This is a genomic window from Lentzea sp. NBRC 102530 (assembly GCF_030269365.1).
GTDB lineage: Bacteria > Actinomycetota > Actinomycetes > Mycobacteriales > Pseudonocardiaceae > Lentzea.
The window spans coordinates 509,411-567,081 of record NZ_BSTF01000001.1; the positions used below are offsets into that span (position 1 = coordinate 509,411).

The following is a 57,671-nucleotide window of genomic DNA, read 5'->3' on the forward strand; positions in this document are numbered from 1 at the left end:
CGCGGCCGGGGATCGACGGCACGGTCGCGGCGAACCGGCTGTTGACCTCCGACTCGACGGCGTCACCGAGCTTCAGCTCGAACCGCGTGCCCATCACGTCCCGCAGCCACGGCCGCATCTCCGACCACCGGTTGGACGCGATGACCAGGTGGATGCCGAAGCTCAGGCCGCGCGCGGCCAGTTCGGTGAACCGCTCCTCGACCTCCTCGAAGTCCTGCCGGATCGTGTACCAGCCGTCGACGACCAGGAACACGTCGCCGTACGGGTCGGCGTCGAGGTGACGGCCCTGCTTGCGGGCACGGCGGTAGCTCGCCATCGAGTCGATGTTGTGCTCAGCGAAGATCGCCTCGCGCTTCGCCATCAGGCTCGTCACCTCCAGCACGGTCCGGGTGACGCGGTCACGGTCTAGGCGGTTCGCGACGCTGCCGACGTGCGGAAGGCCCGCCAGCGCCGTGAGTGAACCACCGAAGTCCAGGCAGTAGAACTGGACCTCGGCCGCGGTGTGCGTCAGGGCGAGCCCGGCGATGAACGTGCGCAGCAGCGTGCTCTTGCCGCTCTGCGGGCCGCCGACCACCGCGACGTTGCCCCGGCTGCCGGAGACGTCCGCGAGCAGCAGCTCACGCCGTTGCTGCGCGGGCAGGTCGACGAGTCCCACCGGGACGGTCAGGTCCGCGGTGTGCAGGTCGCCGACGGGGCGCGGCCCGAGCTCGGGGTGGTCGACCAGCGGCGGGAGCAGCTGGTCCAGCGTGGCCGGTGTCTTGAGCGGCGGGAGCCACACCTGGTGCGCCCGCGGGCCGACGCCGCGCAGCCGTTCGATGAGCACGTCGAGCATGGTCAGCGTGTTCTCCTCGGCGCTGGTGCTCTCCGGTTCGGGCTCGGGTTCCGGGGCCTTCTGCGGTTCGAGGTAGTCCGTGCCGAACGGCACGACCTGGGCGACGACCGAGGCGGTGCTGACCCCCTTGCGCCGCTTGGGCCGGTAGGGGGCGGAGGAGTAGGCGCCCTTGAACCGCAACAACGTCTGCGTGTCCGGCCGCAGGTACCCGTTGCCGGGGCTGTTCGGCAGCTCGTAGGCGTCGGGCACGCCGATCACGCTGCGGCTCTCCATGGCCGAGAACGTGCGCAGGCCGATCCGGTACGACAGGTGCGTCTCCACCTTGTGGATGCGCCCCTCGTCGAGTCGTTGCGAGGCCAGCAGCAGGTGCACGCCGAGGCTGCGGCCCAGCCGGCCGATCATCGCGAACACGTCGATGAACTCGGGCTTGCTCGACAACATCTCGCTGAACTCGTCGACCACGATGAACAGCGCGGGCATCGGCTCCAGCTGCACGCCCTGGGCGCGCGCCGCCTCGTAGTCGCGCCTCGACGCGTAGTTCCCTGCGGCACGCAGGTGTTCCTGCCGCCGGTTCATCTCACCGGTCAGCGCGTCCTGCATGCGGTCGACGAGCTCCAGCTCGTCCGCGAGGTTCGTGATCACCGCGGAGGTGTGGGGGAGCTGGTCGAAGCCGAGGAAGGCCGCGCCGCCCTTGAAGTCGACGAGGACGAAGTTCAGGTCTTCCGACGAGTGCGTGGTCGCGAGTGCGAGCACGAGCGTGCGCAGCAGCTCGCTCTTGCCGGAACCGGTCGCGCCGACGCAGAGGCCGTGCGGGCCCATGCCGTCCTCGGCGGACTCCTTGATGTCGAGCTCCAGCGGGGCACCGGCACCGGCGATGCCGATCGGCACGCGCAGCCGCCGTTTCGACGTCATCCGCTCCCGCCGGTACTTCACCGGCTCGAACGTCGCGACGTCACCGATGCCGAGCATCGTGGACAGGTCGTAGTCGACGGCCAGCGGCTCGCCGTCCTCCGCCGCCTCGCCGACGCGGAACCGCGCCATCGTCCTCGCCAGTGCCGCCGCCGAGATCTCGCTCAGGTCGTCCGGGGTGCACAGGTCGGCGGTCTGCTCCTTGCCGATGCGGTCGAACGAGACGGTGCGCACCTTCTCGGCGGTGACGTCGAGGATCAGCGCCCCCGGCCGTTGCTGGCGTGGGAGCGCTCCCGAGACGTCGAGCACGACGGCGTTGCGGTAGCCCTCGTCGGCGACGCGGTGGTCGGACGGGACGTTCACACCGTCGATCAGCAGCACCACGAACGGTTCCGAGGCGGTGATGGGCGTGTCGGCCTCGAACTTCGGCCTGCCGGTGAAGGCGGGGCCGCCGAGCAGGAGTTCCGCCTGCGTCAGGTCGTGCGCGGTGAGCCGGCGGGCGCCCGCCGCGTCGCGGCTCTCCGGGTCCTGGTGGTGCGGCAACCACTTCAGCCACTCCCAGCGCTCCGCCCGTTCCTCGGACACGCAGGTGGCGATCACCACGTCACCGGGAGCGTGCGCGGTCGCCAGTTGCGCGAGCAGGGCACGCACGAGCCCGAGCACGGCGTCGTCCTCGCCCGCGAACTGGATCTGGCCGAACCCGCGCAGGTACACGGCGATCGGTGCGTCCGGCAACGTGCTGTAGGCGCGCAGGAACCGGCGCAACGCGTGCGCGGTCAGCGGTTCCAGGTCGTCCACGGGCTTGCTGTCGGGCGGGACGAGCTTCGTGGACGAGCGCTGGGTGCCCAGGCCGAGGCGGACCTCGCCGAAGTCCTCGTGCGCCGGACGGCGTTCCCAGAGCCGGTAGCCGAGGGCGGTCGACCACAGGGCGTGCGGGTCCGGGTGTGTCCACCGCGCGGCTTGTTGTTGCGCGGAAAGGGCTTTGCGCACGCGGCCGCGCAACTGCGCCAGGTACCGGACGTAGTCGCGTCGGTGCCCGTTCAGCTTCTGCTTGTGCGTCACGGAACTGCGCACCATCTGCGTCACGAGCATGCCGACGGCGGACAGCACCATCAGGCCGCCGCCGATGTAGGCGAAGACGCCGGAACCGGGCCGCACGAACATCATCACCATGGCGAGCGAACCGATGCCCATCGGCGCGTACATCAGCACCGAGCTGATGGTGCCGCCGGTGTCCTCCGGCACGCTCGGCGGCGGTTGCAACTCGATGTCCGAACTCGGGGCAGGCGGTTTCGGACGCCGTGCGCGGCGAGCGAACAGCGTTGTGCTCAACGGGCTCTCCCTCGGTGGGTGAAGTTCCTCTTTTTCAGCCTCTGACGGCTCGCGGCGGTGTTCGCGCGCGAAGACTCGCCTAGCTTCTGGCCTGGTCACGGGTCTAGACCTGGAGGAAGGACCTGGCACCGGATGGAAGAGCAAACACAGCTTCGCACAACGAGTTCCGCACGGCTACGGTTCGTTTTGGACGGTGGATCACGGGACGTGGCACTGCCTGCCGAAGTCCCGCTCGCTGATCTGCTGCCCGCGATCCTGCCGTTGTTCGGCGCGGACGTGGTGGAGGAGGGCGCGGAACACGAGGGCTGGGTGGTGCAGCGGATCGGTGAGAAGCCGCTGGACGAGGACCGGACGCTCACCGAGTTGAACGTGTTCGACGGCGAGAGCCTGCACCTGCGCCCGCGCGCCGGACAGCTGGCCGCCGTCGACTACGACGACCTGGTCGACGGTGTCGGCGAGGTCGTGCGCGAGCACGCGGGGCGCATCACGCCTGAGCGTGCCCGCTGGATGTTCCGGGCCGGTGCCGCCGTGAGCCTCGGCATCGGCCTGCTGGCGTTGCTCCAGGGCCCCATGAGCGGGATGCAGGCGGTGGTCGCGTCCGTGGTGGCGCTGGTGCTCCTGCTGTCCGCCACGCTGGTGGCCAGGGGAGCAGGCAGGAGCGAGCCCGCGACGGTGCTGGCCGTGGCCGGAGTGTGCTGTGCCGCCGCGGCGGGGTTCTCCGTCGCCCAGGTCCTGGATCCCGGCGCCAACGCCATGGTCCTGCTGTCCGGTGCGGCGGCGGGAGCGTTGCTCGCGCTCGTCACCGGCGTGGTGGCGATCGCGGACGCAGTGCTGCTGTTCACCGGCGGGATCGTGTTCTCCGCCGTCCTCGGCGTCGCCGGACTGGTGGGAGCGCTGAGCCCCCTCACCACGTCGGAGTCGGCCGCGATCGCGGTCTCCGCCTCGGTGGTGGTGGCGATCTTCGTGCCGCACCTGGCGTTCCGGCTCTCGGGCCTGACGCTGCCGATGCTGCCGACCGGCGCGAACGAGCTGGGCGAGGACATCGAACCGGTGTCGCACGACCTGGTGAACGAGCGGGGCGCGGTCACGTTCTCCTACGTCACCTCGTTGTACGTCGGCCTCGGCGCCGCGCAGTGCGTGCTGCTGCCGTTGCTCGTGGTCGGCGGGGACACGTGGTCGATCGTGCTGGCGCTGGTGATCGCCCTGCTGCTGCTCCTGCGTTCCCGGCACCCGGCCGGGCTGGTCGCGCGGTGCTCGATCCTGGCGCCGGTCGCGGTCGTGATCGCGGCGGTGGTGCTGTACGTGAGTGCCGTGAACCCCGCGGCGGGACGGCTGCTGGTCGTGGTGCCCCTGGTGACGGTGGCCGCGCTGCTGTTCCTCTTCGGCGCGGAACGGCTGCCGGGGACCCGGCTGCGGCCCTACTGGGGACGCGCGGTGGAGATCCTGGAGTCGCTGACCGCCATGGCCGTGTTGCCCGTTTTGTTGCAGGTGTTGCACGTCTACGCCCTGATGCGCGCGTTGGCGGGCTGATGAAATCTCGCAAAGACCAGGTACAGGCCTACTTCTTCGTCGTGGGCCGGCTCGCGGCCGCCGTGACGCACGGTGAGCCGGACGCGTTGCAGGCCCCGAGCAGGCGGCTGAGCACGGGCACCGTCTTCGGCATCCTGATCGCGCTGCTGCTCATGGGCATCTTCGGCGTCTACGGGCTCTTCTCGCCGGGCAAGGACAACTCCTGGCGCACGGCGGGCGCGATCGTGATGGACGAGACGACCGGCGCCCGGTACGTCTACCTCGACGGCCAGTTGCGCCCGGTGCTGAACTACTCCTCGGCGCGGCTGGCCTCGGGACACGGGGACGGCAAGGTCGTCGGCGTCTCACCGGGATCGCTCGCCGGAACGCCCGTGGGCCAGCCCATCGGCATCCCCGGCGCACCCGACGCGTTGCCCTCGGGCGGCCAGTTGTCCAAAGGCCCGTGGACTGTCTGCGTCGACACCGAGACACCGGACCACACCGCGCCCCAGGTGACCTTGTTGCTCGACGGCCCGGCAGGTCGTGGTGTGGCGGAGCGGCAGGCGGTGCTCGCCGCGGCCCCGGACGGCGCCCATCACCTGCTGTGGAGCGGGAAACGGCTGCGCATCGCCGACGCGGCCGCCCTGGAGGCCCTGGGGTACGGCGGGAAACCGGCCGTGAAGGTGTCGGCCGCCTGGCTGAACGCGGTCGCGCCGGGGCCGGACCTCCGCGTGCCGGACACCGCTGGAGCCGGTGACCAGGGACCCGTGATCGACGGGAAGCCCAGCCGGGTGGGGCAGGTGTACGAGGTGCGCAACCGCGCGATCGGGACCGATCAGCTCTACCTGGTCCGGTCCGGCGGCGTCGTGCCGATCAACCGGACGGTCGCGGCACTCGTGCTGTCCGCGCCCGGTACCCGTGCCGCCTACCCGGACGCGGTGGTCGCACCGGTCGAGGCGGGTGCGGGAGCGCTCGCCGGGGTGCCGGTGCAGTCCGGCGCCGACCTCGGCGCGGGACTTCCGCCCCAGCCTCCCGAGGTCGTCTCGCCGTCGGCGGACTCGGTGCCCTGCATGACCTTCTCGCCGTCCGCGGACGGGAACCCGACCTCTGCGGTGGAGTTCCTGCCGGCGAACGCGGTGCGTTCCTCGTCGGTGCCCACTGCTCCGCACAAGGCGGGCAGCGCCGCCGACCGGGTGTCGATCCCCGCCGGCGCGGGCGCCCTCGTCAGGACCGCGCCGTCGGCGGGTGCGACGGCCGGGACGCTCTACCTCGTGACCGAGGTCGGCACGAGGTTCCCGCTGCCTTCGAAGGAAGCCGTCTCCGCGCTCGGGTACAGCGAGAACGCGACCGTCGCGGTGCCCGCGGCACTGGTCGGGCTGCTGCCGTCCGGACCGGTGCTGAGCCCCGAGGCGGCCCGTGCGGCACAAACCGGCACTCCGTGAGCGGATTGCTCGTAAGGGTTGTCCCCCCACTGCTCGCGAAAATGCTCGCCAGGCCGTTCCCGCAGCCCGCTCCGCCCTAATCTTTTTCTTGTGAGCGAGCCGCAGATGAATGTGGCCCTTCAATCCGGATGAATTCCAGGAGGAATCACCATGACGACCAAGGTCAGCCCGGAGCAGGTCAAGGCGCAGGCGAACCGCCACGACGCGACCGCGGACAACGTGAGCCAGCAGCTGGACCAGCTGAAGGCCCAGGTCGAGGCCACCCTCGCGGCGAGCCCCAGTGCGGCCACCCGCGCCCTGAGCTCGACGGCCGACCAGTGGATCGAGTCCGTGCGCACCGCCGTTCTGGCCAAGCTGCGCGAGATGGGTCAGACCATGCGCACCGAGGTCGGCGCCCAGCAGGAGCAGGACGACACCGCTCGTTCCGCGATCACCAACGTCCCGGTCGCCGTCGGCAATTTCCTCGGCGCCTGACCCAGCCGTCTCGACAACTACCTCGAAAAGGGAACAAAGTGGAATCGATCACTTACGACTACGGCGTCATCGACGAATGCATCGCGCTGATGAAGAACAAGGCGTCGGAGATCCAGAACCAGTCCGACGAGCTGTACAGCGACGTCAAGCGGATCATGCAGGACTGGGAGGGCTCCACGGCGAACGCGTACGACGCCAAGGCCCAGCAGCTCAACGGCTACCTGGTGGACAGCCGCACCAACCTGGACAACCTCAAGACCGCCCTGCACACGTCCGCGACGGACATGCAGGCGCGCGACAGCCGCGGCGCCGCCGCGATCGGGTGACCCGCGACGGTGTGCGCGTCCTTCCAGTTCCTCTCTCCCCGGTGGAAGGCCGCGCACACCGTCACCCCACTTGCCGACACGACCCCCTTCCCCTGGCAGGAGCCTGAACGATGGCCACCAATTTCGACCCCGACGCGATCAGGGAGTCGGCCAAGAAGCTCGGTTCGATCATGGACGACATGGCCGCGTTCGAGGCCCTGAAGGCGAACTGGCCCAACGCCGGCGGTTTCGAGCTGGCGCAGCGGGTCGAGCGCGTCGTCGACGACCGCCGCAACGGCGTCGTCGCGAACGCCGAGCACCTCAAGATCGCCCTCGACGACATGCGCTCCACGCTCACGAAGATCGCCAACGACTTCGAGAAGGCCGACGACGACAACGCCGCCAAGATCAAGGCGAGCATCGGCGACATGGCGTCCGAGATCCGGAGCGACACCGCGCGCTTCGACCAGAACACCGAGCAGGACCAGCACAACTTCACGCCCGGCCCGAGGACGGGTTCCTCCGGCACCGAGACGGGCACCGAGCCGGTCGAGTCCGATGAGGACGCTGACGAGAACAACTCGGACGGCGACGGTTACGACGACGTCCTGCCCAGCGACGACGCGGACGCGGACGCCGTGCCGGAGGCTTCGGAGTCGAGCGCCGAGGCCGAGGACGAGAACAACTCCGACGGTGACGGTTACGACGACGTCCTGCCCGGTGGCGACGGCACGCAGTCGTACGACTCGACCACCGAGGACCTCGACTCGCTCAAGGACTCGGCCGACGCCGAGATCGAGTCGGCCTCCTCGGACTCGGACTCCGAGTCCGAGGAGGAGCCCAAGGGCAACTCCGACGGCTACATCGCCCAGTAGTCACCTCTTGTCGAGTCTTTGACATCGCCCGAGGCCCCCGCGGGGGTCACCCACCTCGTCTGAAGGAAGTCCAGGGTCATGGCCGATTTCTCCGCTGCGCAGATGGTGGGCGCCTACTCGTCCTCCATGCCGCCCATGGTCGCGGACCAGTACGCGACTCTGGAGCAGCTCCAGGAAGTCGCCTCACAACTGGTCTTCAACTCCGACGGGTCCAAGGCCGGACTCTCGCGGAACACGGTTGCCGAGGCCTGGTACGACCTCGGCAACTACTTCGAGGCCGCCGCGAAGAGGCTCGGCGAGGTGAACGAGGACATCGCCAAGCAGATCAAGGCCATCAAGGACGCGCTGGAGGGTGAGTCGGGGGAGGCGTTCTCGAAGACCGCCACGAAGCTGCTGGACCAGAGCGAAGAGGTCTACCAGACGCTCACCGGCAAGCAGTACGCGCAGACGATCCACAACATCGGGCACGCCATCCAGGCGTTCTCCGGTGGCTGGTGGGAGATCATCGAGACGTCCGACGAGAAGCGGGCAGCCGGAGCCATCGCCATGCAGGCGAAGGCGAGCGCGGCTGTCAACGCGGCGGACGACGAGGTGGAGGTGGCCAACGCGGCCATCCAGCTGAAGCAGGACATGAAGGACATGAACCGCGTCGTCGACGAGCGGCTCGTGAAGGACCTTCAGGACGCCCTGACGTCGTTGGGCAACCAGTACAGCGCCCGCGGCGGCGACCTGGTCCCGCTCGACATCGTCGGCAGCACGCCGTCCTCGGGCGGTTCGCCGAGCGGCAAGGCGGGCGCGGACTCCTTGCCGGACTCCTCCGACGGGGGCGAGACCGCCACTGAGCAGGAGCAGCAGGCGAAGGACGAGGCGAACGACGCGATCGACGACCTCACGGACAGCGGAACGTCGGCCGAGGACGCCCTGGGCGCCGACGACACGACCGAGTCCACAGAGGACACCGAGTCCGCGTCGGACGCGTCGGACGCGTCGGACGCATCGGACGCGGCTGACGCTGAGGGCCTCGCCGACGCCAAGGACGCGGCGGCAGACCTGATCGGCGGCGCCGACGGCACGGACACGGCCGAGGGCGACGCGGCGGGCGACGCTGCGGCCGGCGAGTCCGGTGCGGGCGAGTCCGGTGCGGGCGAGACGGACACGAACTCGGCGGTCCCGGTCCTGGACGACACCGGCACGGGCGCTGCCGGCACCGACTCCGCGACCGGTGATCTCACCGACGCGACGGCAGGCGAGACAGCCGCCGAGACAGACGCCGAGACAGCCGGCGAAACCGCGGAGCAGCAGGCGAACGACGCGGGCGACCAACAGGCGCTGGACGCGGCCAAGAAGGCCGCAGGAGACGCCATGGACTCGCTCACGAGCCCGAGCTCCCTGGCCGACGGCACGGGCAGCACGGGCGGCGAGTCCGGTGCAGGAACGGGAACCGGCGCCGATGCGGGGGCAGGCACTGGCACGGGGTCCGGTGCCGGCGCAGGTTCCGGGCCGTCGGACACGGGGTCGGGGACCCCGTCGACCGGCGGCGGAGCGGTCCCATCGATGCCGACGCTGCCATCGATGGGTTCCGCGAACAAGAAGAAGGACGACGAGGACAAGGCCAAGCGCGACGCCGCCCTGGGCCAGGCGAAGGACGCGGCCGGCAAGGCGATCGACGACCTGACGAGCCCGTCCGCGATGCCCGAGACGTCGTCGGGCGGCCCTTCCGCGGGCACGGGCGCCGGCGAGACTCCGGCCGGTGGCGCGTCAGGCATGCCGCAGACTTCGTCCGACGGTCCCGGTGACGCTGCTCGCGATGCCGCACTGGAGGACGCCAAGAAGGCTGCGGGCAAGGCGATCGACGATTTGTCGAGTCCTTCGGGCGTGCCGGCGACGTCGTCGGGCGGTCCGTCCGGTGGGTCGTCGGGCGGTGGCGCCGGGGATGCGGCTCGCGATGCCGCGTTGGAGGACGCGAAGAAGGCTGCGGGCAAGGCGATCGACGATCTGTCGAGTCCTTCGGGCGTGCCGGCGACGTCGTCGGGCGGTCCCTCCGGTGGTGGCACGCCGCAGACCTCCTCGGACAGCGCGGGTGACGCGGCCCGCGATGCCGCTCTGGAAGACGCGAAGAAGGCGGCCGGCAAGGCGATCGACGACCTGACCAGTCCGTCCACGGGCGGCAGCGGTGGTGGCTCGCCCACGGGCGGTGCCTCACCGAGTGGCGGCTCGCCTTCGGGTGGAGCGTCACCGGCCACGGGTGGTACGCCGTCGGCGGACGACTCCGCGCACGGCACCGGCGACGCCGCTCGGGACAAGGCTCTGGACCAGGCGAAGCAGGCCGCCGACAAGGCGATCTCCGACCTGACGAACCCGTCGTCCACCGGCGACGGATCATCGAGCGACGGCGGAGCGCACCCAGGCGGTGCGACACCAGGTGACTCCTCGCACGGCGGCGGCGAAACGGGGGACAAGGCCGGCGACGCCGCTCGGGACCAGGCTCTGCAGCAGGCGAAGCAGGCCGCGGACAAGGCGATCGAGGACCTGGGCAAGCCGTCCTCCGGCCTCGGTGACCTCGCGGACGGGGCGCACGCCGGTGGCGGTGCGGGCTCGCCCGGCGAGCCCGATCCCGAGCACCAGCGCGTGCTCCAGGAGGCGAAGCACCAGGCCGACAAGGCGATCGAGGACCTCCGCTCCAGCACGCAGGACCCGGCTCGACAGCACGCCTTCGACGAGGCCAGGAAGGCGGCCGACGACGCGATCGACGAGCTCGTCGACCCGGAGCACCACGCGGCCCTCGAGAACGCGAAGGCGACCGCCGACCGCGTCATCGACCAGCTCGGTTCCGACCAGCCCGGCCTGGACGACGCGAAGGCCGCCGCGCACAAGGCGATCGACTCGCTCGACGACGCGGTCGACCCGTCCGCGCCGGGTCACGACCAGAACCTCGCGCAAGCGCAGCGCGAGGCGGCCGACGCGATCAACCGTCTGTCCACACCGGACGACACGGCCGCGCGTCAGGAACAACTCGCCGCCGCCAAGGCGTCGGTGCAGGACGCGATCGCCAAGTCCGACGGCGGTGCGTCCGACGCGATGCACAAGTTCCTCTCGCCGGGCAGCGGTTCCGGTGGCGGGTCACCCGCGTCCGGTGGCGGCACACCGCACCTCGGCGGCGGTGTGGGATCGCTGGGCGCCGCGGACGCCGGCGCCGCACACGTGCAGTCCGTCGCCGGCCAGTTCGACACGGGCGCGACGTCCCGGGGGCCGGCACCGCTGGGTGCCGTGCCCACCACCCTGCCGGCCGGGATGGACGGTTCCGCGATGCCTCCCGGCGGCATGCCGATGGGCGGCATGGGCGCGGGTGCGGGCATGGGTGCGGGCGGAGCACAGCCCGGTGAAAAGGAACGCGAACCGCAGATCTGGTTGCAGGCCGACGAAGGCGCCTGGGGCGACAACGGCGCCGAGGTGCCGCCACCTCCGGTCGTGGGCAGGAGCTGACGATGACCTACGTTCCCGACGCCGCCTTGGCGACCCTGAACTTCGACCAGCTCGCCCAGTTGATCAACGAGGTGAGCCCGGACGTCTTCTACACCCGCGCGACGGCGTTCGACTCCGCCGTCGCCCGGCTGGAAGCGGTGCGGGACGGCATCCGGCGCGAGGCGCGGGCCATCTCCGACGCGTGGCAGGGACGGGTCGCGAACTCGTTCGACGACGCCGCCCGCGAGGTGGACGGCACCGTCGACAGGGTGTTGCAGTCGATGACCGAGCCCGGCTACGGCACGGTGCTGCGCCACGCAGGCGACGCCCTCGCCGAGGCACAGCGCCGGATCCGCGACCTCAGGGCGCAGGGCGTCACCGACTCGCAGGCCGCGTTGCGGGTGCTGCACGACCTCGGCACGGCCTACCAGCACTGCGGCGACTCCATGCCGGGCCCGCCGAACCCGACCGAGTTGTCGCCGTCCGGCACCACCGCGCGCGGCGGTGCCGGAACCGGCCAGGTGGGGTCGTCCTCGCAGCACGCGGATTCCTTCGCGGGCAACGGATCTGCCGCCGGCGCGAGCCCGATGCCCTTCGCCGGGGCGGGCCCTTTAGCTGCGGGCCCGATGTCCTCGGCCGGGACGGGTCCGATGCCTTTCGCCGCTGTCGGGCAGGCGGCACACACGCCTGTAGGCCACGCCGCGCACCCCGCCTCGGAAGTTCTTGGCGGGCAAGGGGTTCCAGGAAATGCCGGGAGCGTCGGCGAGGGCGCGTGCGCGGTGCCGGTGGCTCCGGTGTCCGGGAGCATCTTCGCCGCTGCGATGTCGAAGGAGGCGGGAGTCTCGGCGGTGCTCGGCAAGCGCGTGGCCGTGCCCCCGCCGGCGGTCGCGGCGCCGCGGACCGGGGGAGTGCTCGGTCGCGGAGCTCCGGTGCTCGGTCGCCAGGTCGCGGACCGGGACAAGCAGGGGGTCGTGGCGAAGAAGCCCGTCGAGGTCGAAGCGCGGCCCGTCACCGTGTCGCGTGACGCACCGGCGCCGGTCGCCCAGGTACCCGTCACGGCATCGGCATCGGCATCGGTATCGCCGTCGGCGGTGGCGTCCGTGGTCGCATCTGCCGCCGCGCCGCGTTCGGCCGGCGCCGGGGCGTCGTTCGCTACCGAGAGCCCGGTGGTGTCGATCCCGGTCGAACGGACCTTGCCCACCACCGCACCCGTGCAGGCACCCACCGTCGAAAGCGCACCACCTCCTTTCCTGCCAGGACATGCGGGGCAGGGTGCGGGCGCGTTCGGCCGTGGCGTGACAGGTCAGGTCGGCGAGGCGACCGATCGCGATCCGGAGCTGCCGATCAGCGCGGACCGCGACCTCTGGTCACCCGCCGACACCGGCGCCGCCGTGCTCGGCAGGCGCCAAGAACACCGAGAAGGAAGCTGACATGACGTTCGGATACAACGAGGCCTTCGACCACGACTCGGGCATCGAAGAGGCGCTGGCTTCACTGGACGCCGAGCGCCGCAAGCTGAGCAGGCTCAGCGAGATGTGGAAGGACGGCGAGACGAAGGTCAGGGCGAAGGACAACTCGCTGGAGATGACCTTCGACGGCCGGGGCGAGCTGACCGGGATCTCCTTCAACGAAGCCAAGTACCGGCTGTTGGCCCCGACGCAGCTGGCCGAGGTCATCAAGGAGACGTTGCAGCGCGGCCGGGCCCAGAGCATCGAGAAGATGACGGAGGTCATGGGGTCCACCAGCCCCGGCGGCGTCGACCTGGCCGGTCTCGCGGGCGGCAAGGCGGATCCGCAGGACGTTCTCGAAGCGCTCATCGGCCCGCTGCTCGGCGGCCTCGGTGGCACGCGCAAGTCGGAGGACTGACCGTGGCGGAGAACTTCTACCTCGACCCGGAAGGCCTCACCTCGGCCACGTCGAAGCTCCGCAGCGCCGGCGACGCGCTGTCGCGCGCCCTCGACGAGCTCACCCGCAAGGTGGCCGAGAACGACGGCTGCTGGGGCAGCGACCACATCGGTGAGGCCTTCGCGAAGAACTACGTCCAGAAGGCCAAGGACCTCCAGGACGGCGCCGCGGGAGCCCGCGACGGCGCGGTGCAGATGGCTGACCTGCTCAGGCAGGCGAACACCGCTTTCCAGGACACGGACGCGGAATCGGCCCGCAAGCTCGACCAGACGATGAGCGAGTCCTTCGCCCAGTCCGAGTGACACCAGCAATTCTCGAAAGGGTTTTGAATCAAGTGAGCGGCGCGGACGGTACCACCCATCTGCCTCCTGCGTTGCAGAAGTTCTTCCAGGTCGTCCTGGGAATGGAATGGCCAGAGGCTTCCGAGGGCGGTCTGCGCGAGCTGGGTGAGACGTGGTCGTCGATCGCGTCGGCGGCGGAGGAGTTCGCCGAGGCGGTCGGCGTGGACGCCACGGCCGTCGCCTCCGCGTTGCACGGTGAGCTCGGCGATCGGGTCGTCGGGTACCTGCGTGGTGATCTCGCCGCCGGGCTGGGTGATTTGGTCGCGGGGATGCGGGAGCTGTCGCGTGCGGCGGAGACCGCGGCGGCTGACGTGCAGAAGGCCAAGATCATGTTGATCGCGATGGCCGCGCTCGCCTTGTTCACCGTGCTTTCCCTGCTCTACTCGCTGATCTTCTCGTTCCTGATCCCTGCGGTGGAGGCGGCGGCGCAGGTCGGTCTGCGGCTGGTGTTGCGGCAGTTGGCTGCGAGTCTGGCGTCGTTGTCGGTGCGCGAGGTGGGCGTGGCGGCGGTGGCGCTGGGCAAGGACGCGGTGAAGTGGGGTGCGTTCGGCGCGGGGTTCATGGGTGGGCTGGACGGCGGGATCCAGCTCGGGCAGATCGCGGCGGGCGGGCGGCACGGTTTCGACTGGGAGTCGTTGAAGGGCTCGGTGATCGGCGGTGTCATCGGTGGCGCCGTGGGTGGTGTGGCGCACGGCTTGTCGCGCGGTGCGGTGTCCGGGTTGTCGGCGGAGGTGCGGGGCCGGGTGACCGGTTCGGTGCGGGCGTTGGGGCATTTCGGTTATGCGTCGGCGCAGGTGGCTTCGGCCGGGCTGAGCAACCCGCTGATCAATGTGGCGACCGGTATGCGCGGCAACGTGTGGGACGGCATCATCGGGGCCGCGTCGCGTGCGGACGGCGTGCACGGTGGCAAGGCCGGTGGCGCTGGTGTGCCTGATCTGAAGATTCCGGACTTCGAGGTTCCCGACATCGCGGTTTCGGACGGACTGCCCTCTTACGGCGATCTCTTCCCGGACAAGTTCGATCTGAAGTCCACAAAGGATCCTCTTCGTCCTGGTGCGGCGCTCGAGCCCGCGCCTGATCTCGACGTGGACGCAAGTCCCATGTGGACCAAGGGGTCGCTGCTTCCTGGTGACGTGAGCGGGACCGGAGGACACCTCAGTCTCGCCGGGTCGGTCGGTGCAACTTCGTCTCCCGGCGTCATCGCCGAACTCGCCGCGCCGCACGAGGCGGCGGCTGCTTCCCCCATAGCAGGCGGGAACACCGTTGAGTCGCAAGGGGTCCGCGCCAGCGGTCGGCCGGACGCGGCCGAGTCGAAGCCGGCCACACCCCATCAGTCTCGACCCGCCGATCAAGTGGCCGTGCCCGCGGCAGCAGCACAGCGCGTCCCGGCCCACTCGCCAACAGAAGCGCTGCCGGACATCGCGAAGCCTCCAGCCGATGTCGCCGCCGCCGTGCGCAGGACGGCGGACGGCGGTGGCGACGTCGGCACGGACGCGCAGTCCGCCCGCCCCTCCGCCGACGCGCGGACCACGCCCACAGGGCCCGCGGACGCTCGGCCCGCTACCGAGTACACAGCTGGTTCTGCCCGTGCCAGCACGGAATCGCAGCCCGCCGCAGGCCAGGAGACCGAGGCCCAGCCCGGTTCCTCGAACCAGGAGACGGACCCCGGTGCCGCGCGGCAGGTAGATGCCGCACAGCCCGCCACCCGACCTGCCGCCGACGACCAGACCACCGCCCACCGAGCAGCAGACACGCGCCTGGCGGCGACTCCGGTGGCGGCAACCCAGAGCAGGCCGGCGCATCCGGCGCCGTATGTGCCGTCTGCCGCAGACCCAGCGACCGTTGCCCAGCCCGGCGCCGCCCAGTCCGGTTCTGCCCAGTCCGGTTCTGCCCAGTCCGGTTCTGCCCAGTCCGGTTCTGCCCAGTCCGGTTCTGCCCAGTCCGGTTCTGCCCAGTCCGGTTCTGCCCAGTCCGGTTCTGCCCAGTCCGGTTCTGCCCAGTCCGGTGCCGTCCTGTCGGCGACGGACGCACTGTCCGCCATCAAGCCCGCGGCGGACCCGCTCGCCAGTTTTGCCAGGCCTGAGGTGAACGCGCAGTCCGGTTCGGGCAGGTCTGACGTGAACGCGCAGCCGGTCTCCGCCCGATCCACGTCGGACGCGCAGCCGGTCACCCGACCGGTGACGGAAACGCAGTCCAGCGCGACCCGATCCACGCCAGAACCCCGACCCGCCCACCAAGCGGCGGCAGATTCCCAGAACAGCCCGGTCCGGGTCGCGGCGGATGCGCAGCCGGCTCGATCGGCGGTAGACGCGCACAACGTCACTCCCGCAGCAGAGGTGCAGTCCGCTCACTCCACAGCGGACGCGCAGACCGCTCTCTCGACACAGGACGCACAGCCTGTCCGTCCCGCTGTGGACGGGCAGGACCGTCAGGTGGAGGCCCAGCAATCTCTTCCCACGGCGGAGGCGCAGTCGGCTCGTCCGGAACTGGACGCGCAGACCGTTCGTCCGTCGGTGAACGAGCAGACCGCCCATCCGGCGGTGGGCGAGCAATCTGATCGCTCAGCAGCGGATGCGCAGCCTGTCAGTCCTGCGGTAGATGCGCAACCCGCCCGCTCGGCGGTGGATGCCCAGGCTGTCCGTCCTGCGGTGGATGTGCAGCAAGCGCGTCCCGCAGTGGATGCGCAGGCCGTCCGTCCGGCGGTGGACTCGCAGCCCGCCCGGCCTGCCGTCGATGCCCAGCCCGCCCCGGTGCGGGCTGCGTCGGACCCGCAGTTCGGCTCGGCCCGAACCGCTGCAGACCCTCAGCCCGCCCGCCCGGCAGACGCGCAGGCGACCCATGCCGCAGACACGCAGCCCGCCCGCCAGGCAGACGCGCAGGCGACCCGTGCCGCAGACCTCCAGCCCGCCCGGTCCGTCGACCCTCAGCCCACCCCCGCCCGCACGGTCGTGGAAGCGCAGCCGACCACATCCCGGCACGACCGGAAGGCCTTCGAACCCGACACCGCAGCCCCGCCACCACAGCGACCGAGTGTCAACCAGGTCGTCCGCGGGAGCGAAGAGCCGGCGCGCGGGACCCACGAACGGGTCGCCGAAGGCGAGAAGGCCAAGCGCGACAACGGCCATGAGCCACAGGTGGTCCCGGTCCTGACCCCGGCGATGCCGGCCGAGGCCGGCTCATCGACGGCGGCGTCCGGTGCCGGGTTCGCGTCGGGGCGGGAGTGGGCGAGCGTCAGGGACTCCGTCACGCCCACGCGACACGCCGCTGAGCGCTTCGAGGCCGTGCGCGACCCGAAAATCGAGCACGGGCAGATCGAAGGCCGCATCACGCAGATCCGGTTCGACCTGCGCCGCGCCACCTTCACGGGCGAGGACGGCACGAGCCACACCGTGCGCGAGGTGACGGCTCCCGTCTCGCTGCGCGCCGACGACCCGAGCACGGCGGCCGCGTACGCGGTCAGGCTCCAAGGCCTGCTCGACGCCCACTTCAACCACCGGTACCGCTACCCCAACGGCGACCAGGCGCACTTCACCGTCTCCCACACGGCGAAAGCGGACGGGCACTGGAGCACCAACCCGCACCAGGCGGTGCCGATCACCCTGAGCAGCAAGGAGAACGCGCGCACCGACCAGCTCACCTGGCACCTGGACCGGCCCGAGCACGCCGTCCACGAGGTCTTCCACTTCTTCGGGCTCGCCGACACCCACGCCGACGCACGGAGGCCCGCTCTGCTGGGCAGGCCCGACGAACCCGGGATCATGGGCGCCGCAACGGGTCTCGAACTCGGCGCGCACAACCTCAAGGCACTCGACGCCGCCACCTCGGCGACTCACACCAGCCATCCGGCTCCGGACCCCGTCGCCCATCCGAGCCCGCCGGCCTCGACGCTGCACGGGCCCGTCAACGCACCGTCCGCTCCTGCGAAGCACGAACCGCCGGACCCGGCCGCCGCGCAGCTGGCCTCCAGGGCGAAGATCGATCAACCGCTGGTGAAGGGCAAGCCCGCGTTCGGTCCGGTCCGCGCGGCGCTGCGGACGATGTTCGAGCAGCCGGAGAGCGCGGTCGCCGGGTGGGTGGCCGAGCAGTACGCCGACACCGTGCTGGCGTCGCTCGCCAGCACGCTCAACGGTGTCCGCAAGATCTACAAGGACAGCCTGGACGTGCGCGTCCAGGTGATCGCGATCGGTCCGGCCAGGGACGTCGGTGCCGGACGTGCGGACTTCGACTCGACGCACGTGGCGGAGCCGAGGGAGCGGTCTGCCGCGAAGGAGGTCGAGCGGACGCCGGTCGACCCGACGAAGATGCTCGACGTCCCGGCCGGTCCGGTCACGGTGTCGGGGCGGGTCGCCGGGATCGGCGCGAAGTCGAGCGGTGCCGCGGCGGCGAAGAAGGCGGAAGGGCTGCGGATCGACGCCCACCGGGAGATCGAGACCGTCGAGTCCGTGCACGACGTCGTCCACCGGATCACGGTGGAGCCTCGCGGTCGCCGGCTGTCGCGCCGCGGCCGCCACGGCTCACCGGAGATCCGCGACGTGCCGGTGACCATGACACTCGCGTGGCCCAAGCGGATCGATCCGGCGCTGCAGAGCCCGCGGTCGGTGCCGAGCAGCTACGCGGAGATCGAACCGGGCTCGTCCGCGGCCGACCGGCGGCAGGCGTACGCGAGGTTCGAACGCGAGCGCAAGGCGATCAAGCAGGTCGTCCTGGCCGGACTCACCGACGTCTTCGACCGGATCAAGGACGGGTTGCGCCTCGACCTCGCCGACGCGGAGACCACGCGGCTGCGGTCGTGGCTCGACTCACTCGGGCCCGAGCACGGCCGCGACATCGTCACCGGTGGCCTCGTCCACGAGACGTTCAAGTTCGGTCATCGCCGGCACCCCGTGGAGATCGTGCTCGGGCGCGCGTACCTGCCCCAGCACCCGCGACGGCCCTCCGAGCACGTGGAGAGCGGCCGGCGCAGCATCAGCCACCGCCACTCGACGAGCGTCGAGCACCGCCTGTCCGAGGGCGGCACACGGGAGTGGGGCGGCGAGATCAGCGTCGGTGTGGGCGAGAGCCTCGCCGAGGTGATCGGCGTGACGCTCTCCGGCGGCGTGAACTACCGGAGGTCGGCCGAGGACACCGTGGTCCAGGCCGTGGAACTGCAGCGGGACCTCGACGAGCAGACGACCGGCGACCTCGACAGCCACGACATCGAGCTGCACTACCTCGTGTCGATGACCGATGCCCGCAGGCCCAGCACACCCCGCCGGCCGAGCACGCCCCACCGGCCGGGTACGCCCAAGAGCCCCGGCTCGCCCTTCCTCGGGCACCAGGCGTTGCCGGCACCGATGACCGTGCCCGGCGCCGCCCGGCTCTCGGTCGCCCGCAAGGGCGAGATGAGCTCCGACACCGACGACGCGGGCACTGGCGGCAGCGTCGCCTCGCTGCGCGGACCGTCGGGTCTGCGGATCGCCGAGGTCCCGGCCCACGTGAGCGCGCGCTGGACGCTGACGCGGGAGACCCTGGAGGACGTCACGGGCCGCGTGGTGCACCGGCTGGCCGCCACGGGAGCGGTCCCGGGCTCGCAGGCCGCCAAGGTCACCGAGGACCTGCGCCGGCTGCTCCGCGACGACGCCCAGTCCCTCCTCGACGGCGGGGACGGACTGCGCCTGCCCCTGCCCGGCGACAAGGACCTGTTCCTGCGCGGCACCGTCGACACCGACCACGGCCGGTACGTCAAAGCCGCGCCCTGGAAGGAACTCGGCGGCCGGATCTCCGCCAGGGACTTCCGCAGCTTCGAGAGCCTCCGCCGGCGCAGCAAGGGTTTCCACGTCTCGGTGGAGGGCAGTGCCGGCGCCGCCTCGCTGTCCGGTGAGGTCGGTCCGTCGCGCACGAAGGAACGACGCGGGTCCGTGTCACAGTCCGTGGAGACCGAACAGACGTGGAGCGGCCGCGGCGGACCGAGCTACCTCTACCAGTTCCCGGTGGAGATCGAGGTCCGCACGGGCGCCGGCTGGCACTCCCTCGACGCCCCGCTGAAGTGGGACGGCGGGGCCATCTCCGGGCGCCTCGAGATCGCCGTTCCCGCGAGGCCCGGCAAGGGCGTGGACGTCGTGCCGGAGAACGTCCTCCCGGAGACGGGCTGGACGTCGCCGGGGCACGGCGTGCCGCTGCCCGCGATGCGGCCCGGCACGCTGCCAGCCGAACACGTCGTGGACTCGGTCTCGCCGATCCGCCACCTGGTCTCCACCGCGACCGGGATGCTGGAGCTCACCGCGGCGAAGGGGCTCGGCAAGGAGACCAAGGCCCTGGTCGGTCGCCTCGTGTTCGGTGACGAACCGACGAACCTCGGTGGCCGCGCGGAGGACGCGGCCGAGGACGTCTCCCGCGCCGCGCTGGAGACCTGGGGCAGCTGGAGCAGCAGGCAGGGCAGGCTCGCCGTCGCGGCCGGTCCCGCCGACGTGCTGCCGCTGCGCAGCTACAACGACGGCGGCCCTCTCGGCACGGGCAGCCGCGACCTCGCCGGCGACGTCCGGCTCACCACCACCTACGGCAACCCGAGGATCATCGACCGCAACGACGCGCAGACCTTCGGCCGCACCCAGCACCGCAAGACCGTGCTGATGTCGGGCGAGAGCGCGCAGAACGCCCTGGCCGCGTCGTTCGGCGCGTCGGTGAAGGCGGGGGAGCAGTTCACCGGCAGCGGCACGCTGTCGGCCGACTACACCAGGGGACCGGTGTCGAGCACCACCGACACCGTCGACTTCGAGACGAGCCACAGCCGGGTCGAACGCGGCTACCTCGTCGAGTTCGACGCGCACCACCACCTCGCCACGTCGGTCGGCCGGAGCCGCACCGGGCCGTTCGGTGGCCGCCACGAGGGACACGTCACCAGGCAGGAGCGCGACAAGTTCGTGCCGCGCGCGGTGAAGGTGTGGGTGACGGCGAGCGACCTGCCGCGCATCGGCGAGCTCACGAGCCACGACCTCGACCGCAACGTCCACCCCGACGACCGCGACGCCTACCACGCCGCGCACACCCCGGCCCCGCCCGCGACAACCGTGCCGAGCGTCGTCACGAAGGCGCACGGCCCCGTCGAACCCGCACGGCCGGAAGTCGTCACCGAGCTGAAGAACCGGCTCCGCGAGGAACTCCGCGAGTGGGAGAACGGGATCACCGACAGGGAGGTCGCCGCCCAGTACGCCCAGCTGCACGACACGCTGGCGCAGAGCTTCGGCACCCGTCTCGTCCTCGGCGGTTTCGGCACGATGCTCACCGACATGCTCAACGGTGGCACCGAACTGCTGGGGGAGCGGCTCGGTGAGTCGGGCAAGCTCGAACAGCTCGTCGTCGTCAGCGCGAAGCGCGTCGGCGGACGGGTGCTCGGCGCGGACGACCACCTCCGCCACCAGTCGAAGATCACCACGACCCGGCACCACGTCACGGGCAAGAGGTCGAGCTTCAGCTGGGGCGCGAGTGGGTCCGCGGTGCCCGGCGTCGGCGCACCGGAGGGCTGGGTCGGTGATCAGCTCTCCGGGTTGCTCGACCCGAACGCGGCCGCGGAGGGCCGGCGGACGGGTGAAGCGAGCACGCGGCAGGCGCACGAACAGGTCGTGACCTACACGTGGGCGGGCCAGGGTGTGCGCCACGAGTTCGGCATCGAGGTCCAGGTGTACCTGCGCCCGTGGGCCCACTCCGGCGAGTACCGCCGGCACCTGCCCGGTCTGCGCCAGACGCCGGTGCGGGAGACGTACACGCCGAGCCCGTTCACGATCGACTCGGCGATCCGGACCACGGTCGCCACCTCGGCCCTGGACGCGATGGCGCCCCTGGCCACTGTGGACGGTTCGCTGCGGGAATCACGGCCCGCGCAGGGATTCCCGGCCGAAGCGACGCTGCGGGCGTGGCCGTTCCCGGCGCCGAAGCTGCACGCGGAACTGGTGCGGCTGACCGAGGACCTGAGTGCCCGGCGCGGCGCGTCGCTGCTCGTCGGCACGCGCGCGGGCCAGCTGAGCCACTACATCACCGAAGCGTTGTCCGGCAACGGACACGTCGTCATCGTCGGCAGTCGGCGGATCGACTCGGTGACGATCCGGATGGACCTCGGTCACCGCGAGGTCGTCACCGAGCTGCCCGGCGCGACGCTCACCAACTCGGCGACGCGCACCGAGCACGCGGTCACCGAGGTGACCGGCGAGGCGAGTGCGGAGGCCGCGATCGCGGGTGGCCTCGCGGAGTCGATCGTGCCGGGGCTCTCCGGGAACCTGTTCAACCTCAACGTCTTCGACGACAGCGAGACCCGCTCGTCGACGTCCGTGGCGAAACCGTCCAAGGTCTACCTCGTGCGGGCCGAGCTGAGCTCGACCATCACCGTGGCCCGGCCCAAGGGCCCGGCGCGTCCGGTCGTGTCCACGGGTCCGGACGGCGAGGTCTGGTTGCGCGCCGACGAAGCCGGTTTGGAAGCGTTGGGACTCAAGGCGGCGGTGCCGAGCGCGCCCGCGTCCTCCCCGCAGATCCCGATGTCGCCGCGGATGCGATCGGGGTCCCTCAGGCCCGCGCCGAGCACGAATCTCACCTCCGCGTACCGGGACGCCTCGAGGGGAACGGACGAGCTCGTCCTGTCCCCGCAGGCACAACGGGCGTGGGTGGACGAACTCAGCGCTCTCGGCTCCGGCGCTCTGGAGCAACGAGACCTCCCGTCCGGCACGGCGGCCCGGCTGGCCGACATCGACGGCGCACTACCGGCGTTGAAGGACGCGTCCCTGCGTGCACGCGTGCGCAGCCTGGTCAACGACGCCGTGCTCGTCACTTCGCTCGCACCGCTGTCGTACGAACTGCACAGCGGCGCGGCACCCCGCGTGTTCCGCCCCGTGTCGCCGCAGCGACTGACCCAGTTGCTCGACGACGTCCGCGATCTGTTGCACCAGGGCGAGAACCCGTTCGACGGATCGCTGCTGCGCGGCCTCGACCACGACCCCGGGGCTCCGCTCGTCGTCAGGCTGGCGATGCTCGCGACGCTGAACCTCAGCGCACCGGCCAGGACGGCCCTGGCCAGGGACCCGCTCTTCACGGCGTTGCTCACGAAGCCGTCGGCGCTGGGGGAGGCGCTGTTCGCCGCGGCGGGCCACGAGACGCGACACGGCGGCGGATCGGCGGGCACCGCGGTGGTCAACACCGCCGTGCGCTCGCGGGTGCCGACGATCGCCGCACTGCTGCAGATCGGTCATGCCGCGGCGGATGCGGTGCAGCAGCAGCCGATCCGGCTGCGCGAGGACCTCGCGGCCCTGAACGAGCGCGCGTTCGCCCTCACCGCCGCCGACCGGCCCGACGCGGCCGCGTGGCGGGAGCTCACCGACAGCTGGTCGCGGACGGTCCAGGCCCTGCCGGCGGACCGCTACCAGGCAGTGGTGCGACCGCAGTTGGCCCCGGAACCGGACGGCTTCCCCTCGCCGGCACGGAACGGCCGGGCGGCGGGATCGCGCTGAACGGCAGGCTGGGCACGGAGGCGGAGCGCGGCGCGTTCTGGAGGGCGCTCGCCGAGGGGCCGGGCCAGGTGGTGCACACCGCGGACGGGCGTCCGGTGCACGTCCGGGCCCTGCTCGACGGTCCGAGCAGGAAGATCGTCGTGAGCGACCCCGCTGAACCCGCGTCGCGTGCGATGAGCCTCGACAGCTTCGCCGTCGAGGTTTCGCTGCGGAAGTACCGCGCACCGGCCCTGCTCCTGGCGGGCGACATCCGCCGACGGGCCGGCACCGCCGTCGACGCCGGTGTCTTCCTGGGCAGCGACCCCGGTGAACGGGCGCGGGCCGAGCGGTTCCCCAGGGCCGAGGACGGGGCGTTCACCGTCCTGCTGGGCTCGGACTCGGGATCGGCGACCGCGGCGATGATCAGCGACTCCGCGCTGGCCGGCGGGTGGAACGGCCGCGACGGCGTCCGCGTGGCCGGCCCGCGCCTGAAACCGCTGGGGGAAGCGGCACGGGGGGCGGCGAGGTCGCTCGGGGTGTGGGTCGACCTTCCGGCGAACGTGGCGGACACGGGCGCGACGGAGGGCTGGGTGCGGCACCACCCGGACGGCCGAGTCGACTCGTCGCCGTTCGAACGCGCGCACACGCCCATCCGCGCGGGTGCCTACTTCGGGGCGGACGAAGGACTCGCGGTCGCCGGGATGCTGCCGGTCGAGAAGGGCATCTTCGCGGTCGTTCCAGGGCCGGACGCCACACTGTCGGCGCAGGACGTGGTGGACGCGGTGCGGGCGACGACCGGCGAGTGGCGCGGCGTCCGGCTGTTCGTCTCGGACGGGCCCGGGCTCGCCGAGCTGGCCGCCGAGGTGAGCGCGGAACTCGGCGTGCCGGTGGCGAGGCCCGCCGCCGACCTGCGCCTGGGCTTCGCCGACGCGGGACCGGCCGTCCGGGAGACGGTGTCCGGGCAGACCGACTGGCTGATGACCCGGCCGGACGGCGAGGAGGCCGACGGGCCGCCCTACGCGCTCGGACGCCCTGCCGACGCCGAGACGGCCTTCGGGCTGCCGGCGCCGGTCCGGCTGACCGCCCGAATCCTCGCCGCGGAAGAGGACTCGGTTCCCCTGCCGCCGCGTCCGTCCGAAGTGGACGCGGCGGCCGTTGGGATCTCGTGGTTCGACCCGGCCGACACGCCGTTGCGCCCGGCGGAGTGGGAACACCTGCGCGCGACTGCCGACGTGCGCACCGTCGACACCGAGCGGTTCGACCCGTTCGTCAGCGGCGATCCGACGGCGGACAGGCTGGCCGGACAGCGGCACCTCGTGCGCTACGACGTCCGTCGCCTGCAGATCGGATCACGCTTCGTCCGCGAGCTCACGGTGCGGCTGCGGCTCGTCGGAGCGGTCGACAGCACGGCACTGGAAGCATCCGTCCACAGTGGAGTGGACTCGGTGGCGAACGCCGGCCACCGCCTGCCGGGCGGCGACCAGCTGCACGTCCGCGTGGAGTTCGTGCGGCCGGACGAGCCCGCGCACGCCGACGTCCGGATCCGGCCGCGCACCAGCAGGCTCCCGAGCGACCAGCTGCACTGGCGTCCCGACGACGGCCCCGCACTGGCCCACGAGGTGCTGCACTTCGCCGGTCTCGTCGACGAGCACACCGACGCGAGGCGGGTGTTCCTCCGTGATGGCAACCGAAGCCGGGTCGTGGCCGACGGCGGTCCGATGGGGCCGTCCGTCCACACCGGAGCGACGCTCAAGCCCCGCCACGCGTGGATGATCGAGCGGACGATGAACGACCAGCTGGGGCCGGTGGAGTCGTGGAACCCGTCCGGCAGCGCATCCCTGAAGAGCCCGGCGGGCACTGAGGCGTCGGCGGAGCACGTGCCGATGCCGCCGAGGACGGTGGACGGTGAGCTGCTGACCGACTCGACCGGCCGGACGACCCTGCTGAGCTTCCTCGGCGCCGAGTCCCGCGAGGCCTCGCAGCTCGGCAACTGGCGTCTGACCGACGAACACGCCCTGCGCCTGCTCGAACTGACGGACCCCGAGGGCGGTGCGAGGCAGACGCGGGCCGGGTGGGCCCACGCCGCCGACGACGCCCGTGAGTCCCCGCGGTTCCTGCTCCTGGAAGCCGGTGGAGGAAGGTTCACCGGTCCCGCACCGCACGCGGAGGCGATGGCCAGGCGGATCCTGGACGAGCCCGGGTTCGCCGAGCTGAACTCAGGAGCGGCCCAGGCACCCCTCGTCGTCCTCGTGGCGGACCGCACCGCGGAACCGGGCGTGAACGCGCTGAGCGGGCGGGTGGCCGAGGAGCTGCGGCACCTGCTGGGCTGGGTCGAGGTCCACCACTACCAGGGGCCGGTGCGGATCGGGCTCGGGGGTTCGGTGAACATCCCCGGGAACGGGCACGTCGGCGTTCTCCCACCGGCATCCTCCACTGATCTCCGCTGGCACGCGCAGGACGGCGTCCTCGACTTCACCGACGGCACCCGGACCGTTCCGGAACTCCCCGCGGGCCTGGGCACCGCGCTGGTGGTGTCGCTGGACGGCGCGGCGTCACACGGCCGGTTCGCGCGCCGCACCGGTGGGCACGTGGAGCTGGACGGGGACCAGTTCGGCCGGCTGCTGCTGGGGATTCGTGAGTTCCGGGCCGCTCTCGCGGCGGATCCGGCACGGCCCGTCGTGCTCACCGGCGGCCCGACCGGGCGGCGGAACGACCACGGCGGCTTCGGGTTCGACGTCGCCGGAGCACTGCACGCCGCCGGTCACTTCCCCGACGTGCACGCCCAGGTCCGCGATGAGGGCGGTGTGCCGGTGCTGGCGCGGGTGTCGGGACTGCGGGACGGCGACCTCAGGACCGAGGTCGTCCGCGACGGGGAGGACCGGCCTGTCGCGGTGCTCGTGCGGTCACCCGGCGACGACGGCCTGGTGCTGCAGGTCCGGCAATGGGCCGGCTTGCGGGGTGGGCCGCTGCTGGGCGCCTACGCCGACGCGGGCGGGGAGCACCTCCCCACACCGTGGGCGAGCCGCGATCCCGGTGTCGTCTTCGCCCGCCAGGGCTCCGGCGGCTACCTGGTGCTGCGCTCCGACGGGAAGCCGGTCGAGGTGACCGCGACCGAGCTGGCGAAGGTGGTCGGCGACGGTGCGCAGCTGCGCGAGGTGCTCGGGTTCGCCACCGCCCGCGAGTGGGTTGCCGGAACGGCGAAACCCGTGCTCTTCGCCCCGCTCGGCGGTCGGTCCGAGAGCAGCGCGGCGGAGTTCGCCGCGGGCGTCTTCGCCGGCGGTTTCGCGCGCACCGTGTTCGTGCCCCGCGGTGAGCTCACCCTCGACGCCTCCGCACTGGCGCTGGACGGACCCGGCTTCGACCGCGTCGAGCCTCCCCGGCCCGCGGAGGCGGACCTCCTGCAGTACCCGCTCGTGAACCGCGTGCTGGGCGTGCACGGGCAGTTCTTCCCGACTCGCGCCTTCGACACGGGGCTCATGGGCAACGACGCCCTGCAGCAAGCCGCGCGGCGGCACTACTACCGGGTCACGCCCGACGGCCGGCAGGAGTTCCACCTCCTGCCCGCTCCGGTGACGACCTGGATCGTGTCGGCACACGGCGACCGCCACGGCGTCAGGGCGGCGTTGACGACGAACCGGCCGCACCAGGGCGGCGACGTGATCAGGCTGAAGGGTGCCGAGCTGGCGGCAGTTCTGCACAAGGGTGGACTGTTCCTCGCGCACCACCGCGGCGAGGTGGCGCACCTGCGCATGCTGATCTGCGGGTTCGGCGCGCCGGCCGCTCACCACGGGCCGAGCCAGGCGGAAGGCCTCCGCCGGGCGTGGGGCACCGGAGTGCCGGCCCTCGGCAGTCTCCTCGCGCCGGACGACAAGGTGGCCGTGGTCTCCGACGCGGACGCGTGGGTCGACAAGGGGCACTTCGTGGACGCCGTGGCGCCCGGTGATCCGCCGATCCCGTTGCGCGACCTGGCCGCCACCGGCTCGTGGCAGGCCGAGGTGACCGAGGCAGGGCGGTTCGACGAGGTGCAGGCGATGGCACGCACCGTCGCCCGTGCCGCGGCCTGGCGCGTCCGCAAGCACGCCGTGCGGCCGTTCGTCGAGTTCGCCGCTCACGGTGACGACCTGCGGCGGACGACCGAGGCGTTCGTGAAGGCGTTCGCGGAGGAGTCCGCGAGGTTGTGGCGCCTCGGACTCCCGGTGTCCTCGTCCGACGTCGCGCTCTCGTTCTCCCGTGCCGCGACACCGCCCACCGGCGGCCCGCTCGCCGTCGTCCGGTCGTACTGCCCCACAGCGGACGTCGGCCACCAGTCTGTTCGCGAAGGGTGGCCGGAGAACATCGCCATCAAGTTCCGCGACCTGCGCGACGACCTTCCCGTTCCGCCGGACGCGCCGCCGGTGGCGGTCGCGCTGCGTGACAGGTCCGGTCGCTCCGTCGGTGTCGGTTTCCTCAACCGCGACGAAGCGGACGTCGCCCGTGACGCTTACCGGCGCAACGACGTCCAGGACGCCTTCACCGTGGCGGTGCACCACGGCCCCGAGGGCTTCCGCCTGCCGCTGCGGGAGGGTGGCGCGAGGACGGTGGACGCCGAGGGCATGATCCGCGAACTGTCCACTCTGGACACCGCGAGGTTCGGGGACTGGCGCGGGAGCCGGAGGCTGGCGTTCGTCAGCTGTCGCCTTGGCGCGCCGGAACACGCCGGACGGCTCTCCGTGCTGGAGGGGCTGGCGCGCGCGGAGGGGTTCACCGGGGAGATCTCGGCCTACCAGGGCCGGGTGGAGGTGCGTCCGGACGGGACCGTGCGGACGCTCCCCGACGACGAGCATCCCGAGCAGGGCGCGATCGTGCTCGCGGACGCGGTGGACGGCGAGCTGCTGACGGACTCGACCGGGCGCCCGACGCTGCTGAGCTACCTCGGCCCGGACGCCCGCGCCGCCGCGATGCTCCCGGACGGGGGCGAGTTCGGCCACCGGGTGCTGGCGGTGAGGGATGCCGATGGCGTCGAACGAGAGGTGCCGGCGAGCTGGGCGCACGCGGTGGACGAGGCCCGCGAGTCCCCGCGGGTGCTGGTGCTGGAGGCCCGTGCCGGCCGGTTCACCGGACCGGCGCCGGACGCGGAGGGCATGGCCGCGCGGGTCCTCGCCGATCCCGGCTTCGCCGAGCTGACCTCGGGAGGGACGCGGGCGCCCCTCGTCGTCCTCGTGGCGGACGACGGCGCCGTGCCGGGCGCCAACTCGTTGAGTGCGCGGTTCGCCGACCACCTGGTCGCCCGGACCGGCTGGGTGGAGGTCCACCACTACCAGGGGCCCGTCGAGTTCCAGGACGTGGGCACCATCGTCGTGCCGCAGGACGGGCGGCCCGTCCTGCTCCGGCCGGCGAGCCCGGCCGACGTCACCTGGGCCGTGCGCGAGGGCGTCTTCGACTTCGCGCACGGCACGTCACCGGTTCCGGCGCTGCCCGCGGGGCTCGGCGATCCGGTGGTCGTGTCCGTGGACGGCGCGCTGTCGCACGCCCGGTTCGAGCGGACCGGGGGAGGCCGGGTCGAGCTGGACGGTGCCCAGTTCGGCCGGTTGTTGCTGGAGATCCCCGAGTTCCGCGCCGTGCTCGCGGCTGATCCGGCACGGCCGGTCGTGCTGGCCGGGGGACCGGCCGGGCAGCGCAACGACCACGGTGGCTTCGGCTTCGACCTCGCGGGCGCCCTGCACGCGGCTGGCCACTTCAACGACGTGCACGCCCAGGTCCGCCACGACACCAGCGACCTGGTGAACGTCTCGGGGCTGCGGGACGGTGACCTCGACGTCGAGGTCCTGCGCGACGAGGACGGCGCATCGCTCGCGATCTTCGTGAGGTCACCGGACGACGAGGTCGTGCTGCCGCGGCTGCGGCAGTGGGCGCAGCAGCCGGGCGGACCGGAACTGGAGAGCTACGGCCGTCCCGGCGGACCGGCACAGCCGGCACCGTGGGCGGGACGGCCCGGTGTCGTCCTCGCCCGGCCGGGCCCCGCCGGACATCTCGTGCGGCGCTCGGACGGACGTCCGATCTCGGTGACCACGACCGAGCTGGCCAGGGTGCTCGGGGACGGGGCACCCCTTCGTGAGCTGCTCGGGCCGGGCACGTCCGCCGAGTGGTTCACCGGCACCGCCAAGCCCGTGCTCTTCGCCGCGCTGGGAGGCCGTGCCACCGCCGACGCGGAGGCGTTCGCGGAGGGCATCTTCGACGGCGGCTTCGCCCGCACCGTCTTCACCCCGCGCGGGGCGCTCGCCCTGGGACCGGACGGGCTGGTGGTGAGCGGGCCCGGTTTCGCACGGGCCGAGGCGCCGTACCCCGAGGACTCCGACCTGCTCCAGTACGCGGTGGTGGACTCTCTGCTGGGCGTGCGCGGGCAGTACTTCCCGGTCAAGGACTTCGACGAGACCTTCTTCAGCGTGGTGGGCAGGACGTCCGCTCAACGGCAGCACTACTACACCCGCGACATGGACGAGCACGGGACGACGACCGGCATCGGCGTCCAGCTGCTCCCCGCACCGGCGTCCACCTGGCTGGTCATGGGACACGGGAACGCCGCCGGCATGTCGGCCGCCCTGGTGACCGGCCGGCCGCACGAACGCGGCGACCAGGTCTCGCTGGACGGCGGGGAAGTCGCGAAGGTCGTGCGGCAGAGCGAGTTGTTCCTGGCTCACCACCGGGGTGCGGTCGCGCACCTGCGTGTGCTCAGCTGCGAGTTCGGCGGCAGGCTCGCCGCGGGCAGGCCGAGTCCGGCGGAGGAGCTGCGCCGAGCCTGGGACTCGGGTGCACCCGCACTCGGCAGCGTCGTGGCGGCCGACGGGCTCGTGAATCCGGCCACCGCCGGCTACGTCGTGGTCGACAACGGTGAGTTCACCGGTTTCGGGGCGAACGGCGGCCCGCCGATCCCGTTGCGCCAGCTGGCCACCACGGGACAGGTCGAGGTCGAGGCGAAGTCGGCGGACGAGTACCGCCGGGTGCAGTCCCTGGCGGTGCTGACCGCGGTGGCGGCGAGCTGGCGGGCTCGCAAACGCGTCGTGCCGCCAGCGGTGCACATCACCGGTCACGGCGCCGACCACCAGCAGGCGACCATGATGGCCGGGCTGGCGGCCATGTTGTTCGAGCGGACGTTCGTGGTCGAGGCCGAACGCCTGGAACGACTCGGCTTCCCGGTCTCCCTGGCGGACGTCGACCTCTCGCACTCGCCGGTCGTGCGCCCTGACGACGCCGGCGGCGTGCTGATCCGCGCCCGAGCCGACTTCCCGGTGGCGGACGTGGGTTTCCAGTCACTGGGCCGGGGTCCTGCCGAGATCGACGCCGAGTTCGCCGAGCTGCGCGGAGATCTGCCCGTGCCGCCGGGCATGCCCGCGACAGTGGCACGCCCGTTGCGCGATGCTTCCGGACGCCCGGCCGGCGTGGGTTTCCTCCGGCTCGACGAAGGGGAGGTGGCTCAGCAGGCGTACGCGGGCCGCGCCGCCGCTCCCGGTGAGTTCGCGGTGGCCGTGCACCACGACGCCGCGGGTTTCCGCGTGCCGTTGAAGGCCGGTGGCACGAAGACGGTGCAGGCGAACGGCCTGATGCAGGCGCTGTCCGGTTTGGACAGCGCCGAGTTCGGTGACTGGCGCCGGGGTTCGTCCTTGGTGTTCCTCAGCTGCGACCTCGGTGCGCCCGAACACCGCGGCCGGGTGTCGGCACTGGAAGCGCTGGCCCGTGAGGAGGGCTTCGGCGGACAGATCACGACGTACCGGGGCCGGGTGGAGGTCCGGCCGGACGGCACGGTCCACGCGATCGCGGACGACGCCCGCGTCGCCGACGACGCGATCGTGCTCGACTCCCCGCCGGACGTGCGCGTCCTGCAGGAGCTGCCCGCGGACCGGCCGCCCGGTGCCGGGGAGAAGGTGGCCGTGCTCGCCGGGGCGACGGCGGAGGCGGCGGCCCAGGCGGCTGAGGCGTGGGGCATCGAGGTGCTCGTGCCGCTCGACAACACCATGATCACGCCGTCGGGGCAGGTGCTCGCGACCGGCTGGCGGCGCGCGCCGGACGGGACGATGAGGCCGGACGGAGGCGCTGGTTGGGTGCTCCACGGCCCTGACGGCACCCGGCGGCACATCGCTGTCGCGGAGCTGGCCGACGCGGCGTCGCGGCCGGAGGAGACGGCGTGACCGCGACGAGTCGGCGGTGTTCGTTCCCGTCGGCCGGAGGGCACGGCGTGACCGGGACGAGTCGGCGGTGTTCGTTCCCGTCGGCCGGAGAGCACGGCGTGACCGTGACCGGCCGGCGTACTCGCACCCGCCGCCCGGAGGGCTCGGCGTGACCGCGACGGACCGCCGGTACTCCTACCCACCGCCAGGAGGGCCGGACGAACTCGTGGCGGCGACGCTGGTGGCCACCCTCGCCGAGGAACCCGGTGCCGTCGCGCTGTGGGAGACCTGGTGCGAACCCGGCTCCGTGCCGCTCCACCTCGCTCTCGTCTCGCACCCCGGCCCGGCCGCGGAACGCCTCGTCCGCGCGTTGCTCGGCCTCGGCGCCGAAGCACCGCTGGTCGAGGTGCTCGTGGACGGCGAGCCCGTGCCCGGGGACACCCGACGCGCGCTGGAGAACGGAACCCTGCTGTGGTCGGCGACGCCCGTGCCCGCGTTCCGGTTCGCGCGGGTCGGCGACGGCATCGGCGACGACGGCTTCCCGTACTTCGCGCCCGGTTACCCGGTGCTGCCGGAGGACCAGCGGCCCGACGTGCTGGCGCACCTGCTGAGCGCGCCGGTCGTGCTGGCCACCCCGGCGACGGACCTCGACGTCGTCGAACGGGAGCGCGGGCACGTCGTGCCGCTGACCCTGCGCACGAACGGCACGTGGATCTTCTCCGACGCGCTGGCCTACTACCTGGACCGCTACGGACTGGCGCCGGAACCCGGTCTGCTCGACCGCGCGCGACCACCGGACCGCGTCGCCGTGCACCAAGCCCTGCAAGTGCTGAGAGGAAGAGCGTGAGCGAAGAGAACTGGTTGTTGCTGATGGATCCCGGCTGGGAGCCGGAGGACGAGAGGGAGCCGCCGCCGTTGCAGGCGGTCGTGGGGGTGTGGGCCGTCGGGGAGGGTGGCTCGGTGGGGAAGTTCCAGGCGAACCCCGACTACGTGCCGTCCGACGAGAGTTCGCCGTCCGACCCGGTCGACGCGGCGTTGCGGCTGGTGCTGCGCGGGGAGCTGCCGATCGAGCAGGCGCGGGGTGTGCTGGCGGAGGTGCTCGTCGACGTCGCGATGAACGGCGACGGCAGGCCGTTGGTGGTGAAGTCGCCCGACGACGTGCCGTGCGTCGTCGTCTGCACCGGGCAACCCCATCGCGACCGGGTGGCTGCCCCGGACTGGCGGCGCACCGACCTCGCCGGGCTGGACGGGCTGATGGGCGAGTTCGACTGCCTGATCAACCCCGGTGGCCCGGCGGCGATCCGGCTCGCCGGTGACTTCCTGCGCGGGACGGGGCGAGAAACTCCAGAAGCCGGGGGATCTTCGGGCACGGTCGCGGCCGAACGGGTGCGCGGCTGACGCGACACCGTCAGACTGGCACCACGCTGATCTTCGTGCGGGTGCCGTAGAGGCCTCTGACCTGCCGCGACTCCACTTGCAGAACCATTCGTGAAGCCAATAGAGGCTTTGTGAAGTGAGTGTTCGCAAGCTTGTCCCGTGAACAGTGGGAGCGCTCCCCGGGGAGGCGTGATGGATGTCGTCGACGTGCTGGTGCACGGAGCCAACGAGGTCAGTCGCGCGGGTGCGGCCGCGATGCTCTCCTCGTCGAGCCGGCTGAGGCTGCTGACCGAGGACGAGATGGGGACGGGACGCTCCGGCGTCGTGGTCCTGGTGGTCGACGGCATCGCGGAGGCCAAGTCGTTCGCATACCTGCAGAACCTGCGGGCGCGGTGCGGCAGGTCCGGCGGGCCGAAGTGCGTGCTCGTCACCCACCAGTTCCGCGCGGAGGCCGTGCTCCCCGCGGTGGAGAGCGGCATCGAGGCGGTCCTCTACCGCGCGGAGATCACCGAGGGCGCGCTGGTGTCGGCGGTGCTCGCGGTGAGCCGCGGGGCGGCCGTGCTGCCGCCGCACCTGCAGGGCGTCCTGCTCGCCCAGCTCTCCCAGTTGCGCTCCCAGGTGCTGGAGCCCGCCGGGCTCACGCTGTCCGGGCTGGAGACGCGGGAGTGCGAGGTGCTGCGGCTGATCGCGGAGGGCCTGCAGACCGACGAGATCGCCGAACGCCTGACGTACTCGGAGGGCACCGTGAAGAACGTGTTGTACGGCCTGATGTCCCGGCTCGGCCTGCAGTCGCGGGCCCACGCGGTCGCCTACGCGATGCGTGCCGGCGTCATCTGACCGAAGTGCTGACACCGCCGCCACGAGCGGCGGGTGCGAGAGGAGTGAAAGCCATGGAACCGGTCCGCGTTGCGGTGCTCGCAGTCGACTCGATCATGGAGGCCGGTCTCACCAGCTTTCTGCGCGGGCGGGAGGAGGTCACCGTCGTCGACCGCACCGGCCTGTCCGGACGGGACGTGCTGGTCGTCCAGGCGAGCCACCTCACGCCGCGCCTGATCGCGCAGCTGAGGTCGGACCCCGTGCTCGAGGCCGCGCCGAAGGTGTTGCTGGCGGACCAGTTCCAGGAGACCGACGTGCTGACCGCCGTCGAGTGCCGGGTCGCGTCGGTGCTCCTGCGGGCGCACACGACGAGCGACCAGCTCGTCGCCTCCGTCGTCGCGGTGACGGGTGGCCGCGCGATGCTGCCCGCCGAGATGCTCGGCCAGCTGCTCGACAAGGTCCGCTGGCTGCAGCGCGAGGTCATGGAACCCCGCGGTCTCGGCGCGGCCGGCCTCACCGCGCGCGAGGTCGACGTCCTGCGCCTCATGGCGGAAGGCCGGGACACCGCGGAGATCGCCGACGAACTCTGCTACTCCGTGCGCACCGTGAAGAACGTGATCTACGCGCTCACGACGCGGCTCAACCTGCGCAACCGGCCGCACGCGGTGGCGTACGCGATGCGCGCCGGCGTGATCTAGGGCGTATCCCGGCAGTTCGTGCGGTGGCAGGCGCGGGCGAGAGCCCCGGAGACGGCTCAGGAGACCTGGTCGCGCGTCAGTGCGTGCACGACCGGCGGGCGGCCGTCGCGCACAGCACGAACTGACGGCTTGAGGCCGAACCGGCTCATGTGCAGCTCGAACCGCTCGCGGTCGAACAACGAGCCCAATCGGTCGAGGATGCCCGCCGCCTCGTCGAGACAGGCCTGCGCCTCGGTCCGCCGGTCGGTGCCGGCGAGCAGCCGGCCCGCGTCGGCCAGCGAGGCGCTGAGCTCCATGACCCGGCCGAGCCGCCGGAACCGCGTGGCCGCCTCGAGGATCGGCTCGGGATCACCGTGCACGATGCCCCGGCACCACAGCAGGGCGTTGGCCGCGCGCGCGGGGACCTTCTCCTTGCGCGCCTCCATCTCACAGGCCGCGAGCGCCTCCGCCGCGACCACCGCGTTGCCGTTCACCAGCGCCAGCCGCGCCAGCGCCGGGAACCACTGGTGGTTGACCGTCAGCTTGGCGGTGCTGGTGTCGAGCATCGGCGCGGCCAGGCTCAGCGCTCCCTCGACGTCGTCGTGGTGGTGGGCGCGGAGCATGCACTTGGCCATCAGCAGGAAGTCGCACCCGTCCGGCCGGGGCGGGCCGCCGTCGAACCGGCTGCGCGCCCGGGCGAGCAGGCGTTCGGCCTCGTCCCCGTTGCCGCGGAACTGGTTGATCATCGCCGCCACGCCGTAGATGCGCTTCAGCAACGGTTCGCTGGGCAGCACGCTGCTGCTCGCGAGACCGGGACTGATCTCCGCCACCGCGTCGAGCGTCGCCAGAGCGGCATCCCAGTCACCGGACCAGAAACCCTGGACGGCCGAGGCGCTCTGCAACGCCAGCGGCACCTGGCCCCGGCCGTGCTCGCGCCGTGCGGCGCGCAGCGTGTCGCCCGCCTCGTCGGGGCGGTCGAGGTTCTGCAGCGTGAACACCTTGTTGGCGATCAGGCCGTGCAGCAGGTCGGTGTGTTCTTCCTGGCCCTGCACCGTTTCGATGGCGCGCTCGACGTGGTTCAGCGCGGACTCGTGGTCCCGGCGCACGGAGTCGATCAGCCACCGCGCCTGCAACGTGGCGGCGATCGGGTACGGCTCGCCCGAGGCGATCGCGGCCCGGCAGGCCTGGGCGGCGCGTTCGGCGGCCAGGTCGAAGTCCGTCATCCAGTCGGATCTGATGGTGCCCCGCAACGAGTTCATCCGCTGACGCCAGAACCGCGGCACGTCGGGGCCGTCGTTGCGCTCCAGCACCTCGAGGGCCTCGGCGGAGGCGCCCCTGCGGTGCAGCATCGCGGCGGTGATGTGGCGCATCTCGGCCCTGCTCGCGGGCTCCTCCAGCGTCGCCATGGCCTCGCGAGCCTGCGCCTCCGGTTCCCGGCCGAGCCGGTAGAGCAGCAGGATGTGGGTGTACAGCAGGTCTTTGTGGCACTGGCGCGGAACCGGGCAGCTGTCCAGCACCCGTTGCATCAGCTCGACCGCCACGAGCGGCGCCCTGTTCGCCAGCTCGTCGCGGTGCTCGGTGATCCAGGAGACCGTCCACTCGTCGTCGTGGTCGGACGCCAGGACGAGCTGCTGGGCGACCTGCTCCACCCGGCCGTCGGTGTCGGCGACGACCCTGGCGGCACGCAGGTGCAACGTGAGCCGGTCCGCGGGGGAGAGTTCCTCGTACAGCGTCGCCTGCAGCATCGGGTGCCGGAAGGCCAGCTCGTGCCCGGCGTCGACGACCACCCGTGCGGTGATCGCGTTCTCGAACGACGGCAGCAGCAGGGACACGGGTTCGCCCGCCACCGCGGCGGCCTGGCCCACGCCGAACTGCGGCCCCAGCACGGAAGAGCGGCGCAGCACCTCGCGCGTGCGCCTGTCGAGCATGTCCAGCGTGCGGGTCACGGCCCCGGTCAGCGACTCCGGCGGTTCGAACGGCGTGTCCTGCTGGAGGTCCACCACGTCACCGGTGAACGTCAGCACGCCGTCACCGGCCAGCGCGCCGAGAACCTCCCTCAGGTACATGGGGTTGCCGGCGGACCGGCCCACCAGTGCCCGCAGCGCCGGCCCTGGCGTGCCCTGGACGAAGTCCTCGACGATCGACAGCACGTCCGCGTCGGACAGCGGCGCCAGTTCGAGCACCTCGTGGCCGTGCAGCCGCACCGTGCGGCGCAGCTGCGTCAGCTCGGCGCGGCGTGGCCCCATCCTGGTCGCCGCCACGAGCAGCAACGGCATCCGGCGCGCGGCCGCGGCCAGCTGGCGCCACACCTCCAGCGTCGCGTCGTCGGCCCACTGCAGGTCGTCGACGACCAGCACCAGCGGTGCCTGCGCGCAGAGCTTCGCCACGTGCGCCAGCACGGCCTCGGTGGTGGCGGGGTTGTCGGTGGCGCTGAGCCCGAGAGCGTCCATCAGCACCTGGAACGGGAAGCGGCGGCCGAGCTCCTGCGCGGCGGCCCACGCGACGTGGCACCCCTGCTCGGCGGCGTCGCGCAACGCCGTCGTGAGCAGCGAGGTCTTGCCGATGCCCGCCTCGCCCTCGAGCCAGAGCCCCGTGCCCTCGCCCGCCACGACGTCGTCGAGCAGCTGCCGGACGGCCTCGACCTCGTGCGCCCGCCCGCGACCCGTCTCCGCCGGATCGGCGAACGCGCGCGCGACCTGGCCCGGCAGCACCGACAGCAGCCGACGGCGCGGCGGCTGGGCCGCCTGGCCCCCGTCACCGAGGACCTGCTGGTGGACCGCGCGCAGCTCGGGGCCCGGCGCGACGCCGAGTTCGGTGCGCAGGATGCCGGTGACCTGGCGGTAGGCGTCCAGTGCCTCGGTGGTGCGGCCGCCGGCGTGCAGCGCCCTCATCAGCGACTGCCACAGGCCTTCCCGCAGCGGGTGCTCGCGGACCAGCACGATCAGCTCCGGGACGAGGTCCTCGTGCGAGCCGAGCGCGAGCAGGGCGGAGGCCCGTGCCTCGACCACCGCGAGCCGGGCGCTGGTGAGCCGGACCCGCAACGCCTCGGCCCACGGGCCGGGGATGCCGGACAGGGCGTCTCCGCGCCAGAGGTCGAGGGCGGCGTCCCAGGCCCCGACGGCCTCGCGGAGATCACCGGCGGCGCGCGCCTTCTCGCCCTGCTCCCTGCACCGGTCGAAGACCTGCGTGTCCAGCCGGCCGAGGGCGAGCCGGTAGCCGAGGCCGTCGGACACCAGCGGACCGTCGGTGGACCAGCGGGTGCGTTCGGGGTCGAGGACGCGGCGCAGACCGGAGACGTAGGTGTGGACGCTGCCGTCGGCGCTGGCGGGAGCGGTCTCGCCCCACACGGCCCTGATCAGCTCACCGCGGGACATCGGCCGGGCCGACGGCCACGTGGCGAGGGCCGCGAACACCGCGCGCTGCCGGGCGGGACCGAGGTTCACCTCGTCGTCGTCCAGCCTGGCCCGCAACGGGCCGAGCACGTCCACTTCCAGCGTCTTCACCGGTCACCTGCCCGTGTCGTTCGTGCTCCTGCCCGGCGGACGTCCCAGCCGGCGCCGAGCTCCTGGTAGTGGGCGACGGCCGAGCGCAGGGCGGACGTGGCCTCGACCAGCAGGCCGCTCCGCGCGAACAGCACCGCGGCGTCCTCGGTGGCCTCCGCCGCGTCGAGGTCGTCGCCGTTCTCCCCGGCCAGCGCGGCGGCGGCCTGCGCGGACAGGGGATCGTGGTCGAGCAGGGCCCGGCACCGCAGGGCCGCGACCGCCTGGTCCGGTGCCCGCTCACAGCGCAACGTCGCGTACTTGGCCTGGTCGTGCTCACCGAGGTCGACCGCGAGCCGGACCAGGGCCGGCATCAGGCGGTACGCCAGCGGGGTGTGCAGCCGCGTCAGCGAGGAGAGGACCTCCAGCGCGTGCCGGTGGTGGCCGAGCTGTTCCGCCATCGTCGCCCGCGCGGCGATCACGAACTCGCCGCCCTCCGCCTCCGCGTCCTCGTCGAGGCTCACCTGCCAGGCGGCCCTCAGGTGCGTGCCGGCGTCCACCGGCCGGTCCCGGCGGGCCGTCACCAGTGCCAGCGCACCGGTGAGCCGCCGCGCCGGGGTGGGGTGGCCGAGTGCGAACGTGGCCACGGCCGGGCCGCTGCCGAGCGTCCGGCTGAGCTCCGCGACCAGCTCGTCCCAGCGTCCCGCCAGGTAAAGGGCCTCGACGCGGTCTTCCGCGCACCCGCCCCGGCGCACGCCGTCCTGGCACCGGGCCTGGGAGGCGAGCGCCACGTGGAGGTGCCGCCACACCGCGGGGACCAGCGGATCCGCGAGAGCGTTCGCCGTGTCCGCCAGCACCTGCGCGCGATCGCCGCGCCGGTGGTGCGAGAAAGCCATGAGCCACCGCATCTCGGCACGCACGGCGGGGTCGCCGGACTGGGCCGCCGGCCTGCCCGCCGTGCCGCCCATCTCACTGCCGAGCCAGTGCTTGAGCCGCGCCAGCACGACGGAGTGCCGGTCGCGGTGCGGTCCCGCGGTGCCGCTGGCCAGGGCGGCCCAGAGGAGCCGCAGCGCCGAGTACGGCTCCCGCGCGGCCAGGTCGGCCGCGGACCGCGTCAGCCACTCGTGCACCCAGCGGTCCGGCGGAACCGGTCCGGCGAGCAGTTGGGCGGCGACCCGCTCGACCGGTGCCGCGCCGGAGTCGAGCGCTTCGGCCAGCTCGCGGTGCATCGCGATCCGGATCGACCGGGGGAACCGGGCGAGCAGGGACTCCTGGACCGCCGGGTGCCGGAACGCGAGCCCGCGCGGTGCCGTGACCAGCAGGCCGGCCGACAGCAGCTCCCCGGTCGCCGCGTCCAGGCCGGCCCCGCCGCCCGCGGCGATCGCCAGCTCGCGCGGGGAGAACGCGCCGCCGAGCAACGCCGCGCGACGCAGGACCTCGAGGGCGTCCTGGGACAGGAACCCGAGGCTGTGCGCGACGGCGGCGACGGCACCCTCCGGCAGGTCGATCGGCAACGGGCCGGCCAGGTGGACCGGGGGTTCGGCCGCGGCGGCCGCGGCCACGACGTCGAGCAGGTACCGGGGATTGCCCGCCGCACGCGGCACGAGGTCGAGGAGCGTGACGTCGACGGTCCCGGCGAGACGTTCTGCCAGCCCGAGCGCCTCGTCGGACGACAGCGGCGCGACGGTGAGCACCGTCGCCGCACGGGCGAGGCGGGCCAGCTCCGGTGTGCGGTGGCTGGGCAGCTGACGGCAGGCACCGGCGAGCAGGAGGGGCAACCGGTGCGTCAGCGCCGCCAGCCGTTCCCAGGCGCGCAGGCTCAGCGGGTCGGCCCACTGCAGGTCGTCGGTGACGAGGACGAGCGGGCCTTCGGCGCACACCTGCTCGACGACCGCCTCGACCTCGCGGAGCAGGTCCTCGACCTCGTCCGGCCGCGCGGGGTCCACGGCGCGAGCCGCCCTGACGAGCTGCTCGGACCCCGTCACCGGGGCGAGCGCGTCCAGCACCACCTGCAACGGCGCGGCTCCCGCCGGTCCGTCCGCGGCGGCCGCGGCGACGCGGTGGTCCCCGCCGCCCAACGCCGCCGCCAGGAGCGCGGACTTGCCGATGCCCGATTCGCCCTCGACCAGCACCGCCTCGCCGGCCCGGTCCAGCCGGGACAGGGCGGCGCGGAGCACGGCCAGCCCGTCCTCACGCCCGACGAAGACCTCCGGTGGCGTCAGCGCCAGCGCCCGCACCGCGACGGACTGGGCGGCCGGCAGCAACGCCGGGTCGTTCGCGGCGACCTGGTCACGCAGCGCGCACAGGCCGGCCCCCGGTTCGGTGCCGAACTCCTCGATCGAGGCCGCGCGCAGGTCGTCGAACAACCGCAGCGCCTCCTCGCTGCGCCCGCAGCGGTGCAGCGCCAGCAGGAGAATGCTCTGCAAGCCCTCGTGACCGGGGTGGCGGGCGGCGACCGGGGACAGCTCGGTGATCGCCAGGGCGGCCTCTCCGGTCTCCACCAGGAGCCGGGCGCGCCGCTCGACGAGGTCGAGGCGGAGCTCGCGGAGGCGGTCGCGGTGGGCCGCGACGAACGGCCCCGGCAGGCCGGTCAGGGGTTCCTCCGCCGCCAGTGCGAGCGCGGAGGCGTAGGCGGCGAGCGCGCCGGACGAGTCGTGGTCGCGTTCGCGGCGGCGGCCCGTCTCGCGGAGCTCCTCGAACCGGAAGACGTCGACGGCCTGCGGGTCGATCCTCAGGCAGTACCCGGAACCCTCGGACGCCAGCACCGTGGGAGCGCTCTCACCTTCGAGGGCGGCCCGCAGGGACGAGATGAAGGTGTAGATGCTGCCGCTCGCGCTGCTCGGGGGCTTCTCACCCCACAGCGCGTCGATCAGCTCGGTGCGGGTGACGACCTGGTTCGCCTGCAACGCGAGGACCGCGAGCAGGGCACGTCGCTGAGCGGACCCGAGCTCGACCTCACCGCCGCCGATCCGGGCCCGCACCGAGCCGAAAAGGTCGAGCCTCAGCCCCATCACGCCCTCGCCACCACATCGCGCGTCACCGCTCCGCCGGGAGCGGAACCACATCGTCTCCCACGATCGTGCTCGTGCCGGGGTGCGTGCGCGGAGCGGAAGCCGAAAGACTGCGGGCGATCCACAGTGAGCGTTCGCACAGTCACTCACCGTTTACTCGAAGATCACTGCCTTGTGTGATTGACGGGAATCGTGCGGTTATCTAATTTGGCGGCAATAGTCGGGGCGTGGTCGTCCGGGGCTTCCGAGAGCGACCGCTTCCGGGCCGACGACGCCCCGTTTGAAAATGGATGGACATGCAGGGAACTGGCGACGCGAGAAATGAGCCGCGCCGCGCACTCGACGCCGTCAGGCTCGCCCGGGCCGATTTGACGGAACAGGGCCGCTGGCGCGAGGCCGACGAGGTCGTGCTCCGCGGCATCGACCACCTGCTCGGCCTGCCGGAGGAGGAGGCACCCGACCCGTCCGGTCTCGTCCACATCGCGGGTGGCCCGCGACCGGAGGACACCGACCGGCGCGCCGACCAGCCCCTCAGCCCGTCGCTCGGCGCGGCGGTGCAGGCCATGGTGTTCGTCAACCGGGGTCACGGCAGGGAAGCCGCCGCCGAACGGGCCCGGCGCGCACTCGCCGAGCCGGGCGCGGGCGAACTGGGGCCGTTCTGGATCTCGAACCTCGCACTCGTGTACTGCGGCGAGGCCGGGCAGGCCCTCGAGAGCTGCGAGCGGACGCTGGCGGTCGAGGGGCCGTCGAACCCCCGCCTGCGGCACGCAGCGGAACTGCTCGCCGCCCGCGCCGAGGCCGCGGGCGGGCCGGAGTCCGCGCACCGCCGCTTCCAGGGCCTGCTCGACGAGGAGGGGCACCCCTGGCGCACCGGCCTCGTCGTCGCCTGGACGGCCGCGGCCCTGGTCGACCGGGGTGAGGCCGACCGTGCGGGCGATCTGCTCGAAGGCCGTGACCTGGGCGCCACCTTCGCGGGCCAGCGCGACCGGGCCGAGCTGCTGCACGCCCGCGCCGGTCAGCACCTGGCCGTGGGCCGCGCCGCGCAGGCCTACGAGGACTTCGTCGAGTGCGGGCGCGAGCTCGCCAGGGTCGAGGTCGTGAACCCGGCCGTGCTGCCGTGGCGCTCGCAGGCCGCGTTGAGCGCCGCTGCGATCGGCCGCCGCAACGTCGCCCTCGCCCTGGCCCAGAAGGAGCTCGTCGACGCGCGCAGGTGGGGCACGCCGGCCGCGGTCGGCATCGCCCTGCGCGCTGCCGCGCTGGTGTCCGGTGACGTCGTCCGCCAGCTCACCGAGGCCGCTGAGCTGCTCGAACGGGCCGGGGTGACGTTCGAGCTGGTGCGCACCCGGTGCGACCTCGGCGCGAAGCTGTGCCACGACGGGCAGCGCTCGCGGGGCCTCGAGGTGCTGGCCGCGGCACGCGACCACGCCCCGGCCGGTGTGTGGCGCAACCGCGCCGAGGAGGCCCTGCGGAGGTTCGCGGGTGAGGAGTCCGACCTGAGCGACCAGGAGCTGAGGGTCGCGCACCTGGCCAGGGCCGGGGTCGGCAACAGGGACATCGCGCGCGGCCTGCACCTGGTCGTGCGGACCGTCGAGTTCCATCTGTCGAACATCTATCGCAAACTGGGCGTGTCGGGACGAACCGGACTGTCCCGGACGGTGATCCCACCGCTGTGAGCAAGGAGGAGGACGTGCCGCTCGCGGTGCTGGGGCACGAGTCGTGTGCCGCGACGAGAGCGCTGGCGGCGGTGGACGAGGGCGGGCACGACCGGGTCGCGGCGGTGGAACTGGCCGAGGAGGCGCTCGCGTCGCCGTCCTGCACGGAGAACGTCCGGTGCCTCTGGCGTGCGATGTCGATCCTCATCAGCGCCGGTGAGGTCGCCTCCGCCGACGCGCACCTGCTCCGGCTGAGCGACTCGCGCGTGCCCGCGGTCGTCGCACTGCTGCCGGTGCTGCGGGCCCAGATCACGCGCTGGATCGGTGACCTGCTGGGGGCGCGCGAGCAGCTGACGCCGCTGGTCGGCAGGGGCCGGGGGATGGCCGCGTTGTCGCTGGTCGAGGTCCATCTGCTGCTCGGCGACGCGGCGAAGGCCGAGCAACTCGTGGAGGAGTACGACTTCGCCGCGATCATCGCCGAGGTCCCGGCCGCGCGGGGCGTGCTGCGCTCGGTGCACGGCCTGGTGAACCTGTACCAGGACCGCTACTCGGAGGGCCTGGAGCACTGCCTCGCCGCTCTGCGGTACCCGGCGGGCGAGCTGGCGTCGTCGTTCCTCGTGGTGCAACGCCAGGGCGTGGCCGCCCTGGCCGCGATGGCCGCGGGACAGCCCGACCTCGCCGCGAGCCTCGCCCGTCAGCAGGCGGCCTCGGCCCAGGCGTGGGGAGGTCCGATCAACCTGGGGTGGTCGCTCTACGTGCTCGCGCTCGTGCAGGACGACGGCAAGCAGGTCGAACGGCTGCGCGACGCCGTCGACCTCTTCGAGTTCGCCGGCTGCCGGATGCACCTGTGCGAGGCGAGTCGCGAGCTCGCCGTCCGGCTCGCGCTCGGCGGTGATCCCTCCGGGGCGCGGCACCACTTCGAGCGCGCCTCCCGGCTCGCGGCCGAGCTGAACAGCGACATGCTCGCGCGGCGCATCGCCGTGTCCGAAGAAGGCCTGGGCACCGTCGTGGCGCGGACGCCGCTGACGGAGCAGGAGCGCCGGATCGCGTGGCTCGCCCGTGACGGCCTGAGCAACAAGGAGATCGCCGCACGCATCGGCCTGACCGTGCGGACCGTCGAGTTCCACCTGTCCTCGGTCTACCGGAAGAGGAACCTGAGCGGCCGCCGCGAGCTGCTCGCGCGCAACGTCGACCTGAGCTGAAAGGGCAGGGTCCCCCCGCGATCGGCCCGGACGTTGCTCCGGACGGGACCGCACCGTGCCACGATCGGAGGCATGGATTCGGACGAGGTGCGGTTCCGTCGTTCGTCGCCGATCGTCCCCGAGTTCGAGCTCGCGGCACAGCTGGATCGGCACGTCGACCGCCTGACCACCATGAGCACGGCCCAGCGCGACAGCCGGTGCGGCGAGCAGTACGTCGACCTCCTCGTCGGCCTGGCCCAGGCCGCGCAGGCGTTGCGCTCGTCCGTGCGCGGTGACGTCGTGGAAGGCGAACGCGTGCTCCGCTCCTCGCTCGGGAACGTGACCGGTGCCGATTTCGACGCTCTGGTCTTCCCCTGAAATTCGGGCACATTTGTTGGACGAAAACACCCGGTGCGGAGTGAGTGCTGGAATGGTGCCGAATCGGCGCCCACGATGGCCGGCATGTCCTCTCGCGGAGCGCCCGCCGGGAACGCCGCTCGCCTCCTCGACGTGACATTCCCCTATTTCATGATCGAGGGCGTCGAAAACCCGTGGCCGCCCCGGCCGTGGCCCGGCGAGATCGTGAGCGCGTCGGCCGGGGCGCTGCGGTTCCAGCTGCCGGACGGGGCGCGGACGGCGACCCTCACGGTCGAGACCTTCGCCCGGCCGCCCGGCTGCGTGGCCGAGGACTTCGACGACGTGGTCGAGGTCGGGTACCGGTCGCGGACGGGGGAGCACCGCCTGCTCGACTGGGCGCACCGCCCGGTGTGCGACCTCGGCCCCCTGCTGGCGGGACCCGGCGGGTACCGGGTCCGCTACCACGTGCGGGAGGTCCGTTTCCCGCGCGGCGCCGAGCTGCGGCCGCCCGGTGTCGACGTGCTGCTGCGGATCTGGCCCGCCGCACCCGGCGAGCCGGTCGCGGTGAAGATCACCAGCGACTGGGCCCGGTGCTGGCGCCCGGCGCGGTCGTAGAGGTTTTCTGGAGTCGCTGTCGCTGAGCTGATCTCGTTCACCGGTGTCTTTCCGGTTCGGGAGGAAGAACTCATGGCACGGCAGCGAGGCACTTTCGTCGGTCGGCGGTCCGCCCTCGGGGTGCTCGCCCAGGACCGGCAGGCCGGGCTGACGGTGATCCGCGGCAGTGAGGGGATCGGCAAGTCGGCCCTTGCGCAGGAGTTCCGGCGCGAACTGCGCGAGCGCGGTGCCGTCGTGCTGGAGATCGGGTGTGGGGGAGAGCTCCCCGACTGGGACCAGTTCGGCGTCACCCTGTTGCTCGCGGCGCTGCGGGAGCAGTTCGAGCTCCTGCAGGCCGACACCCGGCTCCCGGAGGCGATCGACCGGGTGAGCCGGTTGTGCTCACCGGAGACCTACCGCTCCCCGTGGCTGCGCTTCTGCCTCCTCAACGCCTTGAGCACGCTGTTCGGCCGGGTGAGCGTCACCGGCCGGATCGCCGTCCTGGTCGAGGACGCGCACCGGCTGGGCGACCCGGTCCTCGCGATCGCCGTGATGCGCAGGGCCGGGCACCTCGTGGTCGCGACCTGCGCCCTGGACTCCGCGAGCGGTCAGGACAAGCTGTGCGCGGTGGCCGACCAGGTGGTGGACCTGGGGCCGTTGACCGAGGACGAGACGGCCGTGCTGCTACAGCGGACCCTGCACGCCGAACCCGACCCGATGCTCGAAGGGGTGCTGCGGCGGGCGCTGGGACCGTTGTGGGGGAATCCGGCCGCCGTGCTCGGCGCGATCTCCCGGCTGCGCGCGGAAGAACGCCTCGTCGTCGTGCACGGCGCCATGTGCCTGCGTGCGCCTCTTTCTCCCGTTGCCCTGCCCGACCGGCACCACCTGGTGCGCGCGCTCGCCCGGTTCGGCGAGGCGGGCCGGGACCTGGTCCTGCTCGCCGCCGAACCCGCCGGTTTCGCCGTCGACCAGCTGCCCGTGCTCGCGGCGGCGACGGGACGTCCGGTGCCTGAGTACGGCGGCACGACCGACGAGCTCGTCACGCTGGGGATCCTCGACTGCGACGCGTCGGCGCGGCTGAGGTGCCGCGTCCCGGCCGTGGCGGCCGCCCTGCGGACGGACGCCACGGCGGAGCACCTGGCGCTGCTGCACGCGGACATGGCCGTGCGGCTGCGGGAACGGCTCGGTGACGAGGGGTCCGCGGTCCTGGTCGAACACGTCGTGGCCGCGCGCACGGCGCTGCCCCCGGACCCGGACCTCGCGCGCCGGCTCGCCGCCGCGCCGCCGGTGGCGGGAGGCCGCACCGAGCACCTGCGCGCGATGTGGTGGCACGCGGCGGAGCGCGCGGCACCGCGGGCGGAGCTGATCCAGCACCTCGTCCGCACGACTGAGTACGACCGGCTCGGCCGGTTCGTGGCGGAGGCCGCGCGGGCGGGGACGGACGCCGCCGGACGGGTCCAGCTCACGAGGGCCGCCGTGCTGGCCTCGGTGCACACGGGAGAGCCGGTCGACGAGTCGGTCGTGGCGGGGGAGGAGGCCTCCCGCGCCGTGCTGGCGCTCCTGGAGCGCTGGAACGCGGGCGTGCCCCTCAACCTCGACGCGCTGCACGCGTGCTTCCCGGAGGACTGGCTCGCCCCGGCGGTGACGAGGACGCCTCAGCCCGCCGGTGGCGCACGGATGCGGGCGGCCTGCGCCGTCCGCGACCTGGTGCCGCTGCTCTCCGCCGTGCTCGGCCCCGACTACGGAACCCCGACGCGGGGACCTCTCGCCGCGCACCACCGCGCCCGCAAGGCGTTCGCGGCCGGGGACTGGACCACCGCGCTCAGCGCGGCCCGCGAACTGGTGCTGCGCGGGGACGCCGACCGCACCGCCGACGAGCACGTGAGGGTGCTCGCGGCCGAGATCAGCGGGTGGCGCGGCGAGGACGACCGGGCGGAGGCCTGGCTGCTGAACTCGCCCGGCGTCACGAGCCTGCCGCTGTGGCGCGGCTGGGCCGAGGCCGGGCTGCGGGCCCACACCGACGTGGCGGGCGCGTTCGAGATCGGCTGGCAGGCCTACCACCGCCACGGCCGCACCGGTGACGTGCCGGGCAAGGGCGAGATGCTGGCCAGACTCGTGTCGCTGGCCCTGCGCGGTGACGAGCCGCACCGCGTCCGGGACGTCGCCGCCCTGGCCCGCCGCTGGCGCGAGGAGTCCGGCTCGGCCTCGGCCGAGGAGACCCACGTGCTCGTCAGCGGGCTCGCGGAGGGCGACGACGTCCGGATCGGTCAGGCCGTGCAGACCCTGCGCGTGCGCGGCGAGCAGTACAAGATCGCGCTCCTCGGGCAGCCGGACGCCGTGGAGGTCGCCCACCGGATCGGCGCGCCCCGCCTGCTCGCGCACGCGCGCGCCCTCGTCGCCGACGCACCCGTTCCGGCGTCGGCCTCGGCGGACGCGGACCTCTCGGAGACGCACCTCGCGATCCTCGACCACATCCGCGCGGGCCGGACCAACCGCCAGATCGCCCAGGCGCTGCGGATGAGCGAGAAGACGGTGGAGAAGAACCTCACCCGCCTGTTCGCCAAGGCGGGCTGCCGGACCCGCTACGGGCTCGCCGTGTCCGCGCTCGGGCAGGCGGAGCCGGTCGGGGTCTGACGCGTGCGGAACGCGCCGGGCCGTTACAGGTCCGGCGCGGTTTGCCGTCGCGGCGTCCGGACCGCGGTTGTGCGTTGCGACGCCAGCTCTGCTGTCGCGGCGCCAGGGCCGCGGTTGTGCGTGGCGACGCCAGGTCTGCTGTCGCGGCGTCCGGGCCGCGGTTGTGCGTGGCGACGCCAGGTCTGCTGTCGCGGCGCCAGGGCCGCCGCCGTGACAGTCGGACTGCCGTCGTGGCGGCCGGTCCGCTGTGCGATGCCCGGCCCACCACCACCCTCAGAACAGCGTCAGCTGGCTGGACGCAGGGTCGGTGGGCGCGTCCAGGTTGAACCCGGCGACGTGCCGTTCGAGCGCCTCCTTGGCCGCCCACCACTCCGCACGCGCCGTGTCCGCGGCCCGCGCGGCCCGTGCGGCCAGTTCCGCCGCCACCTCGGCGACGGGCGGAGTCGGTTCGTCCCACCGCAGCACCAGGTCGTTCAGCCGGGCGAAGTCGGCGGCCGACCGCTGTTGCAGGCGGGTGAGCTCCTGGAGTTCGGCGCGGACGTCGACCTCCTGCCGGGCGACCTCCGCGCTGATCTCCTGAGACCGCACCTCGTCCGGGGAGCCCGGCTCGGCCGCGTTGCGCAGCGCCAGCGCGAGGTCGGACCAGCCCTCCAGGATTCGCACCTGGTGGTCGAGGTCCGCTCGCTGCTCGCGGTACGAGGCCCTCTCCTGCTGGACCGCCTCCACCGCCGCGCGCAGGTCGCCTTCCAGCGCGGCGATGTCCTCGGCGGCCGTGCCGGCACCGGCCCAGCGCTTCGCGTTCGTCTCGCCGTACAGCCAGAGGTCGTCGGCGGCGAACTGGGCTCGCCGCGCGAGTTCCTCCTGCTCGAGCCAGGCCGCGTCCTCGCGCCGCACCGCGTCCTGCTGGTGCCGCAGCTCCTCGGGCAGGTCGCGGCCGAACAGCTTCGCGACGTCCGCGACCGTCATCCGCACCACGACCGATCCCGGTGCGCGGACCTCGGTCGCTCCCGTCCGGCCCCCGCCCGTGTCGGCCACCACGCGGTACTCGGCGTCGAGGCGCACCAGCCCGGTGAGCCCGGTGTGCTGCACGGTGACCGGCCGGTGCACGGCCAGGTTGTCGTGCGCGTGCAGCACTCGGGCGGTCTTCTGGACGTCGAGTCCCGGTGGGGCGAACCAGTGCCCGGACGCGGTGCCCACCGTGCCTTCGCCGGCGGTGACGGACGCCAGTTCGGTGCCGCCCTCACCCGCGTCGGTGGTGAACGCGGCGAGCTGCTTGCCGGCCTGCAGCAGCTTGACCGACTCGGACAGGCCCAGCAGCCGGGGGTTGGCCAGCCGGCCGTGCACGGTCACGGTCGCTTCGCCGCGGTGGAACACCGACCTGTCGCGCAGCGCGGGGAGCGGCAGGCCCGTGTCGGCCATCGTGGTCAGGCCCGCGCGCAGGCCGGAGTTCGTGAGCGCGGTGGAGAGGGTGTGTGCGGGCCCGGTTCCCGCGTCGGTCAGCCGGACGGGAGCATCCGCGAGCGCGAGGGCCCGCGTCGCCGCGTCCCGGAGCTGGGCGGCACCGCGGGTGGCGGTCACCGCGGTCGTCGCCGGGAGCTTCGCGCCCCTGCCGCGCCAGGTGGTGAGGCTTTCCGCGGTGCGGTCCGCCGCGGGCACCTCGGAGGTCTCGGGTGCGGTGGGCGGGATGGACCGCTGCAGGACCCGCCGGTCGTCGGCGGGGGTCAGCACCGTCACCTCGGCATCGGTCGTGACCGAGGACAGCACCTCGGTGCCTTTCGACACCTCGAGCACGAACCGGATCCGTGCGCGGTCGCGGGCTTGCGCTCCGTCACTCAGCGCGGTGCGCGTCGCGGCCGCGCCGCTCGCGGTCGTCCGGCTCCGGAAGTGGTCGTGCGTGGCGCCCACACCACCGGACACGCCCTCCGAGCCTCGCGTCCCGGACTCCGCGGAGGAGAACATCCCCCGTCCCGCGATGCGCAACTGTCCGCCCAGCGAGGTGAACCTCTCGATGATCCGCCTGGCACCCCTGCTCGTGGTGACGGAGGTCGAGAGCACACCGTCGTCGTAACGGACGTCCAGGAACTCGGTGCCGAGCACGATTCCCTTCAACCGCACCTCGTACCCTGCGGAGGTCAGCAGGCCGGTCGTGTGCGCGGTCAGCGGCACGCCACCGTCCAGCACGTCGTCGAGCAGGCTGCCGACGGTGCCCGCGCCGGTGAGGACCCGCAGCTGTTCGAGGCTGCCCATCGAGTCGTCGAAGACCGAGCGGGGCAGGAGCTTGCCGCCGAGGTCGCCCAGCGCGTCGCGGGTCGCCTGGACGAGAGGGCTCAGGTCGGGGCTCTCCGCCAGCGTCGCCATGCCGAACACGCCGGACTCCGCGTCGAGCCCGGCGAGCGGACCGGGGAGCGGGGCACGCGGTGTGCTGCCGGGGAGCAGCCCCTGGTCACGTGCCTGCGCCTCGGTCAGCCAGGCGAAGACCGAACCGGGCAGCGCGATGTCGGCCGCCGCACGGGAGACGGAGCCGTTGACGATGCTCTCCTCGCGTGATTCGGCGACCATGCGCACACCGGCGTCGTACCGCACGAGCACGGTGCGGTCGTGCGGCGAGAGCTCGTTCGCGCGGTCGATCCGCGCGGAGACCTCGCTGGTGACGACCTTCCTGCGGCCCCACGGGGTCCAGTTGGCGCGAGTGGCGGTCTGACCCCGGCCCACCGCGGTCTCGCCCACGCCGTTGGCGTAGCCGAGCAGCTGGGCGTTGCCGCCGAAGGCACGCCGCCGGATCTTGTCCGCGCCCGCCTTGAACACACCGGTCCACGCGGTCTCGGCCTCGCCCGCCTTCGCCGACGTCACCACCTGGGGGTTGTGCAGCGACAGGCGCATCCCGACCGCGCCGACCCGGTCCGCGACGCGTCGCTCGTACCGGAAACCGCCTTCCCGCAAGCCACTCGTGAGCATCTCACCGCTGCGCGCGCCGAGCCTCTCCGGCGAGAACATGCTGTCGAGGCGTTCGCGGGCGGCACTGCCCGGCAGCCCCAGCACGCCGTCGCCGCCCGCCGCCTCCGCCATCAGGCGCAGCGCCTCGTCCCGCAGGAACTCGCTGTGCGCCATGCCCTCCCAGCGCAGGATCGAGGGGTTGCCGTCGCTCGTGAGGGCGTCGATGGCCGGTGGTTCGGGCAGCGGGGTGACCGCCGGGGTACCCGGTGCGAACTCCGACGGGTCCTCGCGCAGCACCGACGACTCGTCGACCCACAGCTCCGCCTTGCCCGAGAGCGGCTCGGGTCCCGGCAGCACGGTGACCGTTGGAGTCGTCCGGAACGGCGAGCCGGGGGTCAGGCGCTTGACCCACGGACGGGCCCTGGTGTGGCTCTGGATCTGGATCTCCAGCTCGACGTCGTGCTCGAAGACGTGTGCGGCACCTCCAGCGCTCTCCTCGCTGGAGGACACCGTGAGCGCGCCACGGTTGCGCGCGCTCTGGTTGTCGGAGTACTGGAACGGGGTGATGGCCGCGCCGATGAAGCCGGAGACGTCATCGCTGCCCGGCGCGATCACGGCACGCCCCTCCAGACCGGCGGACCAGCCGACGTCCGTGGTCGTGGCGCCGGTGAGCGTGGAGGTCGCCTCCGCCGTGCGGGAGATCGTCCGGTCCTCGACGCGGCCGAGGTGCGTGCCCGGTCCGGTCCTGGCCTTGACCGTGACGCTGACGAACCGGTCGGTGAACAGACCGCTCGTCTTGAAGTTCACCGAGATGCCGGGCCCGATCAGGCTGCCGAACCTCGCCCGCAGCGCGGCGGGGGACAGCGCGGTGGTGAGCTTGCGCGAGTTGACCAGCTGTCCGCCGAACTCCTCGCCCTCGGCGCGTTTCGCGGTCGTGGTGTTCCAGTCGTGCAGAAGTCCCTCCAGACCGGGGATCGCCTTCAGGGCGGCCTCGACGGCGGGGAGCACCCGGTGCGCGACGTCGAACCGCCCCGCGCGCACCTGCCCCGACGCGGCCCCGGCCGCGAGGTGCGGTGGCTCGAACCTCTCGCCGACGTCGGTGAACCGGCCGCTCGTGCCCTCCGGCACCGGCAGGCCGAGGTCGTGCGCCTCCCGCAGACCGAGCCGCGCGTAGGCGACCGCCGGCGCGGTGTGCACCTGGCCGTCGGGCGTGGTGACCTCGATCGTCGTGTCGACGCGGTACAGGCCGATGTCCCCTTGCGCGCGCAGCCCCGCCGTGAGGCTGGTGTCCGTCGCACCGGTCGCTGTGCTCGCCTTCGTGGCGCCCGCGCTGCCGACCAGTCCGCCGAGCGCGGTCGCGATGCCGTGGACGCGCGCCCCCATCCCGGCCATCGCCCGGACCTCGGCACCCCTGCGCGTGGCGGCCGACCACGAACTCTGGTGCTCTGCGCTGTCGGCGGACCGCGCCTGGCCGTTGCCGGGGATGACGTCGACGAGCGTCGCCTCGCCGGCGTGGGCGCGCATCCGCACGGCGTCGCGGACGTCTCCGTGGCGGCTGCGCAACTCGGTGGAGACGACGTCACCACCGGCCAGCGCGACGGGCAGCGCGGCGCGGATCCCGTTGCCGCTCAGGAATTCGCTGAGCGTCGCACGCCCCGGCGCACCCAGCCGCACGACGTCCTTCGAGAGCGCGTCACCGACCCTGGCGAAGAGGTCGTCCTCGTTGAGCAGCACGCTGTCCGGCGCGATCCACTCGATGGCCCGCCCCCAGTCGGGCGCGGCGACGCCCGGCCGGACGTCCGGCCGGGTGTGCGACGAGATCAGCGCCTCGGGGACGAGGAAGTCGGCCTTCCCCTGGTACGTGCTCGTGGCGACGGTCGCCTCGGCCTCGTTGATGACGGTGATGTGGTAGTCCACCGGAACGCCCGCCGAACGCACGTCCCCGTACGTCCGCATCGTCGTTTGGGTGGTGAGGGAGTCGCCTTCGGTCCGCTCGACGGCGGGAGAGGCGAGCGGCACCTGGGTGCTGACCGCACCGTAGGGGCCGGCGAAGGGCAACAGCCCCGTCGTGGAGATCGCGACAGCACGCGCGGGCGCCTCCGTCGTGGAGTCGTCGACCGCGGCGCCGTGCCTCTCCTTGAGCTCGCGCAGGCCGAGCGACGCAGGTTTGGCCGCGCTGTCCGCGGGCACGTCCCCGAACCGCACGTCGGCGCGCACCCGCACCTCGAACCACTCGCCCCCGACCCGCACGGCCGAGCGGCCACCGTCGCCCATGAGGCTCTCGAACTTGCCGCGGAACAACTTCGCCGTGATCGCCTCCGCGCCCTCGACGTCCCCCGCCCTGAGCCCGGAGAGCAGCCCCTTGACGTGCGCCTCGAACGCCGGCCGCGCGTCGACGGTGTTGACCGCGACCCCGCCGAGCGCGCGGCCGGTCCTGACGTACTCGGGCAGGACGTCGCGCAGCGACGCCGGCCGCTGGGGGCCGTCCTTCGACGCCGGACGTGTCGGCGGGGTGGAGTCGGCCGCGGTGACGGCCTCGGAGAACGTGGTGCCGACCCTGGTGGGCGGGCCGAAGGTGGACGGGCCCGGGTCGCCGTCGTGTCCGTTGTGGAGGGTGGTCTCGGAGTGCGTGGGGTGTTCGCTGATCGCGAAGGTGGTGCTCCTCAGCGGGGGATCGCCCGCGGCGGTCTCGACGCGGGCTCGGGAGTCACCAGTCGTGGTGGCACCGTCGGGTCCGTTGTGGACCAGGGAGTTCGGCCGGGTGGTTCCCGGGGTGCCGGAGGCGGCGACGGTGGCCGCTTCGGAGAGCGTCGTGCCGGCCCTGGTCGGTGGGGCGAACGTGATGTGCCTCTGCGGGGTCTCGTTCGCGGGGGCCGTGGTGTGGGCGTTGCTCCCGGCAAGGGGGGCCGTGCGGGAGGCGGGGCGGTTCTGGTCGGCCTGCCTGTCCGCTTGGACCGGGGAGTTCGGCCGGGTGGTTCCCCCGAGGCTGGAGGCGGCGACGGGCGCCACTTCCGAGATCGTCGTACCCCTTCCGGCCGGTGCGGTGGGAACCGGTTCGGTCGCGCGGGTGGTGGTAGCTGCCTGGTGGTGTGCCGGCAGGGCCGCGTCCGTGCGGGCGGAGATCGGCGCGGCGGGGTGGGAGATGGTCGCAGAGGCCGGGAGAGCCACGCCGGTCGTGTGTGCGTTCGCCGCCGGTGTGGCTCCTGGCTGGGTTGAACGGTGCGGCACGGCCGCGTCAGTTCGGACCGGGGCTGGTGCCGTCGAACCGCCTCGGACGGGTGCGGGGGCCGGTTCGGCCGTGCGGGTCGTGGTCGTCGCTGGTGCGGCGGCGTGGTGCGGGAGTGCCGCGCCGGCTCGGGCCGAGGTGGTCGTGGGCCTGGACTCGGCGGGCTGGGCTGGGCCGAGGCGTGCGGCGTCGGCTCGTGTCGTGGTGTGTGCGGCGGTCTCGTTCCGCGCCGGTGCCCGGCTCAGCACCTGGTGTGCCGGGTGATCGTTCGTTCCGCGGTGCCGGGTGCTCGCGCGGCTCTCCGGCCGGGCGTCGGCGGTCGTCGGCCGCGCGTCCGCGGTCACAGCCGTGCGCGCGGCACCGGCCGGCTCGGTGCGCGGGAGAGCGCCCGCCACGCTCGTGGTGACCACCGGGGCCTCGAGGAAGTTCACGAGAGCCGGCGTGTTCGACTCGGTTGCCGGTCGTGCCGGGCTGTGCGACCGCGTCTCGTCGAGCCGGAACGACGCGCCGGGTTCGGGGGAGATCGGCCTGACCGGTCCGCCCAGCAGCGGAGAGGAGGGAGCCGTGCTGACCGACGCGGCGTCGGAGTCCGAGTCCGCCCGCTCGCCCTCGTGGCGCGGTGGCGCTTCACCGTCCACGATGGACTGATCGGCGGTGGACCTCGCGCCGGTGGGCCCGAGCTCCGGTGACCTGATGCCGGGGATCACCAGTTCGCCGTTCTCCGCGGCGGACGTCCCTCCTCTGCCGGTGCCCGCGCGGGAGGCGGCGCCGATGATGCCGTCCCAGACGTTGCCGCGCATCCCGGTGGCGACGTTGATCAGCGGGTTGCTCAGCCCTGCCGCGGCGACCTGGGCCGAGGCGTAGGTGAAGTGCCCCAACGCCCGCACCGAACCGGTCACCCGGCCCCGCACCTCCGCCGACAACCCGGACACCGCACCGCGCGACAAGCCGTGCGCCACACCACCCACGGCGCCACCGATGACACCGCCGATCACCGAGCCCTTCAACGACTCCCAGTCGAAACCGTGCCGCCCGCCCGCCGCGATCTGGCCGAGCTGGATCCCGCCGTCCAGCCCGCCCATGAAGGCACCGCCGAACGCACCGAACTTCGCCGCGTCCACCCCCAGCTTCACCGCCGCCGCCCCCACGTCGCGCACCGACAACGACGCCAGACTCGCAGCCAACTGCCGCAACACCAGCCGCAACCCGACCTGCGCCGCCGCCTCCACCGCAGGGATCAGGAACGAGAAGATCAGCGAATACAGCAACGAGATCACCGTCGCGAGAGCCAGCGCGGCCATCGCGATCAACATGATCTTGGCCTTCTGCACGTCAGCCGCCGCGGTCTGCGCCGCACGCGACAGCTCCCGCATTCCCGCGACCAGCTCGCCCACCCCGGCGGCGAGATCACCACGCAGGTAACCGACGACCCGATCACCCAACGCCCCGCGCAAGGCCGCGGCCACCGCGACCGAGTCCGCACCCACCAGGTCCGCGAAGTCCTCCACGGCCGAGGCGGTGTCCTGCCAGGCGTGGTGGAGTTGCTTCAGGCCGCCTTCGCTCGCCTCCGGCCACTCCATGCCCAGCACGACCTGGAAGAACTTCTGCAAGGCAGCAGGCAGGTGAGCAGTCCCGTCTCCACCACTCATCCACACCTCCTCGACGAAGCGATGTGGATCACCATAAACAACGGGGAAATCCGGTGATCGGAACAGGCGAGGAGGCGCTTGGGCCGGCTGGGTTTACGTCCAGCCCTCGTGCCCTCGTGACTCCACATCGACAGCAGCGGCGAGGTTCGCCTGCTACCCTCCCCCGCCCGGACCGCGGAGTGCCGGCAGGACGACGAGTGCGGCCTTGACGGGGGAACTCCCCCCAGTTGGAGTGGATCCGGGGCCCCGTGGTGCGGGTGATGGCCGATCGGACGATCTCGGCGGACGAACGGCTCCGCGCGGCGCCGGCGTCTTGGCGGAGTCCGGCGGCCGTTCGACGATCCCGCCGACGAAGTGCGGAAGAAGGTGATGCCCGGCAACCCCCTGCCGGTTGCCGGGCATCATCACGGGCGTCGTGCGGAGTTCCTGGACTCCATCGCCCGAGCTGTGAGCAGCTGACGGTCGAGCACCTCGGCGTGGAAGGACATCGCGTCCTCGTCGTCGCGGAACATCGCCGCGTACAACTCGTCCGCGCTCACCAAGGCCATCAGCAGATCTGTCAGGTTCTCTACTTCTTCCAGGTTGTCCTCAGCCCGTCGTTCCTCGATGAGCTGCTTCAGCAGGGTGGTGAGTCGTGCGGACACCATTTCCTCCTGTGGGCAACGCTCTCAACGGTCCCGCGAGCCGGTGGAGCGCGTCCAGGCCGATCACTGGACTCAGGTCAGGAGGACAGGTTTCTCTGGCCGGAAGTACTCATGTCCACAGTGGAGTGAAGGCGCCGGACCGGATCCTGCCCGCTTGAACTCCGGTCCGTGCCTCTGCCGTGGAACGGAAGCCGCCGATCGGGCCGATGAGAAACCAGTCGTCCGTGACCTGAGCGGGGTTCGCGACGCTGGGTGACGTTCCCCGTCGTGCGTTCGGCTGAAGGCGCGGCGGCTGCGTGCTGCCCGGCTGAGCGGATCTCCCTTGAACGAAGGAAGTCTTACGGAGCCCCGCCGTGCATAAAGGACTCTCCGGATGTCATCACGGGCAGAATCCCGCCAAGCAAGGGCAAAACGCTCAACCGGTGCTTCGGCAGGCGATGCGTCGCTGTCAGGCTCGCGGTGGTGAACAGCCCTCACGCTGAGCGGGACCGCGACGCGCCCCCGCGCCGCCGGCGCCGCACCGCCTACAACTTCTTCGTCGCCGGAGTGCCGGCGGTGAACGCCGGAGTCGTCATCGGCCACCTGGCGGGGGCGCCGGGTGATCCGCTGGAGGCTGGTGTCCCCGCGCACGTGGCCCTGCGCCTGGTGCTGCTGAACCTCCTGATCGCGATCCTGCTGCGCACCGGCCCGGTCACCGACGGCGCCTACCGGGCGGTCGTCGCGCTGGGGCGGGGGAAGTCACCGGTGGTGCGCCGCATCGCGGGCTGGGCGGAGGGCTACGGCGGCCTGCACGCCGGGTTCGCCTTGTCGGCGACGCTGTGGTTCCTGGTCATGAACCACTCGATGCTCTGGTCCGACCTCTACCCGCCGACGTGCGTCGCGGTGAACGGGTTCCTGGTCGTCGCGTTGGCCGGAGTCCAGGTCTCCGCGGTGGGACCGGCCCGGCGCCGTGCACCGGGGCTCTTCCGCGTGCTGCACCGGACCGGGACCTGGCTCGTCATCGGCTTGTTGTGGCTGCAGATGGACTTCGTGCTGGCCAGGAGGCACCGCGGGACGCCGTGGACCGAGGCGGTGCTGCCGGCACCGGAGTTCTGGCTGCTGGTCGCGATCACCGCGCTGGTGGTGTTGCCGTGGCTGCTCTTGCGCCGCGTGCCGGTGGAGGTCGTCCGCGTCTCCGGTGAGGTGGTCGAGTTCAGGCTGGTGCTCAGGCGGCCGCGGCCGGGAGCGCTCGTGGTGGTGAGCAGGACTCCCTTGGGCACCTGTCACCGGTTCACGCTGGTCGTGGAGCCGGGCCGCGCTGGAGCGACCCTGGTGGCGTCACGGCGACTCGACTGGGTGAGTGATCTGGTCGACTTCCCGCAGTCGCACCTGTGGGTGCACGCCGCGCCCTCCTCGTCGGGCTCGTACCTCGGCCACCTCCACCCCTCGGCGATCTTCATCGTGACCGGCACCGCCATCACCGAAGGACTGGCCCGGCTAGCCAGGAACGGCAACCGCACGGAGCTGGTGTGGGTCGTCCGCGGGCCGGTCAGGGCCTACGGCATGGACTTCGTGGACCGCGTCGAGGCGCTGGCGCCGGACCTCGTGATCGTCGACACCTCCGTTCAGTCCGATGTGGACCTGCTGGAGATGGCCAGGGAACTCCACGCCGGCGCCGGTGCGGACGCCGTGGGCGTGGCCGGGGGCCGCGAGGCGGTGCGGCGGGTGCGCGACGGACTGGCGCACGACGGGGTGCCGACGTTCGGCGGCTGAGCGGGTCAGATCGCCTGGAGGCGGATCGCGCGGGCCACGGCGTGCGAACGGTTGGTGAGACCGACGCGCGTCATCATCTGCGCGATGATGTTGCGCACCGTGCGGACGGAGAAGCTCAGCCTGGTGGCGACCTCGTGCGTGCTGACGCCGTCCGCGAGGAGGCGCAGGACCGCGATCTCGCGGGGCGTGAACCGGTGCCTCTCCTCCGCGTCGTCGTTCACGAAGTGGTACTGGTCCCGCAGCCGCGCCGCGCGCTGTGCCTCGTCGTAGCGCCGCAGCACGTCGTCGGCCCTGCGTGCCGCGAACGCCGCCTCGACCAGGTCGATGCTGCTGAGGGTGGCGTGGTCGAGGACGCGGTGGATCCGGCTGCTGAGCAGCACCGGAAGGTCCGACTCCCGCAGCTTTCCCACGACCAGCACGATGTGGGCGGTGGTGGCCCTGGTGACGGCGCTCAGGAGGGAGAGCGTCTCGGTGTCGACCGTCCTGGTGACGATGAAGGCGACCTCGGCCTGCCGCACGAGTTCGCCTTCCAGCACGGTGATTCCGCCGAACTCGTGCAGCAGTGCCACGAGACCGGCGTTGGTCAGCGGATCGGCCGCGAACACCGCGGCCTGAAGACATTCCATCGGACAATCCTGGTCGTCGTGTGGTTCGGGAAGGAACAATCTCCCGCACAAAGGTCACTTTCTCCTTAACCTGACAGCTCCGCCCT

General features: G+C 72.6%; 27 protein-coding genes (1 of these 27 cut by a window edge). 21 read left to right on the forward strand and 6 right to left on the reverse strand.

Features of this window, described 5'->3' with window-relative positions; genetic code table 11:
- Positions 1-3,073 carry the 5' portion of a type VII secretion protein EccCa gene (eccCa, locus tag QSK25_RS02310; protein ID WP_285631785.1) on the reverse strand. The gene continues 902 nt to the left of window position 1, outside the view, so only the first 3,073 of its 3,975 coding nucleotides appear in the window; it begins with the start codon at positions 3,071-3,073; its stop codon lies beyond the left edge, outside the window.
- A gap of 132 nt (positions 3,074-3,205) precedes the next feature.
- Between eccCa and eccD the strand changes: the two genes are divergently transcribed.
- The 15 genes from eccD to QSK25_RS02385 all read left to right on the forward strand — a co-directional run bounded on the left by eccD (position 3,206) and on the right by QSK25_RS02385 (position 33,867).
- Positions 3,206-4,603, forward strand: a complete 1,398-nt coding sequence (eccD, locus tag QSK25_RS02315) for a type VII secretion integral membrane protein EccD (protein ID WP_285631788.1) — start codon at positions 3,206-3,208, stop codon at positions 4,601-4,603.
- Positions 4,603-6,024 carry a type VII secretion protein EccB gene (gene eccB, locus QSK25_RS02320; protein ID WP_285631791.1) on the forward strand — a complete coding sequence of 474 codons (1,422 nt, stop codon included), beginning with the start codon at positions 4,603-4,605 and terminating at the stop codon, positions 6,022-6,024. Before eccD ends, eccB begins: the two co-directional genes overlap by 1 nt.
- Positions 6,025-6,174: 150 nt before the next feature.
- On the forward strand, positions 6,175-6,498 hold the full coding sequence (locus QSK25_RS02325; RefSeq protein WP_285631793.1) for a hypothetical protein: 324 nt from the start codon (positions 6,175-6,177) through the stop codon (positions 6,496-6,498).
- A 38-nt stretch (positions 6,499-6,536) separates the two neighbouring features.
- The gene (locus QSK25_RS02330; protein WP_285631796.1) at positions 6,537-6,824 is read left to right on the forward strand and encodes a WXG100 family type VII secretion target; all 288 of its coding nucleotides are present in this window, start codon (positions 6,537-6,539) and stop codon (positions 6,822-6,824) included.
- A gap of 110 nt (positions 6,825-6,934) precedes the next feature.
- A complete protein-coding gene (locus QSK25_RS02335; protein WP_285631799.1) occupies positions 6,935-7,678 on the forward strand; it encodes a hypothetical protein in 744 nt (247 codons plus the stop codon).
- Between the two features lie 78 nt (positions 7,679-7,756).
- Positions 7,757-11,161, forward strand: a complete 3,405-nt coding sequence (locus QSK25_RS02340) for a hypothetical protein (protein WP_285631802.1) — start codon at positions 7,757-7,759, stop codon at positions 11,159-11,161.
- A gap of 2 nt (positions 11,162-11,163) precedes the next feature.
- On the forward strand, positions 11,164-12,570 hold the full coding sequence (locus QSK25_RS02345; RefSeq protein WP_285631805.1) for a WXG100 family type VII secretion target: 1,407 nt from the start codon (positions 11,164-11,166) through the stop codon (positions 12,568-12,570).
- Between the two features lies 1 nt (position 12,571).
- Positions 12,572-13,006 (forward strand): YbaB/EbfC family nucleoid-associated protein, encoded by a 435-nt coding sequence (locus QSK25_RS02350; RefSeq protein ID WP_285631808.1) that lies wholly within the window; start codon positions 12,572-12,574, stop codon positions 13,004-13,006.
- A gap of 2 nt (positions 13,007-13,008) precedes the next feature.
- Positions 13,009-13,347 carry a WXG100 family type VII secretion target gene (locus QSK25_RS02355; protein WP_285631811.1) on the forward strand — a complete coding sequence of 113 codons (339 nt, stop codon included), beginning with the start codon at positions 13,009-13,011 and terminating at the stop codon, positions 13,345-13,347.
- Between the two features lie 32 nt (positions 13,348-13,379).
- Entirely contained in the window at positions 13,380-22,856 is a 9,477-nt protein-coding gene (locus QSK25_RS02360) for a WXG100-like domain-containing protein (RefSeq protein WP_285631814.1), read from the forward strand.
- Between the two features lie 68 nt (positions 22,857-22,924).
- Complete coding sequence (locus QSK25_RS02365) at positions 22,925-30,997, forward strand: hypothetical protein (protein WP_285631817.1); 8,073 nt, start codon at positions 22,925-22,927, stop codon at positions 30,995-30,997.
- Between the two features lie 16 nt (positions 30,998-31,013).
- Entirely contained in the window at positions 31,014-31,823 is an 810-nt protein-coding gene (locus QSK25_RS02370) for a hypothetical protein (RefSeq protein ID WP_285631821.1), read from the forward strand.
- Positions 31,820-32,374, forward strand: a complete 555-nt coding sequence (locus QSK25_RS02375) for a type VII secretion system-associated protein (protein WP_285631823.1) — start codon at positions 31,820-31,822, stop codon at positions 32,372-32,374. Before QSK25_RS02370 ends, QSK25_RS02375 begins: the two co-directional genes overlap by 4 nt.
- 171 nt (positions 32,375-32,545) lie before the next feature.
- Positions 32,546-33,190, forward strand: a complete 645-nt coding sequence (locus tag QSK25_RS02380; RefSeq protein ID WP_285631826.1) for a response regulator transcription factor — start codon at positions 32,546-32,548, stop codon at positions 33,188-33,190.
- Between the two features lie 53 nt (positions 33,191-33,243).
- Positions 33,244-33,867 (forward strand): helix-turn-helix transcriptional regulator, encoded by a 624-nt coding sequence (locus tag QSK25_RS02385; RefSeq protein WP_285631829.1) that lies wholly within the window; start codon positions 33,244-33,246, stop codon positions 33,865-33,867.
- A 56-nt stretch (positions 33,868-33,923) separates the two neighbouring features.
- Here QSK25_RS02385 and QSK25_RS02390 read toward each other — a convergent pair whose 3' ends face one another.
- Entirely contained in the window at positions 33,924-37,349 is a 3,426-nt protein-coding gene (locus QSK25_RS02390; RefSeq protein ID WP_285631832.1) for an ATP-binding protein, read from the reverse strand.
- Positions 37,346-40,390, reverse strand: coding sequence for an ATP-binding protein (locus QSK25_RS02395; RefSeq protein ID WP_285631835.1), 3,045 nt, complete (start codon positions 40,388-40,390; stop codon positions 37,346-37,348). Before QSK25_RS02395 ends, QSK25_RS02390 begins: the two co-directional genes overlap by 4 nt.
- A gap of 242 nt (positions 40,391-40,632) precedes the next feature.
- On the opposite strand from QSK25_RS02395, the gene QSK25_RS02400 reads away from it, so the two are divergent.
- From QSK25_RS02400 to QSK25_RS02420, 5 genes are all read left to right on the forward strand, one after another.
- Positions 40,633-42,009, forward strand: coding sequence for a helix-turn-helix domain-containing protein (locus QSK25_RS02400; RefSeq protein ID WP_285631838.1), 1,377 nt, complete (start codon positions 40,633-40,635; stop codon positions 42,007-42,009).
- On the forward strand, positions 42,006-43,190 hold the full coding sequence (locus QSK25_RS02405; RefSeq protein ID WP_285631842.1) for a helix-turn-helix transcriptional regulator: 1,185 nt from the start codon (positions 42,006-42,008) through the stop codon (positions 43,188-43,190). Before QSK25_RS02400 ends, QSK25_RS02405 begins: the two co-directional genes overlap by 4 nt.
- Before the next feature lie 72 nt (positions 43,191-43,262).
- Positions 43,263-43,547: a hypothetical protein gene (locus QSK25_RS02410; RefSeq protein ID WP_285631845.1), complete on the forward strand. Its 285-nt coding sequence runs from the start codon at positions 43,263-43,265 to the stop codon at positions 43,545-43,547.
- An 84-nt stretch (positions 43,548-43,631) separates the two neighbouring features.
- On the forward strand, positions 43,632-44,141 hold the full coding sequence (locus QSK25_RS02415; RefSeq protein ID WP_285631848.1) for a hypothetical protein: 510 nt from the start codon (positions 43,632-43,634) through the stop codon (positions 44,139-44,141).
- Between the two features lie 72 nt (positions 44,142-44,213).
- Entirely contained in the window at positions 44,214-46,754 is a 2,541-nt protein-coding gene (locus QSK25_RS02420) for a helix-turn-helix transcriptional regulator (RefSeq protein ID WP_285631851.1), read from the forward strand.
- Between the two features lie 273 nt (positions 46,755-47,027).
- Here the strand turns inward: QSK25_RS02420 and QSK25_RS02425 are convergent, their stop codons facing one another.
- Both QSK25_RS02425 and QSK25_RS02430 read right to left on the reverse strand, forming a co-directional pair.
- Positions 47,028-54,563, reverse strand: a complete 7,536-nt coding sequence (locus QSK25_RS02425; protein ID WP_285631854.1) for a WXG100-like domain-containing protein — start codon at positions 54,561-54,563, stop codon at positions 47,028-47,030.
- A 404-nt stretch (positions 54,564-54,967) separates the two neighbouring features.
- Positions 54,968-55,207, reverse strand: coding sequence for a hypothetical protein (locus QSK25_RS02430; protein ID WP_285631857.1), 240 nt, complete (start codon positions 55,205-55,207; stop codon positions 54,968-54,970).
- Positions 55,208-55,669: 462 nt separating this feature from the next.
- On the opposite strand from QSK25_RS02430, the gene QSK25_RS02435 reads away from it, so the two are divergent.
- Positions 55,670-56,959: an FNR domain-containing protein gene (locus QSK25_RS02435; RefSeq protein WP_285631860.1), complete on the forward strand. Its 1,290-nt coding sequence runs from the start codon at positions 55,670-55,672 to the stop codon at positions 56,957-56,959.
- 5 nt (positions 56,960-56,964) lie between these two features.
- Here QSK25_RS02435 and QSK25_RS02440 read toward each other — a convergent pair whose 3' ends face one another.
- Positions 56,965-57,585, reverse strand: coding sequence for a helix-turn-helix transcriptional regulator (locus QSK25_RS02440; protein WP_285631863.1), 621 nt, complete (start codon positions 57,583-57,585; stop codon positions 56,965-56,967).
- Positions 57,586-57,671: the final 86 nt, after the last annotated feature.

Excerpts from the sequence above, each read along its gene's own strand:
- eccD (WP_285631788.1), top strand. The coding sequence starts at position 3,206 with ATGGAAGAGCAAACACAGCTTCGCACAACGAGTTCCGCACGGCTACGG.
- eccB (WP_285631791.1), top strand. The coding sequence starts at position 4,603 with ATGAAATCTCGCAAAGACCAGGTACAGGCCTACTTCTTCGTCGTGGGC.
- QSK25_RS02325 (WP_285631793.1), top strand. The coding sequence starts at position 6,175 with ATGACGACCAAGGTCAGCCCGGAGCAGGTCAAGGCGCAGGCGAACCGC.
- QSK25_RS02335 (WP_285631799.1), top strand. The coding sequence starts at position 6,935 with ATGGCCACCAATTTCGACCCCGACGCGATCAGGGAGTCGGCCAAGAAG.
- QSK25_RS02340 (WP_285631802.1), top strand. The coding sequence starts at position 7,757 with ATGGCCGATTTCTCCGCTGCGCAGATGGTGGGCGCCTACTCGTCCTCC.
- QSK25_RS02345 (WP_285631805.1), top strand. The coding sequence starts at position 11,164 with ATGACCTACGTTCCCGACGCCGCCTTGGCGACCCTGAACTTCGACCAG.
- QSK25_RS02350 (WP_285631808.1), top strand. The coding sequence starts at position 12,572 with ATGACGTTCGGATACAACGAGGCCTTCGACCACGACTCGGGCATCGAA.
- QSK25_RS02380 (WP_285631826.1), top strand. The coding sequence starts at position 32,546 with ATGGATGTCGTCGACGTGCTGGTGCACGGAGCCAACGAGGTCAGTCGC.
- QSK25_RS02385 (WP_285631829.1), top strand. The coding sequence starts at position 33,244 with ATGGAACCGGTCCGCGTTGCGGTGCTCGCAGTCGACTCGATCATGGAG.
- QSK25_RS02395 (WP_285631835.1), bottom strand. The coding sequence starts at position 40,390 with ATGTGGTTCCGCTCCCGGCGGAGCGGTGACGCGCGATGTGGTGGCGAG.
- QSK25_RS02400 (WP_285631838.1), top strand. The coding sequence starts at position 40,633 with ATGCAGGGAACTGGCGACGCGAGAAATGAGCCGCGCCGCGCACTCGAC.
- QSK25_RS02410 (WP_285631845.1), top strand. The coding sequence starts at position 43,263 with ATGGATTCGGACGAGGTGCGGTTCCGTCGTTCGTCGCCGATCGTCCCC.
- QSK25_RS02415 (WP_285631848.1), top strand. The coding sequence starts at position 43,632 with ATGTCCTCTCGCGGAGCGCCCGCCGGGAACGCCGCTCGCCTCCTCGAC.
- QSK25_RS02420 (WP_285631851.1), top strand. The coding sequence starts at position 44,214 with ATGGCACGGCAGCGAGGCACTTTCGTCGGTCGGCGGTCCGCCCTCGGG.
- QSK25_RS02425 (WP_285631854.1), bottom strand. The coding sequence starts at position 54,563 with ATGAGTGGTGGAGACGGGACTGCTCACCTGCCTGCTGCCTTGCAGAAG.
- QSK25_RS02440 (WP_285631863.1), bottom strand. The coding sequence starts at position 57,585 with ATGGAATGTCTTCAGGCCGCGGTGTTCGCGGCCGATCCGCTGACCAAC.